This is a genomic window from Vibrio coralliilyticus, assembly GCF_024449095.1.
Taxonomy (GTDB): Bacteria; Pseudomonadota; Gammaproteobacteria; order Enterobacterales; family Vibrionaceae; genus Vibrio; species Vibrio coralliilyticus_A.
This window is the reverse complement of the sequence record NZ_CP024628.1, coordinates 1,441,786-1,499,456: the sequence shown is the minus strand read 5'-3', so window position 1 is coordinate 1,499,456 and position 57,671 is coordinate 1,441,786. Positions and strand designations below refer to the sequence as shown.

57 protein-coding genes (2 of these 57 only partly in view) are annotated in these 57,671 nt (G+C 45.4%); 34 read left to right on the top strand and 23 right to left on the bottom strand.

The window, feature by feature from the left end; genetic code table 11:
- The 4 genes from groL to CTT30_RS22170 all read left to right on the top strand — a co-directional run.
- On the top strand, window positions 1-728 hold the final stretch of the coding sequence (gene groL / locus CTT30_RS22185) for a chaperonin GroEL (protein WP_239835675.1). 877 nt of this gene lie to the left of the window's left edge; only the last 728 of its 1,605 coding nucleotides appear in the window; its start codon lies off the left edge, out of view; its stop codon occupies window positions 726-728.
- 399 nt (window positions 729-1,127) lie between these two features.
- Entirely contained in the window at window positions 1,128-1,496 is a 369-nt protein-coding gene (locus CTT30_RS22180; protein ID WP_275658292.1) for a VOC family protein, read from the top strand.
- A gap of 209 nt (window positions 1,497-1,705) precedes the next feature.
- Entirely contained in the window at window positions 1,706-3,241 is a 1,536-nt protein-coding gene (locus CTT30_RS22175) for a methyl-accepting chemotaxis protein (protein ID WP_252037035.1), read from the top strand.
- A gap of 22 nt (window positions 3,242-3,263) precedes the next feature.
- A complete protein-coding gene (locus CTT30_RS22170; RefSeq protein ID WP_239835673.1) occupies window positions 3,264-3,992 on the top strand; it encodes a transporter substrate-binding domain-containing protein in 729 nt (242 codons plus the stop codon).
- Window positions 3,993-4,067: 75 nt separating this feature from the next.
- On the opposite strand, the gene CTT30_RS22165 is transcribed toward CTT30_RS22170, so the two are convergent.
- Entirely contained in the window at window positions 4,068-4,478 is a 411-nt protein-coding gene (locus CTT30_RS22165) for a hypothetical protein (protein ID WP_252037034.1), read from the bottom strand.
- A 216-nt stretch (window positions 4,479-4,694) separates the two neighbouring features.
- Here CTT30_RS22165 and CTT30_RS22160 point away from each other — a divergent pair, with 216 nt between their 5' ends.
- Entirely contained in the window at window positions 4,695-6,293 is a 1,599-nt protein-coding gene (locus CTT30_RS22160) for a CehA/McbA family metallohydrolase domain-containing protein (protein WP_252037033.1), read from the top strand.
- A gap of 54 nt (window positions 6,294-6,347) precedes the next feature.
- Here the strand turns inward: CTT30_RS22160 and CTT30_RS22155 are convergent, their stop codons facing one another.
- Entirely contained in the window at window positions 6,348-8,051 is a 1,704-nt protein-coding gene (locus CTT30_RS22155; RefSeq protein ID WP_252037032.1) for an exonuclease/endonuclease/phosphatase family protein, read from the bottom strand.
- 292 nt (window positions 8,052-8,343) lie between these two features.
- On the opposite strand from CTT30_RS22155, the gene CTT30_RS22150 reads away from it, so the two are divergent.
- The 6 genes from CTT30_RS22150 (at window position 8,344) to cyoE (ending at window position 14,729) form a co-directional block, all read left to right on the top strand.
- Window positions 8,344-9,378: a lactonase family protein gene (locus CTT30_RS22150; RefSeq protein ID WP_252037031.1), complete on the top strand. Its 1,035-nt coding sequence runs from the start codon at window positions 8,344-8,346 to the stop codon at window positions 9,376-9,378.
- Window positions 9,379-10,033: 655 nt separating this feature from the next.
- Complete coding sequence (gene cyoA, locus CTT30_RS22145; protein WP_252037030.1) at window positions 10,034-10,921, top strand: ubiquinol oxidase subunit II; 888 nt, start codon at window positions 10,034-10,036, stop codon at window positions 10,919-10,921.
- Window positions 10,921-12,957: a cytochrome o ubiquinol oxidase subunit I gene (gene cyoB / locus CTT30_RS22140; RefSeq protein WP_252037029.1), complete on the top strand. Its 2,037-nt coding sequence runs from the start codon at window positions 10,921-10,923 to the stop codon at window positions 12,955-12,957. Before cyoA ends, cyoB begins: the two co-directional genes overlap by 1 nt.
- Window positions 12,947-13,543, top strand: coding sequence for a cytochrome o ubiquinol oxidase subunit III (cyoC, locus tag CTT30_RS22135; RefSeq protein WP_252037028.1), 597 nt, complete (start codon window positions 12,947-12,949; stop codon window positions 13,541-13,543). Before cyoB ends, cyoC begins: the two co-directional genes overlap by 11 nt.
- Entirely contained in the window at window positions 13,543-13,854 is a 312-nt protein-coding gene (gene cyoD, locus CTT30_RS22130; protein ID WP_006961883.1) for a cytochrome o ubiquinol oxidase subunit IV, read from the top strand. The genes cyoC and cyoD overlap by 1 nt, the downstream gene beginning before the upstream one ends.
- Window positions 13,855-13,862: 8 nt before the next feature.
- Window positions 13,863-14,729: a heme o synthase gene (cyoE, locus tag CTT30_RS22125; RefSeq protein WP_006961882.1), complete on the top strand. Its 867-nt coding sequence runs from the start codon at window positions 13,863-13,865 to the stop codon at window positions 14,727-14,729.
- A gap of 106 nt (window positions 14,730-14,835) precedes the next feature.
- Here the strand turns inward: cyoE and CTT30_RS22120 are convergent, their stop codons facing one another.
- From CTT30_RS22120 to CTT30_RS22090, 7 genes are all read right to left on the bottom strand, one after another.
- Window positions 14,836-15,315 carry a hypothetical protein gene (locus CTT30_RS22120; protein ID WP_252037027.1) on the bottom strand — a complete coding sequence of 160 codons (480 nt, stop codon included), beginning with the start codon at window positions 15,313-15,315 and terminating at the stop codon, window positions 14,836-14,838.
- Complete coding sequence (locus CTT30_RS22115) at window positions 15,312-16,076, bottom strand: hypothetical protein (RefSeq protein WP_252037026.1); 765 nt, start codon at window positions 16,074-16,076, stop codon at window positions 15,312-15,314. Before CTT30_RS22115 ends, CTT30_RS22120 begins: the two co-directional genes overlap by 4 nt.
- Window positions 16,077-16,237: 161 nt before the next feature.
- Entirely contained in the window at window positions 16,238-16,732 is a 495-nt protein-coding gene (locus CTT30_RS22110) for a hypothetical protein (protein ID WP_252037025.1), read from the bottom strand.
- A 41-nt stretch (window positions 16,733-16,773) separates the two neighbouring features.
- The gene (locus CTT30_RS22105) at window positions 16,774-17,133 is read right to left on the bottom strand and encodes a lysozyme inhibitor LprI family protein (RefSeq protein WP_252037024.1); all 360 of its coding nucleotides are present in this window, start codon (window positions 17,131-17,133) and stop codon (window positions 16,774-16,776) included.
- A gap of 40 nt (window positions 17,134-17,173) precedes the next feature.
- Window positions 17,174-17,557, bottom strand: a complete 384-nt coding sequence (locus CTT30_RS22100; protein WP_095571176.1) for a lysozyme inhibitor LprI family protein — start codon at window positions 17,555-17,557, stop codon at window positions 17,174-17,176.
- Entirely contained in the window at window positions 17,554-19,632 is a 2,079-nt protein-coding gene (locus CTT30_RS22095; RefSeq protein WP_252037023.1) for a DUF8812 domain-containing protein, read from the bottom strand. Before CTT30_RS22095 ends, CTT30_RS22100 begins: the two co-directional genes overlap by 4 nt.
- 11 nt (window positions 19,633-19,643) lie before the next feature.
- Window positions 19,644-21,101 carry a DUF4150 domain-containing protein gene (locus CTT30_RS22090; RefSeq protein ID WP_252037022.1) on the bottom strand — a complete coding sequence of 486 codons (1,458 nt, stop codon included), beginning with the start codon at window positions 21,099-21,101 and terminating at the stop codon, window positions 19,644-19,646.
- A 266-nt stretch (window positions 21,102-21,367) separates the two neighbouring features.
- Here CTT30_RS22090 and CTT30_RS22085 point away from each other — a divergent pair, with 266 nt between their 5' ends.
- Both CTT30_RS22085 and CTT30_RS22080 read left to right on the top strand, forming a co-directional pair.
- Window positions 21,368-22,531: an AAA family ATPase gene (locus tag CTT30_RS22085; protein ID WP_252037021.1), complete on the top strand. Its 1,164-nt coding sequence runs from the start codon at window positions 21,368-21,370 to the stop codon at window positions 22,529-22,531.
- Between the two features lie 132 nt (window positions 22,532-22,663).
- Window positions 22,664-23,419, top strand: coding sequence for an MBL fold metallo-hydrolase (locus CTT30_RS22080; RefSeq protein WP_252037020.1), 756 nt, complete (start codon window positions 22,664-22,666; stop codon window positions 23,417-23,419).
- Window positions 23,420-23,565: 146 nt separating this feature from the next.
- Here the strand turns inward: CTT30_RS22080 and CTT30_RS22075 are convergent, their stop codons facing one another.
- The gene (locus CTT30_RS22075) at window positions 23,566-24,972 is read right to left on the bottom strand and encodes a sensor histidine kinase (RefSeq protein ID WP_252037019.1); all 1,407 of its coding nucleotides are present in this window, start codon (window positions 24,970-24,972) and stop codon (window positions 23,566-23,568) included.
- Window positions 24,950-25,630 carry a response regulator gene (locus CTT30_RS22070; RefSeq protein WP_252037018.1) on the bottom strand — a complete coding sequence of 227 codons (681 nt, stop codon included), beginning with the start codon at window positions 25,628-25,630 and terminating at the stop codon, window positions 24,950-24,952. Before CTT30_RS22070 ends, CTT30_RS22075 begins: the two co-directional genes overlap by 23 nt.
- A 171-nt stretch (window positions 25,631-25,801) precedes the next feature.
- On the opposite strand from CTT30_RS22070, the gene CTT30_RS22065 reads away from it, so the two are divergent.
- The gene (locus CTT30_RS22065) at window positions 25,802-26,302 is read left to right on the top strand and encodes a GlcG/HbpS family heme-binding protein (protein WP_252037017.1); all 501 of its coding nucleotides are present in this window, start codon (window positions 25,802-25,804) and stop codon (window positions 26,300-26,302) included.
- Between the two features lie 78 nt (window positions 26,303-26,380).
- Here CTT30_RS22065 and CTT30_RS22060 read toward each other — a convergent pair whose 3' ends face one another.
- The 5 genes from CTT30_RS22060 to uraH all read right to left on the bottom strand — a co-directional run bounded on the left by CTT30_RS22060 (window position 26,381) and on the right by uraH (window position 32,585).
- Window positions 26,381-27,529 (bottom strand): winged helix-turn-helix domain-containing protein, encoded by a 1,149-nt coding sequence (locus CTT30_RS22060; RefSeq protein WP_252037016.1) that lies wholly within the window; start codon window positions 27,527-27,529, stop codon window positions 26,381-26,383.
- Between the two features lie 169 nt (window positions 27,530-27,698).
- Window positions 27,699-29,060, bottom strand: coding sequence for an 8-oxoguanine deaminase (locus CTT30_RS22055; protein ID WP_252037015.1), 1,362 nt, complete (start codon window positions 29,058-29,060; stop codon window positions 27,699-27,701).
- A 134-nt stretch (window positions 29,061-29,194) separates the two neighbouring features.
- Window positions 29,195-30,598: a nucleobase:cation symporter-2 family protein gene (locus tag CTT30_RS22050; protein WP_239864792.1), complete on the bottom strand. Its 1,404-nt coding sequence runs from the start codon at window positions 30,596-30,598 to the stop codon at window positions 29,195-29,197.
- Window positions 30,599-30,752: 154 nt separating this feature from the next.
- Window positions 30,753-32,096 (bottom strand): NCS2 family permease, encoded by a 1,344-nt coding sequence (locus tag CTT30_RS22045; RefSeq protein ID WP_252037014.1) that lies wholly within the window; start codon window positions 32,094-32,096, stop codon window positions 30,753-30,755.
- Window positions 32,097-32,231: 135 nt separating this feature from the next.
- Window positions 32,232-32,585, bottom strand: coding sequence for a hydroxyisourate hydrolase (gene uraH / locus CTT30_RS22040; RefSeq protein WP_239864788.1), 354 nt, complete (start codon window positions 32,583-32,585; stop codon window positions 32,232-32,234).
- 351 nt (window positions 32,586-32,936) lie between these two features.
- On the opposite strand from uraH, the gene puuE reads away from it, so the two are divergent.
- The 6 genes from puuE (at window position 32,937) to CTT30_RS22010 (ending at window position 39,677) form a co-directional block, all read left to right on the top strand.
- Window positions 32,937-33,860 carry an allantoinase PuuE gene (gene puuE, locus CTT30_RS22035; protein ID WP_252037013.1) on the top strand — a complete coding sequence of 308 codons (924 nt, stop codon included), beginning with the start codon at window positions 32,937-32,939 and terminating at the stop codon, window positions 33,858-33,860.
- Window position 33,861: 1 nt separating this feature from the next.
- The gene (gene uraD, locus CTT30_RS22030) at window positions 33,862-34,377 is read left to right on the top strand and encodes a 2-oxo-4-hydroxy-4-carboxy-5-ureidoimidazoline decarboxylase (protein WP_252037012.1); all 516 of its coding nucleotides are present in this window, start codon (window positions 33,862-33,864) and stop codon (window positions 34,375-34,377) included.
- Window positions 34,378-34,472: 95 nt separating this feature from the next.
- Window positions 34,473-35,459, top strand: a complete 987-nt coding sequence (alc, locus tag CTT30_RS22025) for an allantoicase (protein ID WP_252037011.1) — start codon at window positions 34,473-34,475, stop codon at window positions 35,457-35,459.
- Between the two features lie 14 nt (window positions 35,460-35,473).
- Window positions 35,474-36,070: an ureidoglycolate lyase gene (locus CTT30_RS22020; protein WP_252037010.1), complete on the top strand. Its 597-nt coding sequence runs from the start codon at window positions 35,474-35,476 to the stop codon at window positions 36,068-36,070.
- Window positions 36,071-36,102: 32 nt separating this feature from the next.
- Complete coding sequence (locus CTT30_RS22015; RefSeq protein ID WP_252037009.1) at window positions 36,103-37,410, top strand: urate hydroxylase PuuD; 1,308 nt, start codon at window positions 36,103-36,105, stop codon at window positions 37,408-37,410.
- A gap of 344 nt (window positions 37,411-37,754) precedes the next feature.
- Complete coding sequence (locus CTT30_RS22010; protein ID WP_252037008.1) at window positions 37,755-39,677, top strand: methyl-accepting chemotaxis protein; 1,923 nt, start codon at window positions 37,755-37,757, stop codon at window positions 39,675-39,677.
- Between the two features lie 63 nt (window positions 39,678-39,740).
- On the opposite strand, the gene CTT30_RS22005 is transcribed toward CTT30_RS22010, so the two are convergent.
- The gene (locus tag CTT30_RS22005; protein WP_239835649.1) at window positions 39,741-41,045 is read right to left on the bottom strand and encodes a dicarboxylate/amino acid:cation symporter; all 1,305 of its coding nucleotides are present in this window, start codon (window positions 41,043-41,045) and stop codon (window positions 39,741-39,743) included.
- 577 nt (window positions 41,046-41,622) lie between these two features.
- Here CTT30_RS22005 and CTT30_RS22000 point away from each other — a divergent pair.
- From CTT30_RS22000 to CTT30_RS21940, 13 genes are all read left to right on the top strand, one after another.
- Window positions 41,623-42,834, top strand: coding sequence for an AraC family transcriptional regulator (locus CTT30_RS22000; RefSeq protein ID WP_239874290.1), 1,212 nt, complete (start codon window positions 41,623-41,625; stop codon window positions 42,832-42,834).
- A 101-nt stretch (window positions 42,835-42,935) separates the two neighbouring features.
- Window positions 42,936-43,136: a RebB family R body protein gene (locus tag CTT30_RS21995; RefSeq protein ID WP_006960107.1), complete on the top strand. Its 201-nt coding sequence runs from the start codon at window positions 42,936-42,938 to the stop codon at window positions 43,134-43,136.
- Window positions 43,137-43,188: 52 nt separating this feature from the next.
- Complete coding sequence (locus CTT30_RS21990) at window positions 43,189-43,455, top strand: RebB family R body protein (RefSeq protein WP_239864771.1); 267 nt, start codon at window positions 43,189-43,191, stop codon at window positions 43,453-43,455.
- Between the two features lie 23 nt (window positions 43,456-43,478).
- Complete coding sequence (locus CTT30_RS21985) at window positions 43,479-43,739, top strand: RebB family R body protein (RefSeq protein ID WP_006960109.1); 261 nt, start codon at window positions 43,479-43,481, stop codon at window positions 43,737-43,739.
- Window positions 43,740-43,792: 53 nt separating this feature from the next.
- Window positions 43,793-44,056, top strand: a complete 264-nt coding sequence (locus CTT30_RS21980; protein WP_006960110.1) for a RebB family R body protein — start codon at window positions 43,793-43,795, stop codon at window positions 44,054-44,056.
- 59 nt (window positions 44,057-44,115) lie between these two features.
- On the top strand, window positions 44,116-44,409 hold the full coding sequence (locus CTT30_RS21975; RefSeq protein WP_239835646.1) for a hypothetical protein: 294 nt from the start codon (window positions 44,116-44,118) through the stop codon (window positions 44,407-44,409).
- A gap of 86 nt (window positions 44,410-44,495) precedes the next feature.
- Window positions 44,496-44,924, top strand: a complete 429-nt coding sequence (locus tag CTT30_RS21970; protein WP_239874291.1) for a RebB family R body protein — start codon at window positions 44,496-44,498, stop codon at window positions 44,922-44,924.
- Complete coding sequence (locus tag CTT30_RS21965) at window positions 44,911-45,174, top strand: hypothetical protein (RefSeq protein WP_239864767.1); 264 nt, start codon at window positions 44,911-44,913, stop codon at window positions 45,172-45,174. Before CTT30_RS21970 ends, CTT30_RS21965 begins: the two co-directional genes overlap by 14 nt.
- Before the next feature lie 11 nt (window positions 45,175-45,185).
- Window positions 45,186-45,458, top strand: coding sequence for a RebB family R body protein (locus CTT30_RS21960; RefSeq protein WP_019277222.1), 273 nt, complete (start codon window positions 45,186-45,188; stop codon window positions 45,456-45,458).
- Between the two features lie 92 nt (window positions 45,459-45,550).
- Window positions 45,551-45,742, top strand: a complete 192-nt coding sequence (locus CTT30_RS21955; RefSeq protein WP_099608220.1) for a RebB family R body protein — start codon at window positions 45,551-45,553, stop codon at window positions 45,740-45,742.
- Between the two features lie 13 nt (window positions 45,743-45,755).
- Window positions 45,756-46,022, top strand: coding sequence for a hypothetical protein (locus CTT30_RS21950; protein WP_239835643.1), 267 nt, complete (start codon window positions 45,756-45,758; stop codon window positions 46,020-46,022).
- Between the two features lie 162 nt (window positions 46,023-46,184).
- Window positions 46,185-49,748 carry a toxin VasX gene (locus CTT30_RS21945; RefSeq protein WP_252037007.1) on the top strand — a complete coding sequence of 1,188 codons (3,564 nt, stop codon included), beginning with the start codon at window positions 46,185-46,187 and terminating at the stop codon, window positions 49,746-49,748.
- A gap of 5 nt (window positions 49,749-49,753) precedes the next feature.
- The gene (locus tag CTT30_RS21940; protein ID WP_252037006.1) at window positions 49,754-50,653 is read left to right on the top strand and encodes an immunity protein TsiV2 protein; all 900 of its coding nucleotides are present in this window, start codon (window positions 49,754-49,756) and stop codon (window positions 50,651-50,653) included.
- 278 nt (window positions 50,654-50,931) lie between these two features.
- Here the strand turns inward: CTT30_RS21940 and CTT30_RS21935 are convergent, their stop codons facing one another.
- On the bottom strand, window positions 50,932-52,464 hold the full coding sequence (locus CTT30_RS21935) for a hypothetical protein (RefSeq protein ID WP_252037005.1): 1,533 nt from the start codon (window positions 52,462-52,464) through the stop codon (window positions 50,932-50,934).
- Between the two features lie 10 nt (window positions 52,465-52,474).
- The gene (locus tag CTT30_RS21930; RefSeq protein WP_255906692.1) at window positions 52,475-52,630 is read right to left on the bottom strand and encodes a hypothetical protein; all 156 of its coding nucleotides are present in this window, start codon (window positions 52,628-52,630) and stop codon (window positions 52,475-52,477) included.
- A gap of 394 nt (window positions 52,631-53,024) precedes the next feature.
- On the opposite strand from CTT30_RS21930, the gene CTT30_RS21925 reads away from it, so the two are divergent.
- Window positions 53,025-55,007 (top strand): hypothetical protein, encoded by a 1,983-nt coding sequence (locus CTT30_RS21925; RefSeq protein ID WP_252037003.1) that lies wholly within the window; start codon window positions 53,025-53,027, stop codon window positions 55,005-55,007.
- Between the two features lie 65 nt (window positions 55,008-55,072).
- On the opposite strand, the gene CTT30_RS21920 is transcribed toward CTT30_RS21925, so the two are convergent.
- The 4 genes from CTT30_RS21920 to CTT30_RS21905 form a co-directional block, all read right to left on the bottom strand.
- Entirely contained in the window at window positions 55,073-55,666 is a 594-nt protein-coding gene (locus CTT30_RS21920; RefSeq protein WP_252037002.1) for a hypothetical protein, read from the bottom strand.
- 102 nt (window positions 55,667-55,768) lie between these two features.
- Window positions 55,769-56,611, bottom strand: coding sequence for a hypothetical protein (locus CTT30_RS21915; RefSeq protein ID WP_252037001.1), 843 nt, complete (start codon window positions 56,609-56,611; stop codon window positions 55,769-55,771).
- A gap of 21 nt (window positions 56,612-56,632) precedes the next feature.
- A complete protein-coding gene (locus CTT30_RS21910) occupies window positions 56,633-57,340 on the bottom strand; it encodes a hypothetical protein (protein WP_239835635.1) in 708 nt (235 codons plus the stop codon).
- 84 nt (window positions 57,341-57,424) lie between these two features.
- Window positions 57,425-57,671 carry the 3' portion of a prolipoprotein diacylglyceryl transferase gene (locus CTT30_RS21905; RefSeq protein ID WP_252037000.1) on the bottom strand. It continues 530 nt past the right edge of the window, so the window shows 247 of its 777 coding nt (coding positions 531-777); its start codon lies off the right edge, out of view; it ends in the stop codon at window positions 57,425-57,427.

Here is a 57,671-nt window from a genome sequence, read left to right as displayed (position 1 = left end):
CGATTCTAACGGCAGGTACAGTGATTTCTGAAGAGATTGGGCTTGAGTTAGAAAAGGCAACGCTAGAGCAGTTAGGCTCAGCGAAGAAAGTGACCATCACGAAAGATGCGACCACCATTGTCGGTGGTGCGGCTGACGCAAGTGCTATTTCGGATCGTGTTGCATTAATTGAAAAACAAATCGAAACGACTACTTCTCAATATGATAAAGACAAGCTTCAACAGCGTATCGCGAAGCTTTCTGGTGGTGTCGCAGTGATCAAGATCGGTGCGGCAACTGAAGTTGAGATGAAAGAGAAGAAAGATCGTGTTGATGACGCGTTACATGCAACTCGTGCTGCGGTTGAAGAAGGCATTGTTGCCGGTGGTGGTGTTGCCTTGACCAAGATAGCAAAAGAGCTTGCTGAGCTTCAGGGTGACAATGACGATCAAAATATGGGAATACGTGTTGCCATTCGAGCTATGGAAGAGCCTCTTCGTCAAATTGCTGTTAATGCTGGAGATGAAGCGTCTGTCGTGGCTAATGCAGTGAAAGACGGTGACTCGACTTATGGCTACAACGCTGCAAGTGGTGAATATGGCAATATGATTGATATGGGTATCCTTGACCCAGCGAAAGTCACTCGCTCTGCCCTGCAGTTTGCGGCCTCAGTCGCGGGTCTGATGATCACGACTGAAGCAATGGTCTCTGATCTTGCTGAAGACAAAGATCTAGAAAACAAGCTGTAAATAGTGATCTAATCACTTTCGCTAATATCAGCGGGCTCTTCGGAGCCTGCTGAAACACCCGTTGGAGGTAAGTGTTATGATTCGTTTGCCAGCGTTTACTTTCTCAGTCTCTGAATCAAACAGTAGAGAGTCGTCATCAACATGGCCGGCTAGTGTGAGCTTTCCCCTTGTTCCTTCTGGGCAAGAGTTTTCTATAATGAACTCATTACCGCAAAAGTCGGCTTTGAGGATCTTAACTTTAACTATTGATCTATCGCAGATAATGAACAGTAAACAAGGTGAGAGAATCATTCATTAGACCATACAGCCAACACTCCGTTGGCTGTATTTGTGTAAGCTGCGTTCGTGTTCATTCGTTTAGTCTTGCACTGAAGACGGGTTAAGTAGGAAAAGATAATTATGATCAGCCATATTGACCACCTCGTCCTTACCGTATCGAATATTGATGCTTCGGTTGATTTCTATCGCCGGGTATTGCTGATGGAAGAAGTCACTTTCTCTGGTGGCCGTAAAGCGCTGAAGTTTGGTCGCCAGAAAATTAACCTCCAACTATTAGGCCAAGAAACTCGCAACAATGCTCGGGTAGGCTCTGGCGATCTTTGTTTAATCACCAACTGGGCAATCAATGATGTGATTACTCACTTACATCGCCTAGATGTTGAGATAGTGGAGGGGCCAGTCGAAAAATCAGGTGCGACAGGTGCCATTACCTCCATCTACTTTCTCGATCCAGATAGTAATCTGATTGAGGTGAGTACCTACCAATAAGTCTCCGAGCGTGTCGATCAATTATTGACGTGTAAGTCTAGGCATAACGAGCCTTCACGTTGCTGTTTCGCTAATTCCACACACTTTAAAAGGTGAAGAGCAATAAAAATCCCCTGTGTGATGTTCATCTCGTTTATTGTTAAATTTGATAATTGATTAATCACTTACTACTTTTTTAGATAACTGCCGAAAATCATAAGGGGCAAGTTTTGAAAAGGTTAAAGGTGGTATTTCTAGTCCAGGTCATCGTAGCATTGACACTGGTGTTACTGGTCTCAGCATTTATTAAGTATCAGAATTTCAAAGAAAATTTACATCAAGAGTTGCTGGTTAATGTGCAAAATACCAGCCAAAGGATGTCGATTAGCTTGCCTAAAGCGGTTTGGGATTTTGACTTGGACACGGCAAAGGTGGCGATGTCGGCAGAACTGGATCTGCCTGAAATTTCAGCCATACAATTAATTGATGCTCAGGACAGCGAATTATTATTCCTAACAAAACAAGGTGAAGGAGACGAAAAACAGCTTGTGGATGTCACAGATAAGCAAGCGTACACATCGGAAAACAGCCAATCAACCGAGCTCACCTTCATAGACTATGGTGAAGAAAACAAGGTCGGTAAGGTGGTTGTTTACTTTGATACTCATGCGATGGATGCCAAATTGGCTGACTCGCTACGAACCAACATAATTGAGTTGATCATTCTCGATATTATTATTTCCATTGTCATCATTCTGGCTCTGACAATGACGGTACTAAGGCCCATTTCTCAATTGACAGATGTTATTAAAGACTTAGCGTCAGGGGATGGTGATTTAACCAATAAACTGGCTTCGGCTAAATATCGTGAGTTTGATGAAATCACCAATGGGATCAATAGTTTCACTGAGTCTTTAAGAGTTATTGTCCAAGATGTTAATCAATCTTCTGAAGCCTTGGGTGAAAAAGCGTTGGCGAATGGGGCAACGGCAAGAACGAACGCAGAAAAGCTCGAATCACAGAAACATCAGCTTACGACCGTAGCAGCTGCGGCCACTGAGCTTAATCAGTCAGTCGCAACAGTCGCAGACACCGCCTCAGAAACTGCGCAACAAGCCCAAACAGCAACAAGCTTGGCCTCCAATGTCAACGAGGCAATTGAAAGCTCTGCCAGTGACATCATTAACATGCGTGAAGAAATGAATCATGTGAATGCAGAGATGCACATCTTGATTGAAGAGGGCGAGAAGATTACCACGGTGTTAAACGTCATTAATGATATTTCTGAGCAAACCAATTTGTTAGCACTGAATGCCGCGATTGAGGCAGCGCGTGCTGGTGAACAAGGGCGAGGTTTTGCGGTGGTGGCTGATGAAGTGCGTAATTTAGCTGTGAAAACCAGTGAATCCACGGAGCAAATCCAAAAAAATATTGCTGCGCTGGGGGTGGCTACCAAGTCAGTTGAGGATGAGTTGACTCGTATTGCCACCTTACTTGAATCAACCGCAGCTAGAGTCAGTGATTCGCAATCTTCGGTTGGAGAAGTTCAGAGCTTGATTACGATTATTTCCGATCGCAGTGGCCAAATTTCTCAAGCGACGGATGAGCAAAGGATGGCCGTTGAGGAAATCAGTCAGGCAATTGTAGAAGCATCGGAAGCGACAAATGAGGTTTCTTCAGGTGCGACTCAAAATGCCCAAAGAACAGAAGAAGTCTTGAGCTTAAGCCAGAGTATCGCCAGCCATATGGCGAAATTCCGCACTTAGGTTATTTCATAGAGGATATGTTATGAGAAATTTCGTATTACTGGCTTTCACAGCCCTATTTTCAATCACTGGTTATACTGCAACCATCACGGCAGCACAGGATCCTTGGGCACCATTTGTGCAAAAAGACAGTGCGAATCCTGGGGTGTCAGTTGAAATCATTACCGAAGCTTTCAAATCCCAAGGGCATGAGGTTGATTTCAAAATTATGCCTTGGACTCGGGCATTGAATGAAGTGAAAGATGGACGTATCGATGTCCTAGTGGCGACTTGGTTTACCAATGAAAGGACGTCTTACCTGAACTACAGCGATCCTTACTTAGAGAATTCGTTAAAATTCATTAAACGCAAAGGGGATGGGTTTGAATACAATGGCATGGATAGCTTGTCAGGTAAAACCGTGGGTATTATTCGCAATTACGGCTATGGTGATGACTTTTTAAATGCTTCTAATTTCAAAAAACCGGAGGCGAACGATTTGGTTGCCAATGCTAAAAAACTGATGGCGAAACGAATCGATCTGACTCTGGAAGATGAACTCGTGGCTAAGTCTACGTTGTCTGGGGCTGGCATGAACCTAGACGATTTTGAGTTTACAAGTAATGCTCTTTCTGTGAACCCTTTGCATGTGACATCGGGATTAGCCAATCCGAATAACGCTGAGTATATTGAAGCCTTTAATAAAGGATTGGCAGAGATTAAATCTAACGGTACTTTTGAGAAGATTCTGGAGAAGTACGGTATTAAGTAAAATGAAATTCCTGTCACTAAAAGAACGCCAGCTTTCATGCTGGCGTTTATATTCCTATAGATGATTATGTTATTATTATCTTTTCTTTAATTCTCTTAAGTATAATTTATCAGAGCTCTTCTTAATGGTTCCATCCATAAAATAAGCGGTGATCTCCGATTCAATAAAAGAGAATCCTTCCCCATTCTTTTTAAACGTTATCTTGGGTAGATTACTTATATCATCTAACCTGAAAAATTCATGAGAAGACAGTTGTATATTATGACTACTACTGAACTTTATATCTAAGTGGTGTATAGGTTTAGGGGGGGTGATCGTTAAAGAGACACTGTTTTCAGAAGCGAATTCAAGTTCCACTGTAGCTTCTCCCCTTGACATGTAACTCTCAAACATTTGACGTTGCATGAGTTTTCTATGTAGTCGAGCATCGTCACATGAAAATGTATAGCCTGAGAAAAATACTAAAAGTGTGATTATATATTTCATACCTGATCCCTAATCATGACCAGGTATTAGATAGTAAAAATATTAAATATATATTAAGAAGTATACTAATAATAATTAAAGTCAATGCATGTTGTCTCCATATGCAAATGTTTTTAATTGTGTTTTTATCGTATGGAGTAATAAAAGGTAAATAAAAGGGTCACATTTGATATAAATAATTCTTCTCTTCAAACTTTGCCTAAATGAAGATTATCCATGTTAAAAAAAACACCAATAGCCGTTGCCATATTTGCATCGATGGCCATTTTATCGGGTTGCAATGACTCTGAAACAGAAGTTGAAAATCTAAGTGGTCGATGGACAACCGGAGACTTGCACATCCACTCTATTCAGTCGGATGATGCGCAAAGAAACTTAGAAGACGTATTGAATCACAGCTTTGAGAATTATGGTCTGGACTGGGCTATTTTGACTAACCATTTACGTATGTCTCAACGAGATCACGCCGGAGAAGATATACCAGAAGGTCCAATCCCTTTTTCTCTAGGTATGGAAAAATTTGAAGTACCATTTACTCAGTTTTCTCAACTCATGGGTCACTATCCAGGAAAGACGATCTTTTCTGCGTTTGAGTGGGATATGCCGGCGCACGAACATTTTAATATTGCTATTTTAGGAGATGAACCTCAGTCACCTGAGTCGTTAAAAGCCATTCAGCAGTTTGAGTATTACTTTACTGAACAACCTGCTAGCGCCTTCGACCCACAAGATGTGCTCGAATGGGAGGAACAAGGTGATAGAGCAAATAAGACGCACGATGATGCTTTAACTGCATTGGCTTGGTTACAGGAGCATTACCCTACCAGCAGCTTTGGTATGATCAATCACCCATCTCGCTATAACGATAATTATGTTATTTCCGACTTTCGTGAATTCCATGATACAGCACCTGATGTTGTTTTCGCGTTAGAGGGAATGATGGGGGGACAAATGGAACCAGATCGTGGCAGCTATGCTGAATATTACATTGAAAGGAACCTGCCTTACCGCTCTTATGGCGGCGCTGACTTCATCATTGCTGAGGTTGGTGGGCAGTGGGATGCACTATTAGGAGAAGGACGTCGAATTTGGAACTTTGCTAACTCTGATTATCACTTCAAAACCGATCATGGGGAATACAGTAGTGGTTATCGTCCGGGTGAGTATGCCAAAACCCACCTATGGATCCCAGATGCGGCTGAGCAGGGAATTAAGGGTATTCTAGAAGCATTGCGATCAGGTCGATCATTCAGTACCTATGGTGATTTAATTGATGCACTGAGCTTTAACGCCATGCATGATCGAGAAGTGGCCTATATGGGCGGTGATCTTTCAGTCAATCAGGGAGATGAAGTGACAATCACCATCCGCTTCAAAAGCCCTGAAACCAATAATTATGAGGAAGAGGTTGGGAGTAATGAGCCGGCGGGGATGAAGCCTGTTGTGCATCATGTCGATTTGATTGCGGGCGATGTTTACCCAAGAGCAAAACCGGGCACTCCGGAATATGATCAAGCGGTTAACCCATCAACGCAAGTAATTGCGCGTTTTACTCAAGATGATTGGACAGTGGATAGCGAAGGTTATGCAACGATGACGTTTAGCTTTACCGCTGAAGAAGACCAATACTTCCGTTTACGTGGTACTAACTTGGCACCTAATACCCCTTACGAAACGGATGAGTTTGGTAATCCACTCCCCGATGAGCATATTGATATCTCGGACCACCAGTCACGGTTTAATGCCATTAACGATCGTAACTATTATGACCTTTGGTTTTATTCAAACCCAATCTTTGTTTCTGTGTCAAAGTGAGCGCTATAGAGCAGGATGTGGCAAGCCACATCCTGCTAATTAGAGGCGAAGCCATCAGAAAGCTGACTTATATTCTCTGCGACCAAACAACGCAAAGAAAGTGATAAGGCATAAAGTTAATGGCCCAGTACTCCCTCCAGACTCCGCTTGTTCTGTTTCATATGTCATCGAAGTCAATACCCATCGGTGGTCACTAGGCCATACTTCTGGAGTGTATGGTATTTCGACATGGTCGTTAGCAAATGGGTAATCCGCATTTGGATCCGGACGGCCGCCGATGACAAAGGAATCTTTAACCTTCATTGGGTTAGAGACTGCATCTCGATAATAAATAAAGTCTATGCGATGAGCATCAGCCACACCATAATTACCCCAAGTAACGCCAGGGAAGTTAATTTCTGCTGGGAGATCGTTGTTTAATTCCTTATTGCGGTTCTGACGCGCTACATCATAAGTATCAACATACCCGAGATCATTGAGCATGATGTTAGACATTGGCATGGATGGAATGGCAAGAGGAATACGTTTTCCGCGGAGTGGTTTGTGCGCTTCATAGTCAGCGGCAGCCTGAGTATAGTCGTTATGACTTGGTTCGTTGTAGTCTCCGACAAAGAAAGCAGGGATAGAGTCACCAATCATGGCACTTTCTGAGATAATATTGTCATTGCCTTCTCCCCAGTTATCTGCAGCAGCTGTAACGATTTCTTCTTCGCTCCAACCTTGGTGTGCAGTGTAAGGTACATAATGATTAGCCCAGTCTGGGTCTAACCCTAGGTGTACTTCACCAAAGTAGAAGGGCTTACCATTAGGTAAAAGGACTTCGCAACCTTGTTTATGTTCGGCAACGACCTCTAATTTCGTGACGATACGATAGTTATGACAGCTATGCCATTCTTCCCCAGATTCGGACTCAAGTTGACTCTCAATAAACTCTGGGTCGAGTCCTTCTGTTTCCGGATGCATGTATTCCTGCATGCCAACCACATCAGCGTCGAGTTCTAAGATTGTTCTTATTACTTGTCCCCCACGCCCCATATGTAAACCATTCCAGTTATTGTCATCCCAACCGTAAAGGTCAGTCCGCCATACATTTGCTGACACTACTCGAATTTCATCATGAGATTTTTGAGGCAAGCGATTAACATAGAGTTGAGTATTGAGGTCATAGACAATTTCATACTTCTCAGAAGTTAAACCTGTAAAACGGTAGCCATCTTGGCTAATGCCCAGCTCTATGGCTCCTTCAGTCACTTCCTCTAAGGTATCATCACCGATGAGACCATCGTACGAAATAGTTACATTCTGCATTACTGAATTCGTCGTGGTGGGAAGAAGATCAGGATCAAAGTTGTTTGAAATGCCATCAATGTATTTTGGCAGGCCTTCTACTGTGACTGTTAAAACAGGGCGTTGTTCGACATTGAATGCCACACGTTGGCATTTTTCAGTGGTATAGTCAGACCCTTCTAAACAGGTGAGATAATAGTCTCCGGGAAGCTGAGGCGGCAAAGTGATGTTACCTGATTTCTCCGATAAATATGACCAGCTGCCGTAATTCTCATCTGGCTCAGAGCCATCCTTAAAAACGGCGACCCACTCTACACCTTGGTCCTCTGCTTCTACACCAGTATAGCTAACTGATATTTCATCAAGATTGGTGATTTTTTTATTGTTAATTTCTAGCGTTGTGGCTGCAGCATGGCTTGTGGCCAGCAAAGCTAGGGCAGCGACGCTGAGAGAAAATGACTGATTGTTCAAAATATCCTCCTTGTTATGAAGGTTGGAGAATATAAGTCACAAGTTTAAAAATGATGTTGCTTTTACTACACTTTCATTGGTTATTATTATATTTTTCAATTGTTTATAATTATATTGGGGTGGTTTTTTCTGGAGCTTAGCTCAAGGAAATTTGACGGGCTTGCCTTTCGTTAGCCCTAGTCATCAAGACGCTACTTCACAAACTGGCCAACTCATTGACTTTTGGCATTGCCGTCAACGTGTGTTGGCGGCAATGTATTAAGAGTCTAATGTTTTATTTATATGGTCAATAATGAAAGCAAGTAATCACTTACATTTTTATGTTGGTACCTATACCGACGATCCAAGTCAGAGCCAGGGCATAGCTCAAGTGAGCCTCAACACTTCTTCGGGGGAGCTGACGCGACTTGATGATGCCATGGTGATACGCAACCCCTCTTACCTCACTCACACTTCCTCTGGTCTCTATACATTTTCTGAAGTTTCCCGTTCTGATAGTGCTGTTTTGGTGTTTCAGTCGGATGCTCGCTCTGACGTGTTGGCCATTGAAGGTGACTACCCTTGTCATATTGATGTGGATTGCCAGCAGCGATATGTAGCGGTGGCCAATTATGGTTCCGGAAATGTGAATGTCTACGTGTTGGATGGCGATGGAAAGCCGCTCAAACTTGTCACGGACCTGTTTGTGGATGGCAAAGGCGCGAACAGTGAGCGTCAGCAATCGCCGCATGCTCATCAGGTGCAGTTTTTAAATCACACACCTCAGTTGGCTGTGGTCGATTTGGGTAGTGATTCGCTGCATCTCTATGACATTGATACACAAAGTGACCAGTTCCAACTTCATCAAACCATCTCACTGCCCCCCGGCTGTGGCCCTAGGCATCTGGTGATGAATGGTGATGAAGACATGGCTTACGTTGTATGCGAGCTAGCGGAAACGCTGATTACGCTGACTAAGGAAGGTAACCACTGGCGTATGGTAGACCAGTGCGACTTACTGCCCGGCCAGCCAAAAGGAGAGGCCGCAGCAGCGATCAAGCTGTCTTGTGATGAGCGCTTTATTTACGTTTCTTGTCGTCAGCAGAATGCGATTAGCATTTTCGAGCTGGTGGATGGATTACCTTCGTGGTTAGCGGCGCAAGGTTGTCAGGGCCAGTTTCCGCGAGACTTTACGTTATCATCTGATGGCAACTGGCTAATTGTCGCCAATCAACATTCTAATAATCTCGCTAGTTACCTGCGTTGCCAATCAACAGGTCTTCTTACTCCAGCCAATTATCAGTGCCAAGTGGATGCACCAGTATGTCTGATTGAGCATTTCGTTTAGAGGCGTGAGAACCTTTCGATAATTTGGTGTTATATCAATCTGGCCCTTCTTTCCCCATTCGTTTGGATGGGGATATTTTTCTAATGGGCTGAAATCTGACGTTTTATTTCATTCATTGTCTTCGCGGGTATTGATCTAATTTGCACTGTGAATGCTTTGTGCGTAGTAGTGATCTTTTTGTGAATACCCATCAAAAACTACGTGAATTCCTTAATGTGATTAATATCACATTTATCTATCTATAGATCGATCGGTTTAGTCAGTTAAAGGCGAGCAAATGACTTATTGCTCAATTGAACTGTTAGTCGGCAACTATCCCTTATCTTTCATGGCTTTCTTATGTGGCACGTCAACGGTGTTGTGGGTGATAAGTGGCTATTGATCAATGCGTCAATTTCATAAATGGAAGGTTAGTTTCCAAGTTCGACAGATGAGCTTCAATTTCGATCTAAGCATAATGCGCAGAATGTAACATTGTATTTCAAAGTGTAACAATTAAACCGCATAAGCAGCATGGTTTTAACCGGATTGCTTATTTGATAACCCCACACTTTGCTTTGCGATGCTGCACATGCTCAACACATAAACATTCTAATGACTATAACAACCGGCCTTCAGGCATTGCCCTGCAACCGGACAAACATCGAGAAAGTTAATGGAAGCCTCAAGATATAAACGCATCTTGTCGAGGGGAAGTTTGGTGACCGCCATTCTGCTGCTCTCAGGATGTAATTCTGCTTTGCTTGACCCGAAAGGTGCTATTGGTGTCCAGGAAAAAGAGCTGATTATTACCGCTCTTTTGCTGATGTTGATCGTTGTGATCCCAGTGATTCTGATGACGATTTACTTCGCCTACCGATACCGCGCAACTAACACCGACGAAGAGTACGCGCCTGAATGGGCTCACTCGACCAAGATCGAAGTGGTGGTATGGACGATTCCTATCATCATCATCGCGATTCTTGCCACCATTACATGGCGTTCGACGCACGAACTGGAGCCATCTAAGCCTCTGGTGAGTGATGTGAAGCCCATGACGATTGAAGTGGTATCACTCGATTGGAAATGGCTGTTCATCTATCCGGAAGAACACATTGCAACGGTTAACTACGTTGCGTTTCCGAAAGATGTCCCGGTCAATTTCAAACTGACGTCAGACAACATTATGAACGCGTTCTTTATCCCACGCCTTGGGACACAGATCTACGCGATGCCGGGCATGGTGACCAAGCTCAACCTGATTGCTAACCATGAAGGCGATTACAAAGGTTTTGCTTCTAACTATAGCGGCGAAGGTTTCTCGCAGATGAAGTTTACTGCGTCCGCTATGCCTGATCGCGCGGCATTCCTGAACTGGGTGCAGAAGGTGAAAGCCAGCCCAGATCGCATCGAAGACTGGGAGCAATTCCGCTCGCTGGCAGCACCAAGTGTCGCTGAGCCAGTCACGCTGTTCTCCAGTGTGCCACCGTTTTTGTTTACTGATGTCGTGACCCAGCATCCTGGTTCAATGAACTGTTTGCCTGAAAACCAAGGACAATCGTAATGTTTGGAAGATTAACTCTCGATTCAATTCCATACCACGAACCCATCATCGTCATCACCTTAGCGATTGTCGCTTTGGTTGGTTTGGCAGTGGTTGTCGCGGTGACCAAAGCAGGGAAATGGCAGTACCTGTGGAACGAGTGGTTTACGTCAGTAGACCACAAAAAACTCGGCTTTATGTACATCGCAGTTGCGATGGTGATGCTTGTGCGCGGATTTGCCGACGCCGTCATGATGCGCAGTCAGCAGTTGCTGTCTTCTGCGGGTGAAGCGGGTTACCTGCCGCCTCATCACTATGACCAGATTTTCACCGCGCACGGCGTGATCATGATTTTCTTCGTCGCGATGCCTCTGGTTATCGGCCTGATGAACATCATTGTTCCGTTGCAGATTGGTGCTCGTGATGTTGCCTTCCCGTATCTGAACAACCTCAGTTTCTGGTTATTTATTGTTGGTGTCATCCTGACCAATATGTCGCTAGGCTTAGGTGAATTTGGTCGTACTGGCTGGCTAGCGTATCCGCCTCTGTCGGGCATTGATGCCAGTCCGGGAGTTGGGGTCGATTATTGGATATGGGCCTTGCAGATATCCGGTGTCGGTACCACGCTGACGGGGGTGAACTTCTTCGCCACTATCCTGCGTATGCGCACGCCTTCTATGCCAATGATGAAGATGCCAGTTTTCACTTGGGCGTCTCTATGTGCCAACATCCTTATCATCATTTCGTTCCCAATCCTGACAGTGACGATTGCATTGTTGACACTGGATCGATACCTCGGATTCCATTTCTTCACCAATGATCTTGGCGGCAACGTGATGATGTACGTCAACTTGATTTGGGCATGGGGCCACCCTGAGGTGTACATCCTGATCCTGCCAATCTTTGGTGTGTTCTCGGAAGTGACCGCGACCTTCTCTCGCAAGAAATTGTTTGGTTACACCTCGCTGGTGTGGGCAACGGTAGTGATTACTATTCTGGCGTTTGTTGTATGGCTGCACCACTTCTTCACCATGGGGTCGGGTGCGAACGTTAACGCCTTCTTCGGTATCGCAACCATGATCATTTCCATCCCAACCGGGGTGAAGATTTTCAACTGGTTGTTCACCATGTACAAAGGCCGCATTCGCTTTACCACGCCAATGATGTGGACGGTGGGCTTCCTGATCACCTTCTCAGTCGGTGGTATGACTGGCGTACTGATGGCGGTTCCGGGTGCTGACTTTGTTCTTCACAACTCAGTATTCCTGATCGCGCACTTCCATAACGTCATCATCGGTGGTGTGGTGTTTGGTTGCTTTGCGGCAATCACTTACTGGTTCCCGAAAGCGACTGGCTTCACGATGAACGAAGCTTGGGGCAAGCGTGCATTCTATCTTTGGATTGTCGGCTTCCTGATGGCTTTCCTACCACTGTACGCACTGGGCTTCATGGGCATGACTCGCCGCTTGAGCCAAGACATTAACCCAGAATACTTCCCTCTGCTGGCCGTTGCTGCGGCAGGTACTGCTGTGATTGCAATGGGCGTCGTATGCCAGTTCATCCAGATCTACGTCAGTATCCGTGATCGCGAACAGAATAGAGACCTGACAGGTGACCCATGGGGTGGCCGTACGTTTGAGTGGGCGACGTCTTCACCTCCGCCGTTCTACAACTTCGCGCATTTACCAAAAGGCGACGAACTGGACGCATTCTGGTATCAGAAGCAGAGCGGTGAGTTCGACCCAACCAAAGAAGTGGAATACGAACGCATCCATATGCCGAAAAACACGCCGACAGGTATTTATGTGTCTGCTTGGGCACTGGTATTTGGCTTTGCGATGATTTGGTACATCTGGTGGCTGGCAGCAGCGAGTTTCTTTGGCATCATCGTCACCTGTATCCAACACAGCTACAACGATGACGTGGACTACTACGTTGAAGTCGAAGAGATAAAAGCGATTGAAGCTGAGCGCCGTGCTCAGTTTGAAGAAGCAAATAAAAAACCTGTGCAAGATGATAATAAGAAAGACGATCTGGAGGTGACGTATGCAAGCTAACATCGCGTCTCACGCTCATGATCACCACGATACCAGCGCCAACAAGCTGTTCGGTTTCTGGGTTTACCTGATGAGTGACTGCGTACTGTTTGCGACCCTGTTTGCGACTTACGCAGTACTAGAAAGCGGCTCGATTAGCGGGCCGACTGGTAAAGATATTTTCGAACTGCCATTTGTGTTCGTTGAAACCATGCTGCTGCTGTTCAGTAGTATCACGTTTGGCTTTGGCATGATTGCCATGAAACGCAAAGATGTCGCGGGTTTAAAGCGTTGGTTGCAAGTGACTTTCTTGCTTGGGCTTGGCTTTATCGGCATGGAAGTGTACGAGTTCCATCACTTGATTGCTGAGGGCTACGGCCCACAGGAGAGCGCATTTCTTTCTGCGTTCTTCACGCTGGTGGGTACTCACGGCCTGCACGTGACGTTTGGTCTTATCTGGCTGGCGGTGTGCTATCACCAACTGTCGACGAAAGGTCTTAACGACAATATGGCGATGCGCTTTAACTGCCTGAGCCTGTTCTGGCACTTCCTAGACATTGTTTGGATCTGTGTCTTCACTATCGTTTACTTGTTGGGGGTTATGTAATGGATCAACATCTGGAAACGGGTGCGTCGGATTACGTTAAAGGTTTCGTTGCATCTCTGATTTTGACCGTGATTCCGTTCTACTTTGTGTGGACGCAATCGCTGCCCGACACGACAACATATGTTCTTTTGTTTGGTTGTGCTCTGGTACAAATCTTTGTGCACTTTAAGTACTTCCTGCATATGGAAGTAAAAACTTCCGATGGTCGCTGGAACCTAGTGTCACTGATGTTTACTGCTATCGTTGTCTTGATTCTTATCGCTGGCTCGGTGTGGATCATCTACAACATGAACGTCAACATGAAGCTGTAGGCCAGAGTATGCTGAAAAGTTATTTGTCTATTACCAAACCGGGCATCATTTTCGGCAACCTGATATCTGTTGCGGCGGGGTTTTTCCTTGCCGCAAAAACAGAGCACGCAAGTCTGAACTTGTTACTGGCGACACTCGCTGGTGTCGGGCTTGTGATTGCTTCAGGCTGCGTAGTGAACAACATCTTTGACCGAGACATCGACCAAAAGATGAAGCGCACTCAAAATCGTGAAACAGTCAAAGGTAACATCAATATCGATGTTGCTTTTGTCTATGCCTTGGTGATGCTGCTCAGCGGGACCGCCTTGTTGTTTCAGCTCGCCAATCCACTGTCAGCAGTGGTAGTACTTTTGGGCTACGTGTTTTACGTGTTTTTCTACACCATGTGGTACAAGCGTACGTCTGTGTACGGCACGCTGGTGGGTAGCATTTCCGGTGCAGTGCCACCTCTGGTGGGCTATCTGGCGGTAACAAACTACATCAGCCTTGAGGCCATTCTGCTGTTTACCATGTTCTGCTTATGGCAAATGCCGCACTCGTACGCGATTGCGATGTTCCGTATGCAAGATTACCGTGACGCGGGCATTCCAGTTTTGCCAGTGAAAGAAGGCATCAACAAAGCTCATCGCCATATGAAGGCATATGTTGCGGCTTTTGGTGCCGTCTCACTGGCTCTATTCCTATTGGGAGAGGCTGGCTATGAATACCTAGCGGTTGCCGCTGTTGTGTGCTTTATGTGGACGCAGGTGACGTTTCGCAAGGTTGACTACAGCAATTACGTCCAATGGTCGAAATCGGTGTTTAAAGTCTCTCTGCTGGTGGTGATGAGCATCAGTGGCGTGCTGGGTCTGGAGCTGATTCCACTACCCATCTAACGAGTTAAGCGCTCCTTCCTGAACCTGCTAAGCCGATAACGGTTTTATGCCTGAGATATCCGATACCGGCATGTTTGTGTAAGCAGAGAAAGGACGGGGCGCTTTTTTAGTTCCCATAAGTAGATAACAAGTATTTTTTGACCTTTAGTAACGTATCGTATTTATACTCGCTCGTGCCGCCATCAGAGTAGTATCCAGAAAAACCATCTAAGTTCTTGTCCTGAGATAGATTCGTTTCACGTATCAGTGAGCCATTTTCAAACTTGTACAGATAAGAAGTATATTGAGTCCCTTTTATATCGAAGTGGTTTATGTCCCAGGTTATTTGAACTAAAAGGTACGGGTTGTTTCTTAGGGATATTTCATCCATACCGTTGAAAATCGGCGGTCCTCCTTCAACAGTATATTCGTCTACTTTGGTGGTCTTACTTCCACTAGTGATTGACAGAAAATAGGGAGCGTACTCATGATCTTGTTCGGAAATCTCAATCCTATACTCTTGTTCTGTCACCAATGTGGCAATTGAGAAAGCAGGAAATGCAAATGCTATAGATAATATTATTAGAGTGTTTTTTATTAAGTTCATAATTTATCAAGTTTTGATAGTGTCAGTGTGTCTCTCTTTAGATAGCCAATAGTATTATTGTATTTTGAAAATACCCACTCTGTCTCGCCATCATAGTAATACTCGGTTACATTGACTTCATCACCATCAATAACGTAACTCCCTAATCTATTGAAGTCTTTATCATAAAAATATGACCGAACGGTAGCGACTTTAGCATGGAGTCTTTCTCTTTTTAGTACATCTTCCTCATGGCTAACTAAAAATTCGTCATTAGAAGTTATCCGCTTTATGTAAAAATCACCCACAATTTTATCTTCATAAATTAGTGATAATTTTTGCTCATTTATTTTCCATACACCTTCATAGTTTTCTAAAGCTGAGATTCTATTAGTATCAATAATATAATCATCATATTGTTCTACATTACAAAGAGTAATTTCTTCCATGTTCTTATCTTTAATGTAAACAAAGGCATTTTTTGATTTATTTAAATGGTATATTTTTCCACATTCATTGACTCCGGAAAAGGTATCAGACAGGAAGTAATAATTTTCATATGGAATAGATAGTTTTTTTATATCTATAAAATCATTGAAGTTACTATTTTCTATAGAGATATTTGTACAAATTCCATTCTGACATAGTCTTGCGAAGGCAGTGCTATTTTTTAATTCTATAAACGCTTCTGATTCCGCAGAGTACAAAACAGAGGAAGCAAACATGAGTGTTGTGAAAGTTATGGCGATAAAATATTTATTTTCAACACCGTTACTAATCATAGCGATATTTCCTTATAATAGAAACCCAATCTCATTTTGCAAGATTCTTTGCTTTCTCTGTATAACTTACTATTTATTTTACAGATTTTTCGATATAGTCTTTCCATGGTCTAAGTGGCTTCTCTAAGGGTTTAGTATTATGTCCTTGACTGAAAATTAAATTACCAATCCCCACTCCAATACTCGGACCTAGGAATCTCACTGAAAAATTCAGGATCTGGAAATGACTCATATCTTCCACGCTGATTTAAATCTTCTCGCTTAAAAAACACTCTGTTCCATTCGCCGCTTGAATCCTTTCTTTCTGCTGCTAGTATTATATTTGAAGTTACATTCTTATATAGGTACTTGTATTTCCCGATGTAAAAAACTATGGATTCATCATTAACGGAACCACCAGACTCATTGACGTAGTAGAAGTTGTTTTTAGAGATTTCATTTTGGGAAAAGATCAACTCTATATTATTTATGTTTCCGTATCTGTACGTAATCTCTTGCTCATTAAGGCAAAATGAGACTAAATTGTCATTTTCCAATATTACTGTTGATAGTATTAACTCATTTTTATAGCAAAGTGACTGGCTATGAAAGTTAGATCCACTTGCTGTAGATGAAAGTACTATTAAAGGTAAAGATAGAAAAATAGCTCTTTTCATTTTAAGTCACAAAAATTTATCTGAACTTATACATTTCAACTTTATGGCATACTCAACACTGATTCGAGATAGGTATTGAGTTCTTTATACTCATTTGTCATACAAGAAGAGAAGTTAGCAAACTCTGCATCAGTATTTTCTGAATCATAAGTATGAAATTTGCATTTTCTCTCAGCATACTCTTCCCAAGAGCTAACCATTAAGGAAAATTTTTCTTTTCTTTCTGGAAAATACTCTTCTATTAGGTTCTTATTGTTCTCTACATTCTTGACTTCTGCTAATAGTTTTATGTTTTCATTAATATTGATGGCTTTGAGTTGCTCGTTTTCTGATTCGTTGAATGCAGATATTGCTGGGAATCCAACAAGAGCTAGCAGATAAAAAAATTTTTTACTACTCATTAAAGCATTAAGCACAAAATCTGTTAATTTTGTTTGGGATTTAAAAAGATTCAGCCATATTTATTAGATACTTTATAAATATTGTTCTATGGTTATACATTTCTGTTCGGCATTCCAATTTTAATATTTCATTAGTGTCACTATTTTCATCTGCATAGTAAGCGTAGTTTTCACAATCTTTATTTAATTGCTTTAGCCAAGATTCCTCAGATTCTACAATTTTATCCCTGTGCTCTACAGGTATTTTTAGCTCAATTAAATGGCTATAATATTTATCATATTCTTCTTTAAATTTTTTATTTTCATTTACAATGCATCGATCGACATCAAACTGATTTGTTAATTCATAGCATTTGCTCTCTATAGCTAAACTGGTTGTTGGAATTAACAATACTAACCCAAAAAAGATACTTCTTAAATTCATTTTCTATTCCTTAGGTAATTTACTCTTTGTCTTCCTGCTTCATATCTTCTTAGGACTGGAGAGTTTTCAATATATTTGATAAGTATTTCTCTGTTATTTTTTTCACATGCTTTCATAGGCCTTTCCCCCTTGGTAAACCCTTGATATACGAAATCAACAGCAATATCTCTTATTTTTGAGTCTAAGTTTTCCCATGCCGTTCGTTCTTCAGGCAGGGTCCAGTGTTCATAGTTTGATTTTCCTCTTTCAATATAATCTGGATATATGTTTACAAAAAGTAAATGTTGAGATTTTCGAGTGATTTCACCAATTACTTCTCGATTTCTCACTACAAAACTTCCTGCTTGTCCACCTTTTAACCCTGCGCTATTCGAAATTAATTCTGCCTGTGAAGTGTTTATTTCTGCAGCGATCATATCACGGTACACTTCATTTTTTGACCTATTCCCGCAATCATATCCTCTTCCAATAGTGACTCCTGACTTATCGTTTCCTGGCCAATGAACTTTACGAGAGAATCCATGAGAATGGTTATTATCAACCCCTTCAGCATCAAAGGTAATTTGTCCAAAAGGTACTGTCAACCAAGCTATATCCATGTCATCTAAGGTTGAGTCTCTGTGTATAGACATTGGCCAATAATGCCAGACACTTTTATCGTCCGGGAGCGTAATCTTGCTTTGTGTGTCTTGCATCCAGGAAAACTTATCCGCTCTCTCTCGTTCATGCTGTGAAAACATGTCGTGATGGTTCATGACCTCACTACGCCAAGGTGATTCTAGGTAGTCCTTTTCAGAAACAAAACCTGTCATGTATTTTTCATCCATCACTTCTTTGGCGAGTTGATGAATCATAGAATAGCTTTCTTTAGTGACGTCTGTATACCAGTCAGAAGGGTGCTTTGCGATAACGCGTTCAAAGTGTTTACGTTTGTTTTCTAAGTAAACTTTGGCTTCTCTTGGTTTGAATGCCGAGAAATCAATCTCTTCACCTTTGGATAGCTCTTCGAGCAGTTGGCTATAGAACGCATTGGATACGCTCAGAGCGCCATCACTCCCACTGCCGTCAATGGTGATAAGAGGGCTTTCTTCTGCATTTTTTGGGGCAATCTTTTTTAAGAAAAACTCAGGCGGTTTTTCTACGGAAAATAGCTCTATGTGGACTCGGTTATCTTCTTTCTTGGTGGCGTAGGCATCGTTACTGTACTCGTGAAGCCCCATATAGCCCAGTTCGTCCCCCGCTTTCACTTCGATAGCGCCAAAGTCGATGTTGAGTGGTAAGGGGAGGCCCAGTGTTACGACGCTGCCATCGCGCAATGAGGCGGCATTTTTAGACATCCACTCTGGTTCAGAGACAGGCTCTGGGACCATCACAGAAGTGTCGTTAAGAATATCGAAATCGCTGTCTTTGCCTGCCGCAAACCAGACGATTTTGCCTTTCATTTTCTTTTCGCTAGATGAAGGGGAGTCACCCAATTGAACAACGCGGCACTTAATCATCTTATAAGTGTGATCCCCAATTTCAAATTTTACCGTTTCTTGCTCTTCTGCATGCAAATACTCCAAAACCATACCGCTTGACATAGAGACTTTGCTTTCCACTTGCCCTTTTTTAGGATCACCACCAAGTTTAAACGTTCGGACGTTCCACCCATCGTCAACCAACTTATAACGAGTCGTCAGCGATGAATTAGCCCCGATATCGGATGGCGGAGCAAGATGCATGTAGAGAGAGTACAGTTTAAAGACTTCGTCATCTTTCTCAGGGTTTTTGTATTCATGTTCCAGTAGAACGAAGTTGTTACTGTATTTGAGCTCTTGGTCTTTGTATGTGGTGGTTTGGTAATCAGCGTGAATACGATAAGCGACTATTTTCCCGTCCATCATTGCTTGGATGGGTCTTAATCCTTTACCCCAAGGCACCATCTTGGACGTCAAGTGGACACCACTGTGCCAACCATAACCTTGCCCTAGGAGGTAACGACCGCTCTTAACTTGGTCGAACAGTTTAGTGAAATCACTAAGTGTATGATAGGGCTCGCCATTTCTTTGTGTTATAGGAAAAACTGCATCCATGAGGTCATACCTTAATCTGAGAAAACGTCGTCAAAGACAATGAAAGAAGGACGGTTGAGGTTGTTGGTTTTGGTGTAGACAACGGCGTTGATTTCACCTGAGTTCGTTGCGAAACCTGATTGACCCGTGACATTCACTATGGTGCCAATCGCCATGCCTGAAATGGTTAAAAGCTTATCGTTAGTCTGGGTGAGGATTTCACTGAAGACATCAGGAAGCGCTCGAGACATCACTTTCATGCCATCTCGATAGCCTTGAACGCCTTCTTGAACTGCGGTCAGAGAGCGAGCCTCAGCTTGCGCCTGAATGAACTCTAATCGCATGTCCAATGCAGCAATCAAGTCATCAATAAAGCCACAAAGCTGTTGGTTGATGAGTGTCCAAAGAACCAGTTGAAGGTGCTGTATGGTATTACCTGAACCCAACAAACGTAGCTTGGCAAGCAGTTCAGAAGGCGGGTCCAGAAGATCCGCCTGGAACAGGATGCGCAGGATATCGCCGTTCTCATGCACTTTCTCGAAAAGGAGTTCAAGTAGTGATTCGTACTTTTCTAGTGATTCAAGATCTTCCTGAATGTGGAAAAGGGATGAAACGAAAGACTCGGAGAAATCGTTAGAATGATTTTTGCTGACGACATGGGGTGACAAGATTCGGCTTTGTTCGTAGACCATAGCTTTGAAATCATCATCGCTAAAAGAAGGTGAGAGCAAGATGCCCCAGTCATTGGCAACACCGACTTTGTCTTCCCAAAACGGCGCTCTTCTTCCCGCAACAAAAGTACAAAAGTCATGAGAATCTTCGTATGTTTCTGTTGGGGCGTTTTCTGGCAAGGTTGCGTTCGGGGTATAAGTGTCTGCGGTCTCTTTTAGCACCAAAATACACTCTTTTAGAGGTAAGCCGCTGACGGTGCCACAACCTGTTGCATCCAGTACACCTGCGCCAATTGGGCCACCGCCTGACTCTCTCAGTTCAAATGGTGCATTCGCGTAAGGCTGTCCATTGGGGTATTTGCAAGTGAGTTCGAGTGTGTAGGTGCCTTCCTGATCCTCAGTGACAGAGACGGAAGGGTTTTGTACACCACCAAGGCACATGGTGTTAGCCATATTCATGGTCATCTGGTCCGTCAGGCGACAAACACCAATCCCTTCCATTGTGACGGTTGGGGAAGCAGAGATAAATTCAGCTTCGGACTCAATCGTGCCAGATGACACGCCTTTTTTATCACCACCGGCGTCACCAGTACTTGCTGCAAATTTGCTGCCTTTGATGGCAATACTATTACCACCATCCATAGATACCGTTGTGGTCCCGCCGACAAGATCTGCCGACTTCGCATTGTTACCATATGGAATTGGTACAACGGAATTACCTACTGTCGTCAAACAAACGTCGGGGAGAGTCGCATTTGCTTCTCCTCCCGATCCCTTGTGGACCACGCTCAGCCCATTTGCGCAAACTGTGACACCCATGATGTAACCTGAATCAACAAAAAAGATAAGCAATGATATAAAATAAAGCGCACATCAATCTAACCAAAAGGTTAGTTAAAATGAACGGCTTACCGTTCTAAATGACTAAATTGAAAGGTTTTGGCTGAATGTCTCACAAAAAGGTAGGGTCCACACTGTGGAGCTCGTCAATACTGGGGGCCGCATGACATGTAGACGATCGAATGTTAACGTTCGATTAATAGTTTTTCAATATATGTTTTATTTTATTTAAACGAGATGTGAATATGATTACAGCGTTGGCGATCAATAATTATCGTTCGATTCTAAATCTGGTTATTCCACTAGGCAGATTGAATGTGATAACGGGCGCCAATGGCACCGGTAAATCCAACTTGTATAAAGCACTTCGTTTGTTGGCGGATACAGCGCAAGGTGGTGTGGTGTCTGCGCTCGCGACTGAAGGTGGCCTAGATTCAACTTTCTGGGCGGGGCCGGAAAAGATAACCAACTCGATGAAGCGAGGCGAACATGCCATTGAAGCGACAGTAAGGCAGAAGGTCAAACGCCTCAAACTTGGCTTTGCCACTGAAGAGTTCAGCTACGCGATTTCATTAGGTTTACCAGCGCCGACTATGTCAATGTTTGGCTTTGACCCAGAGATTAAACGTGAATGTATTTGGAATGGTCCTTTATATCGACCTGCCAGTGCACTGATAGACCGAAATGGGCCTGCGATTAAAGCGCGTGAAGGACGAAAATGGCAAGTCATTTCAAGCCACATCGCCACTTATCATAGCCTGTTTGATCAAATTGCCGACCCAATGGCAACGCCAGAGGCGTTTATGTTGCGGGAAACGATTCGCGGCTGGCGCTTCTACGATCATTTCAGAACTGACAAAGATGCCCCCGCCAGACAACCTCAACTTGGGACTCGTACTCCGGTTTTACATCATGACGGCCGCGATCTGGCCGCTGCTTTACAGACCATTATCGAAATTGGTGACAAAGAGGTACTTTATAAAGCAATCGACTATGCGTTTCCCGGCGCCAGCATCCGTATTGTGAATCAGGTTGATGGTCGATTCTCGTTGGAGTTTTCCCAGCATGGTTTGCTCAGACCATTGAGTGGTGCTGAGTTGTCAGATGGGACTTTACGTTACTTGCTGTGGGTGGCCGCTCTTCTTACGCCTCGACCACCAAGCTTGATGATTCTTAATGAGCCAGAAACCAGTCTTCATCCAGATTTGTTGCCTGCTTTAGCGCGTCTAATTTCTCACGCGGCCGAGAATACTCAAGTCTGGGTTGTGTCACATGCGCCTCGCTTGATTGCGGCTTTGGCTGAGCACCCTGAATATCATGCAATCCAGTTGGATAAGGAGTTCGGCCAGACGATCATTCCGGATTTAGACCCTCTTTCATCTCCAAATTGGTATTGGCCTGATTCTTAACTAGAAAGACCTCTTTCTATTTCTACTTCACCAACATGGGGCAAATAATGACCAATGTTCCTCTCGCTGAAGGCTATTAATGGCTAAACTCAAAGTCATGTTCAGTGAAAGTGGTCTTTAGGGGAGGGCATAATGACAACCCAGAACATTCAGCACTTTTTTCATCCTGAGTCCGGCAGCTTGAGTTATGTGGTGGCAGATTCGGACACTAATGAGGCGATAGTGATTGATCCCGTTGCTGATTACGATGAGGAAAACTGTAAGATCAGCTTTGAATCCGCGCAGCAGATTATTGAGCACGTTAAACAAAATCAACTTCATGTCACCGCGATTCTTGAGACACATATTCATGCTGATCATTTGTCGGGTTCGTTCTATCTCAGTAAAGTACTACAAGCGCCTATCTACATTTCTGATCATGTCAAAGAGGTATACGCTAGCTGCAAGGATGATCTGTCACTAACCGATCTTTATCATTTTGAGCACTTCCTGTTGGAAAATGAACAACTGGATTTTGGCTATTCACATATAGAAGTATTAGAAACTCCCGGCCATCCGCCATCTGATCTTACCTTTAAAATTGGTGATGCATTATTCGTGGGTGATTCACATCTTCATTCTGGAGAAGGGGATTTGGCTAAAGATAGCGACCCGACATTTGAGTCATTATCTAAGATATATGAACTCAAAGACTCGACCAAAGTGTACCTGTGTCATAATCAACCAAGCAGCCCGGATGAGTTGGTTTATAAGACGACACTTGGTGATGAATTGCGCGATCAGGGCTCTGTTCATCAGCCTAGCGGCAGAAACCCAAAGCTGCCGACCCCGAAGCTGGTAAGCTCCGCGCTAGAATATAACCTTACTGCGATGAGGCCACATACGTAGATGGAATTGCCACCACTGCGCAGGCCAGTGTTTGATGAGCTGAGCTCCGCCTCCAGAATCTTAATGAATTTGTTGGTGAAGTTCCGCTTATGGCGCTATCGCAGATGAACTGTGTGATATATACAAAGGGGACGTTTGTCCCCTTTTTATCCATTACTGTTTGAGTTCGCGCTCAACGTAATCGTAAACGTACTGCCTTGATTCGGTTCAGACACCAGTTGAATATTGCCACCTAAGTTATCAACCATGGCTGCGGCAAGTGATAGGCCCAGTCCATAGCCTTCAACATTGCTGCGACTCGCATCAACGCGGTAGAGCCGCTCGAAAATCAAATCCTGATACTGTTTGTCGATACCAATACCTGTATCTGAGACAAGAATCTGAACGTGATGATCACTGGTTTTATCGGCTTTTAGAACAACTTTTCCGCCTGTTCCGGTGTATTTAATCGCATTATCGACCAAGTTCACCAGCGCCTGTGTGAGTTTTTCTGGGTCTGACTGAATGATGAGATTGTCATCAGCCATTGCCTGCAATTGAATCTGTTTGTCATCCGCCACGTCTTCATACCAGCTCACAACGGTTTTCAGCACCTCAGAGACATTGGTTGAGGTGCTTTGTTGCTGACGCTTACCGGTGACCTCATCATTGAGCTTCATTAGAGCGGTAAGCATATTGCTGGCTTGCATTGCATACTCGGCGCAATCAGACAGAGCGTGTTCCATCTGCTGGGTGTCTTTGCTGTCTAACAGCGCGGATTGTGAAGAGAGCGTAATCCGTGACAAGGGAGTGCGGATATCATGAGCAATGGCATCGACGGTCGTATTGAGTGTGGTTGTAACATGGTGCAGTCGGGCGATAGCGTCATGCACACTGGCACTGATGACGCTCAGCCCTTGCGGCGTGGCGGCTGGCTTGCCCGTCATCTCTAACTTGCCTTGGCTGAGCTTATCCAGAGAATCTCCGAGCGTAACCAGTGGTGACATCGCGCTGCGAATAATGCGGTGAGTGAACAAAGTAGTGATAGCAACCAACACAATTAAGGCGTACAAAGTCATCAGCCATTGTTTGTAGGCGATGGCGTAACGCGGTTGATTGTCGAGAACTAACCAAAAATCCAGCGTTTCCCCTTCAATCTTCAGCGACATATATGGGTTAATAATGAAAGCCGTGAACCAGGATTTATCATCTGTGACGTAATCATTGAGTTTGATGTCAGCTGGCAAGTTGTTATCACCAGCGACAAAGTTGGGGCTTGCCGCAGGCTCTTTCGAAATAGAAAAGGCCGCGATATTGTTTTCAATCAGGCGATGCGGATTGGCAGTCATGACGTGAATCAGTTGATCGGCTGAATCGTAGGTAAGAATACGCTGGTATTCAGTGGCCATTGAGTTGAGGATTTTCTTTTCGGTGCGGTATAAATCGAAGAAGAACATCACTCCAACCACTATTTCAACCAGTATCAGGCACAGCAATAAGATCGCCATAAACCGCATCAGTAGTGTGTTGCGTGCCTTAGCCAGCGCCTGCTCAATGTTGTGACTTGAGGACATAGCCAACCCCTCTGAGTGTATGAATTAATGGGGTATCAAAGCCTTTGTCCACTTTGCTGCGTAAACGACACACCAGTACATCCACCACATTGGTCTGCGGATCAAACTGATGGCCCCAGACTTGCTCAAGAATGGCGGTTTTTGAAATGACGGTTTCAGGGTTTTCCAGCATCAGCTTGATCAACATGAATTCTCGTTGATTGAGTTGAATCGAGGCGCCATTTCTTTCAAGTGAGTGTTTGAGCAGGTCCAGCGATAGCTCACTGTAGCTCAATTGATAACTTTGCGCAGGGTTCTGCTGACCTCGGCGGGCTAGTGACTGACAGCGAGCCAGCAGTTCCGGAAAAGCGAACGGCTTGACCAGATAATCATCTGCACCAGATTGCAGCCCTTTGACTCTTTCATCTACAGAGTGTTTTGCGCTCAGGATGAGAACTGGTGTTACATGGCCTTCTCCTCTCAGTTGAGCCAAGACTTCAAAGCCGTCTTTTTGTGGCAGCATAATGTCGAGCACAATCACATCGTAATATTCGCTGATGGCTTCATGCAATCCGTCAACGCCATTGGTGGCGTGCGTTATTGTACAGCCTTCCTGCTGGAAGCCATTGATAAGAAAGCGTGCTATGTGGGTGTCATCTTCAATCAAAAGTATTTTCATCAGCTGTCCATTTCCTCACTCTCCCTAAACAGTCCTTCATACTCTACCAACAACCTTTCATGAATTTAACCAAGATTACAGCTTTGTAATGATTGGGAAAGTCTTCAGTAATAGAGCCTTAGTTAGGATGTACCTGTCGAATCAAACAAGGTCTACCTTACAGGAGTGAACATGAAAACTATCAAACTTAGCGTACTAGCAGCGTCTCTTAGCTTCCTTTCAATGTCTTTTAATGCGTCAGCCGCAGATAAAGGCCACACCGTATCAGTGACGCAAATTTCGTCTCAGTCCGCTTTCAGTCTGGCAAAAGAAGCCGTTAATCAATGTGAAGCGAAAGGCTACAAAGTCTCAGCGACAGTGGTTGACCTGTCAGGTAATGTATTGGCACAACTTCGTTCAGACGGCGCAGGCATCCACACCTTAGACAGTTCACGCAAGAAAGCCTTTACTGTGACCAGCATGAAACAGCCGTCAGGCAACCTGATGAAGCTGATCGCTGACAAGCCAATTATGCAGCCTTTGCAAAATATGGATGACAACTTGCTGTTCTTAGCGGGTGGTGTTCCTGTTCAGCTTGATGGCAACCTAATCGGTGCAGTTGGTGTAGGTGGAGCACCGGGTGGTCACCTAGATGTGGAATGCGCCGATGCCGCAATCAAAAAAGTGTTCTAATTTGAGTTAACCACTGCCTTTGAGTGAACTCAATTCCCCGACCAGAGACACTGGTCGGGGTTTGTTTGTATCTGAAGGTTAAGCATGAATCTGTTGGATTTTAAACTGCTCACACTGATTGAACTGGGCAAACTCCGACAGCTCTTGTTCGAGGGCAGAGTGAAAGTCATCTCGCTTTCTCAGTGTGGGTTCGATATGTAAGCTTAGCGCCTGAAGTGTCGAGGTTGGCTTGTCTACTTTGCAATCAACACGAGCGACTAACTTTCCATCCCACATGACAGGTAGGCAGAAGTAACCAAACTGGCGTTTATCCGCTGGCACATAGCACTCAAGCAAATAATCGAAGTTGAAAATTTTCTGAGCACGTTTTCTCTGGATCAGTAGATTATCAAACGGAGAGAGTATTTTGGCCTTCTGGCGATTGAGGCGCTTACCGAGCAAATCCAACGCGCCGTGGAACGTGTAATAGGTATGGCCGTCGACCTTAAAAGGGAAAATTTCACCTTGTTGGCACAATTGCTTCATCGTGTTGCTGACCAGCTGCTTAGTGTTTTTGAGTAGGTAATTGATTTCCGACAGATGACCAAAACCATGCGCTCTGAGGTAATTCATCACCAGATAACGCCCATATTCTTCATTGCTTGGCATTGAGGTATCTATTCCTGGTGGCAGGACTCGCTCTGTCAGGTCGTACACCTTATGGAAGTTGCGTCTCTCGGTGATCATTAAATCACCTTGCATGTAGAGATTTTCCAGCGCCTGCTTAGTGGGTTTGGTTCCCCAGCCCTGCTTTTTGACGCCTGCAGACTCAAAGTCTTTTGCCATTAATGGCCCTTCGTGCTCAATTCGACTCATGATGTCATTCATTAACTGGTTGTCGCGGCGATACCAATGGTTCTGGTCTCCGGATTTTATGGCCTGTTTACGTGGCAGAGTGAAGCGATAATCTCGCATGGGCAAATAAGCGGCGGCATGAGACCAGTATTCAAACACAGAACGATTTTTTACCAGCTTATCGAGGTGATTGGGTTGATACTTTGAATTGCGGCTCCACAAGGTATGATGGTGGGCGCGTTGAACGACCGAGATAGTGTCGATTTGCACATAACCGATACGCTCAAATGTTGAAAGCGTGTTCTGTAAAGCGCCGCCTGATTTCAGGCTTTGTGGCAAACCTTGAGAGAGTAGCGCGAGCTTTTGAGCCTGCGCAATTGAGAGTGTTTCCATACTGAAGTGAGTCCTGTATCTACCCCGTAAGGGTGTGAGTGCCTGTATAATTTGCAGTGTAAACTCGATACACCAGTGTAATGAAAACGCCTGAATTATTCGTTGGGAAAGATCGAATTATGAGGGAAAGAATAAAAAGCCCCAGCGTGATGCTAGGGCTGAATTAGGTTTATTCACCGAGTGCTTTTTTCGCCAAACGCGCGGCGGCGTGTTTATGTCGGTTGAGAAGTTGATGCAAGTCGACACCAATCACTTCACTATTGAGAACGCGCCAGTGGCCCGCGACCATCACACGGTCTGCTTGCTGTGCGCCACATAAGATCAGAGCGGCTAACGGATCGTGACTGCCAGAAAAACGGATGTCATCGAGCTTGAACATGGCAAGATCGGCTTGTTTTCCGACGGCCAGCTCACCGATATCGCTGCGACCCATGGCACGAGCAGAGCCTTGTGTTGCCCAGCGAAGGGCGTCGAAATGGGTGACATTGGCTGAGCCGTATTGTAATCGTTGCAAGTACATCGCCATGCGAACTTCGGCAATCATGTTAGAGCCGTCGTTGGATGCCGAACCGTCGACACCTAAACCGACTTTGACGCCAGCGGCCTCCAAATCGTTGTTTTTGCAGATCCCCGATGCCAGCATCATGTTCGATGTCGGACAATGGCTGATCCCCACGCCAGCTTTGCCAAGACGGCGAATCTCTTCTTGATTGAAATGAATGCCGTGTGCCAGCCAGGTTCTATCATTCAGCCAACCAACGTCTTCAAGATAGTCGACGGGTCTCAGGCCGAATTTCTCCAAACAGAAATCTTCTTCGTCGAGTGTTTCACACAAATGCGTGTGCATCATGACGTTTTCTTGCGCGGCAATGTAGGCAGTTTCCTTCATCAGATCTGTTGTCACTGAGAAAGGTGAACATGGCGCAAGGGCGATTTGCGTCATGGCGCCATCGTGATGCTGGTGGTACTGGCGAATCAAGCGCTGGCTATCATCGACAATTGCTTGTTCCGTCTGAATGGTGTGACGAGGCGGAAGGCCTCCGTCATCTTCACCAAGGCTCATTGAACCGCGGGTAAAGATGGCTCGTACGCCGAGTTTCTGCGCCGCTTCAACCTGAAGATCAATCGCATGTTCGAGTCCGTTTGGCAGTAGGTAGTGATGATCGGATGCCGTGGTGCAGCCAGATAGCATCAGTTCCACCAGTGCCAGTTCAGTCGCGACACTCATCATCTCTTCGTCGAGATTCGCCCACACTGGGTACAGGCTTTGCAGCCAGTGGAACAGTTCTTTGTTCAAGGCATCAGGATAGGCGCGAGTCAGGGTCTGGTAGAAGTGATGGTGGGCATTGATTAAACCGGGGGTCACCACATGATGTGAGGCGTCGACGACGTAATCTATCTGATGAGATGGCGTCTCGTTTTTTGCAATAAGTTCGACAATCTTGTTTCCCTGCACCACCAAGCCGCCTTGCGCGTCTTGATTATTTGCAGTGTAAATTGCCAGTGGATTCTTAATCCAGATGGTTTCCATTCATAGTAATCCTTAGCCATCTCAGCCATTTCAGGGGAGAGGGTCTTGCTCGATTTTAGGTTGAGTTATTGCCAGACTTGTCTGACGCTAAGTGTGTTTCGGTTGCTTCTAGAGAGGAGCAACCAAAACAGTCGTTATTCTTGCTGAGCTTTCAACGGGCTTTGTGCGTCTGGTGTTTGCTCTTCTTTCTTAGACAGTGCCAGCTCTTCTTGTACTTGATCGCGACTCTCTTTGAGAGCATCGCGCTCTTCTCTGCGGCTCGATTTAGGTAACAGTTGGTGCAGGAGAACGGTTGCGATGGTGCCCGTTGTGATGCCTGAATGAAGGAAATTAGCTATATCATGGGGTAAGTGCTGCAGCAGACGAGGCTCAAAAGTGACTGCCAGACCAGAAGCAAGGCCAACACAAATCACCAGTGCATTACGTTTGGTATCAGCAGCTTTGATCAGCATACGAATCCCAGCGTAAGCGATCATGCCGAACATGACAAAACCGACGCCGCCCAATACCGGCTTAGGAATAGTGACGGCAATCGCAGCCAGTTTCGGAAAGAGTCCACCGAGAATAAGCAAACCACCGGTTGCGGCGACGACAAATCGGCTGGCAACGCCCGTAATGCCGACAATACCGACGTTTTGACTGAAAGAAGCCAGTGGCATCGCGGTAAGAATTGCGGCAAGCGTACTGCCGAGGCCATCACCTAGCAAGCCACGTTGTAAGTCTTTACCTGACACTTGCTTATTACAGTTGTTGGCGAGCGCCATGAAGTCGCCTGTGGCTTCTGCGATCACGACGATGTAAACCAAACTCATGCTGACAATCGCGCTGGCGTGAAAGCTTAAACCGTATTTAAGCGGTTCCGGGCCACCGACCCAAGCCGCAGTTGAAACGTCATCCAGATTAACCATGCCCATAGAAAGAGCAACGATGTAGCCACCTGCGAGACCTATTACAATCGCTGATGCCGCTACCGCCCCTTTACAGTACACCGATACCGCGACGACAATGCCCAGTGACACTATGGCTAGGAAAAGCTTGGGTAGTGTCGCGAAGTTTTCACTAGCTGCAGGCGCATCACCGACCCAGTTCATTGCGACTGGTAATATGGTTAAACCTATCAAGGTGACGACTACGCCGCTTACCACGGTCGGGAAGAGTTTGCGTACCTTGTCCATATAAAAGCTGGCGAAAATCACCACCAGTGAGCCGACTAGCGCCGAGCCCATAATACTAGCGACTCCTCCTTCACGGCCAATTGCAATGGCGACGCCAAGAAAGGCAAAACTGGACCCCATCACTACGGGTAAACGAATGCCAATTGGGCCAAAGCCGAGGCACTGGGCCATAGTAACGATACCGGAAGCGAGCAAGGCTGCATTGATCAGAGAAACAATTTCTTCGTTGGGCAGCCCAATAGAGGCGCCGACGATAAGGGGAACGGCAACGATGCCGCCAATCGACGCCAGCATATGCTGGAGTGCTAGGAGTAAAGTGATGCCATGAGGCGGTTTTTGGTTAAGCGTGTACAGAAGTTTCATTTGTTTACCTCAGAGAGAGTTGGCGGTTTCGGTTATCTCTCGTTGAATGGTCAATTGCACCACTCAACAGGTGACAGACTTCTACAAACTGCGTAGGGTCGACGGATGTTTCACCTGAGTAGGTACTCAGGTGAACTGATAAAGATATTGATGATTAGATGTAAATTAGCTTGGCAACGAAGATAACTGTCAGGATGTACATCGAGATAGAGACGTCTTTGGTTTTACCCGTGGCAACTTTGAGCACAGTATAAGTGATGAAGCCTAACGCGATGCCATTAGCAATCGAGAAGGTCAGTGGCATCATCAGTGCGGTAATCGCAGCCGGAGCGCCATTGGTGAAATCTTTCCAGTCGACGTGCTGCATGCTGCTCATCATCACAAAGGCCACATAGATCAGTGCGCCAGCTGTCGCGTATGATGGGATCATCCCCGCCAGAGGCGATAGGAATATGGCCGCGAGGAAAAGAACAGCAACCACTATGGCAGACAGACCTGTACGAGCACCTGCAGCTACACCTGCGGCGCTTTCAACGTAGCTAGTAACCGGAGGACAACCTACACACGCACCTGCCACACTAGAGATACTGTCGGCTTTGAGTGCTTTGCTTAAGCCTTCAATCTTACCTGTTTCCTTGTTGATCAAGTGTGCTCGCTCTGCCACACCCATCAGTGTACCAGCGGTATCGAACATGTTAACGAACAAGAAGGCCAGAATCACGCTTACCATTGAGATGTTAAATGCGCCAGAAATGTCCATGGCCATAAAGGTTGGCGCAATACTTGGTGGTGCAGAGAAGAAGCCGTTGTAATGCACCAGCCCTAGCATCATACCGATCAGAGTAACACTCAGAATGCCGATCAGAACTGCACCGAAGACTTTACGTTCGCTGAGCACAGCGATGATCAGGAATGCAATGGCAGCGAGCATAGCATCTGGTTTAGTGAAATCGCCCAGTGAGACCAAAGTTGCTGGGTTTTCGACGACAATGCCTGCAGTTTTAAGACCAATCAGACCGAGAAATAGTCCGACACCAGCAGTCATAGAGAAGCGCAAGCTTTCCGGGATACTTTCGATGATCCACTGACGAATCTTATAGAAGCTCATTCCGACAAACAGGATACCGGAGAGGAAAACGGCACCGAGTGCGACTTCCCAACTATAGCCCATTTCACTGACGACGGTAAACGAGAAAAACGCGTTGAGACCCATACCCGGCGCGAGGCCAACAGGCCAGTTGGCAAATAGCCCCATCAGCAAACAACCGATGGCGGCACCAATACAGGTGGCAACGAATACGGCGCCTGAATCCATTCCAGAAGCAGCCATGATCTGAGGGTTGACAAAAATGATGTACGCCATAGTGGCAAAAGTGGTGATCCCCCCGACCATTTCGCTTTTGACACTGGTTCCATGGGCTTTTAATTTGAAAAAACGCTCTAAAAAGCCACTAGGTTGACCTTCGGTATTGAGCACTTCTGCTTTGCTTTCATTCATGTCAGCAAGTCCTTTTATTTTGATGTTTCCTTAATTGAAGACCGCACTTCGCCAGGACGTCTCTGTCTCAGACGAACTTCAATTTTCCCGATTGAGTAGTGTTATGACGCTGTTAGGTGATGGTGAGTATTCGCGTTAACTGCCTCGATAGGTCGAGAAGCTATAAGGGGAAACCAATAACGGAACGTGATAATGGGCGTGTTTTTCATTCAACCCGAAACGGATCACAACATCATCAAGGAAAGCAATCTCTCCGAGATCGACATCCTTATTGCGGAAATAATCAGCAACGTGAAAAACAAGCTGATACTTACCAAGTTCAAAAGCTTCGCCTTCTAATACAGGCGAGTCAGTACGGCCATCGAAGTTGGTGGTAACCGTTTTAATCTTGGTAAGGTTGTCATCTTCCACTCGGAACAGTTCAACTTTGATGTCTGCTCCTGGCAGGCCATGCATTGTATCCAATACGTGTGTGGTTAGTTTTCCCATAATTCCTGTTCGCGCGTCGCGCTCTCCTTAGCTTTGAAGTGAACTAAAATTGTATACAAAGATGTTTTAAAACTTTGTTGGATACCTATATATGTACACAAAATATTCGGATAGTAAAGCTTGTTGTTATAAAAATGTTATTAAAGAATAATTGAGAAAATCAAATTTGTGAACTGTTAACGGCTAGAGGTTAGGCTGGATTGATTTCTAATATATTGATTAATATAGGTATATTAACAAAAAGTAACTTTAGCAACAAAATCTTTACATTAAGATATTTTATTGTATACAATGAATGTATGAAGTTGATGTGGCGTAGCCATCACGCCGAGCTTTTTAAGGAGAGCCTGAATGGATAAGGATTATTCACGAGATCTTGTTGGCTATGGGGCAAATCCTCCCCACCCCAAATGGCCGGGCGGTGCTCGTATCGCAGTGTCATTTGTGTTGAATTATGAAGAAGGCGGTGAGCGCTGCCTGTTGCACGGAGATGATGAGTCCGAAGCTTTTCTATCTGAAATTCCAGCAGCTCAGCCGATCAAAGGTGAGCGCCATATCAGTATGGAATCTATCTATGAATATGGTAGTCGTGCTGGCGTATGGCGCGTATTACGCCTGTTTGATGAATACGAAATCCCCTTAACTGTTTTTGCGGTGGCGATGGCGATTGAACGACACCCAGATGTAGCAAAGGCTATGGTGCATGCGGGTCATGAAATTTGCAGCCATGGTTATCGCTGGATTGATTATCAGTATATGGATGAGTCACAAGAGCGTGACCACATGGTAAAAGCGATTGAAATCATCAAAGCAATCACAGGTAGCAGACCACTTGGTTGGTATACTGGTCGAACTGGGCCAAACACCCGTCGTTTAGTGGCGGAAGAAGGTGGATTCTTATACGACTCCGATGCCTATGATGACGATTTGCCGTACTGGCACACCGAAGCGGGTCGTCCGCAACTGGTGATCCCATACACTTTGGATGTCAACGACATGCGTTTTGCTACTGCTCAGGGATTCAACTCTGGCGAGCAATTTTTCCAGTACCTGAAAGATACGTTTGACACTCTCTATGAAGAGGGTGAAGTGGCACCGAAGATGATGTCGGTTGGGTTGCATTGTCGCTTGGTTGGCCGACCTGGCCGTCTGGCCTCACTCAAACGCTTTCTTGATTATGTAAAACAGCACGATGATGTGTGGCTATGTCGCCGCATTGATATTGCTCGACACTGGCATGAACACCACCCATACACACCAAAAAAGGAGAAGTAATATGACCGAATTTCGTACCTGTAAACCATCGGAGATGGCTCGCGCGGAATTTGTCTCGCATTTTGGTGATGTGTATGAGCACAGTCCATGGGTCGCTGAAACTGTATATGACAAAGGGCTGAGCGTCGACGATAACAAGATTGAACATCTGCATCAGCGTATGGCTGAAACTTTACTGGGTGCAGAGAAAGCACAGCAATTGGATTTAATTAACGCTCACCCGGATCTAGCCGGTCGTGCAGCCGTCAATGGGGAACTGACCGCCGCCTCTACTGCTGAACAAGCAGGGGCGGGCATTGATCAATGCTCTGCGGAAGAGTTCGAGAAATTTACCACTTATAACAACAGCTACAAAAGTCGCTTCAACTTTCCCTTCATCATGGCAGTGAAAGGGGCCAATCGTTACCAAATTCTTGAGTCGTTCGAGATGCGATTAGGAAATGATAGTGAAACTGAGTTTGCTACTGCGATTCAGGAAATCAACAAGATTGCCTTGTTTCGCCTACGAGATATGTAAGTCACTGAGCTGGCGACTATCCCGTAATAACGCTCTTTAGGAGCAGATAACTGACTCACTTAACCTATTTTTGATTAATTGGAAGGATGAAGGAAATGTCCTTAGATTTTGAACAATACATTAACCTTGCTGATGACAAACTGGGCGCACAAGCTATCTACGCGACCGATGATTTCTTTGCGGATAAAAGCCGCCTTTTACGCCGTGAAGCGCCGGAGTGGAAGGAAGGTGTTTATGACGACAATGGAAAATGGATGGATGGCTGGGAAAGCCGCCGTAAGCGTGGCGAAGGCTACGACTATTGTGTGATTCGTCTAGGCTTAGCTGGCACGATTGCAGGCGTTGATATCGATACCTCTTTCTTTACGGGTAACTTCCCACCATCAGCATCCATCGATGCGTGTTACTCACCTGACGGTGACCCAACGGATGCCACTGAGTGGCAAGAAATTCTGCCGTCAATGAGCTTGCAAGGCGACCATCATCACCTTGAGCAAATTGAAAGCGACGAAGTGTTCACTCACTTACGTCTTAACATCTATCCAGATGGCGGTGTTGCACGTCTTCGTGTTTACGGCCGACCCAGCGTGGATTGGGACCGCATTGATGCTCAGCAGAAAGTGGACTTAGCCGCTGTTGAAAATGGCGGTCGTGCGTTGGCATGTAGTGACGAGCACTACGGTAATAAATCAAACATTCTTGGCCCTGGCCGAGGTGAAAATATGGGTGATGGCTGGGAAACCGCACGCCGACGCACGCCGGGGAATGACTGGGTGATCGTTGCACTTGGGCACGCCGGTAATATCGAACGTGTTGTGGTGGATACAGCGCACTTTAAAGGCAACTTCCCAGACAGCTGCTCTATTCAGGCGGCCTACGTTAAAGGTGGCACAGATGATCAGGTGGCGACACAAAGCCTGTTCTGGCGTGAACTTTTGCCAGCACAGAAGCTCAAGGCACACGACATTCATGAGTTTGTCTCTGAAGTGAATGAACTGGGTGCTGTGACGCACGTTCGTCTGAATATCTTCCCGGATGGTGGTATTAGCCGCCTGCGTTTATTTGGAACTAAAGCGGAATAAGCGAGGGAAGCACAATGAGTAATGGAATTCGCCGATTAAAAATAGAGCCACTCACCAAAGAGACGTTTGCAGAATTTGGAGACGTTATTGAAGTCGAAAACAGCGACTACTTTATGATCAATAACGGCTCAACCCGTCGTTACCACAAGCTAGCGAGCACAGACGTGCAAGATCAAGGTGGTGAAGCCATCATCAGTATCTTTCAGGCCACGCCGCTGAGTTACCCTCTAACGATAAAAATGCTGGAACGTCATCCGCTTGGCTCACAGGCCTTTGTTCCGTTGCTTGGGCAACCTTATTTAATTGTTGTTGCACCGAAAGGAGATGACCCGCAGTTGTCGCAAAGCCGTGCCTTTATCAGCAATGGCCGACAAGGTGTCAATTACCACAAAGGTGTTTGGCACCATCCGGTGTTGGCGCTGACCGAGCGTGATCAGTTTTTGATCGTCGATCGAGGTGGTGAAGGGCATAACTGTGATGAAGTGTTTTTCGACACTGATTTGGTCTCTCTGCATCTGGAAGATATTCCAGGCAACAACAGCACGGATGAAGAGCAACGCATGGACAAGCGTTGTAATGCTGGCACTGACCATCAGAGGGTTCCCTTGTGATGGAAAGCGCTGGCAGTAAATAGGAGTTTATTATGGATCCACATATCACGGAGTGGTTGAATCTGGCGATTCGCTGGGTTCACATGATAGTCGGGATCGCCTGGATTGGCGCATCGTTTTACTTTGTTTGGTTGGAGAATAACCTAAACCGCGTTAACCCGAAAACTGGCCTGTCAGGCGACTTGTGGGCAATTCATGGCGGTGGTATCTACCACCTTGAAAAGTACAAGCTTGCGCCACCGGAAATGCCAGAGCACCTGCACTGGTTTAAATGGGAAGCATACTTCACTTGGATTACCGGTGTGTTGCTACTGGCGGTTGTTTATTACCTCAACGCAGAAATCTATCTGATTGCACCAGGCTCTGGCCTGTCATCTACTACTGCTATTGCGATTGGTGTGGGTGTGTTAGTCGCGGGTTGGTTCATTTACGATCTCTTGTGTGATTCGCCTTTAGGCAAAACCCCAATGTTGCTGGGACTGGTTCTGTTTGTGCTGCTTGTTGGTGCGACCTACGGACTGGCTCAGGTCTTCAGTGGTCGTGGTGCTTACATCCACGTTGGTGCCATCATAGGTACTATCATGGTGGGTAACGTTTTCCGCGTTATCATGCCAGCGCAGCGCAATCTGGTGAGTGCGATTGAAGAAAATCGCGAACCGGATCCGGCACTGCCAGCGAAAGGCTTACTGCGTTCTCGCCACAATAACTATCTAACATTGCCTGTTCTGTTCATCATGATCAGTAACCACTTCCCGAGCACTTACGGTTCGGAATACAACTGGGCGATTCTAGCAGGTCTGGCGATCTTCAGTATCCTAGTACGACACTACTTCAACACACGTCATGGCAGTCAGAAATTTGCTTGGACGATCCCTGTGGCGGCTTTGGGTATGATCACGTTGGCGTTTGTGACTTCTCCTTATGCGAGCCGACCAGCGGCGCCAGTGGCGAAAGCACCGGTCGTACAACAGCAGGCTGCACCTGTTGCTGAAGCCGCAACAACAGAAGCAAGTGAAACCGTATCGGCATCAACCAATGAGCAGGCTCCTCAGGAGCAAGCAGCACCTGCAACAGGTGGTGTCAGCTTTGCCGAAGTGAACAAGGTCATTCAGGAGCGTTGCTCTGTATGTCACTCTGCCACGCCAACGCACGCAGCATTTGCGGTTGCGCCAGCCGGAGTGGTACTGGATACCCCTGAAGAGATCTTAACGAACGTTCCACGCATCATTTCTCAGTCCGTTGCGACTAAAGTGATGCCGCTGGGCAACCTTACTCAGATGACTGATGAGGAACGATCCCTTATCGGAGTTTGGGTGGAACAAGGTGCAGTTATCCAATAACTGTCCTTGCGGGACTGAGTGTCAGCCTGACTTCCTGTCATCCTATGTTCAGGCTGACATAGACTCCTCATTCCCAGCTGTCTCCAGACAGTGTATTTCCCTTTCCCCGGAACGTGTTCCGGGGTTTTTTATAGGTGTTAAGAAGCAAGAAATGCAAGGTTGTTGAAGTTGTGATGTTTATCTTCAATCAACGCATGCAGAAATTTCGGCTGTGCTACGTTTACTATTGATAGGTAACGCATTAGTCGTGAGTGAAAGGCTGAGAGCGACATTTCTACCTTCTTTCTCTTTTCACTGGCTCATTAGATGCGCCCTACATTGGTCAATTATAAAAGGATTTAGATGTGACGAAATTAGCCATCAGCATCAGACACAAAACCATACTGGCTACAGTATTGGCAGTGGTTCTGGTCATCATCGTACTGATCAGTACCACCGTGAGCCAAGGTCGTAAAATCATTCTCGACCAAACCTATTCGCAGCAGCTTCCGGCTTCGTTGGGAGAAGTGAGTAACAAAATTAAGCTTGAGTTGGAGAAACCGCTGGTTATCGCAGATGTGATGTCAGAGCTTTCCCAACTGACCGAATTTACAGGTGAGGGTAGTGCAGAAATCGTCGATATCCTTAGCCGCATTAAGCAGCAGTTTGGTGCTCTGACGGCGTTCTACGTTAATACCGTTGACAGTAGCTACTACATTCCGACCGGCAAATTGAAAGACATGTCGGCACAGTCTAACGATGACCAATGGTTTTATGGTTTTCTCGCCAGTGGCAAGAAGGTTGAGCTATCGATTGATGTCGATGACTCTACTGGTGTAGCGACTGTGTTTGTTAACCATGTGGTGATGCAACAAGGCAAGCGTATTGGTGTTACCGGGATTGGCTTGTCGCTACAAAATATGGGGAAAACCGTCGCCAACTACTCTCTGGGTGAGCAAGGTCAGTTGATGCTGGTCGATAATCAAGGAGTAGTGAAAATTCACGCAGATGCCAATCTGGTTGGTAAATCACTCAACGACTTACAGCTAAGAGAATTGGCAGCGGAGCTGGGCAAACTCAGTGACACAGACTCACACATTATTGAAGCTGAAGTTAACGGCAGCGCCATGATTGTCGGGTTTATTGCTTTGCCAGAGCTCGGTTGGACACTGGTTTCTCTTCAGCCTCAAAGTGAAGTGCTGGCGGAGCTGAATCAGTTTATTCAGACCATGACTTACATCGGTGTGGTGGTGGCCTTACTCTTTATTATCATCAGTGCTTATATGACGAATGCTTTGCTTAAACCTCTGTCGACCACGGCCGATTTGCTGCTAGAAATCGGTGGTGGCGGCGGTGACCTGACGCAAAGGCTGGATGAAAGCCGCCATGATGAAGTTGGCAGCATTGCTCGTGGTTACAACCAGTTTGTTGCTTATATGGGCAATGTCTTGCAAGAGATCGACCGCTCGCGCGCTGATTTGGTGGCAACCATTGATCATATTGATTCTCAAGCCAGTGAGATGAAACATCAGATCCAAGGGCAGGAGCAGAACATTGACCAAGTCGCGACAGCGATCCATGAAATGAGCGCTAGCTCGGAAGAGATCGCCAGCAATGCCAACAATACGTCAGACAATGTGCAGCAGGCGACAGTAGAAGTGAAACATGGTTTGTCATCGGTCAGCGACACATTTTCCCATACCGAAGCGATGAGTCGACAGTTGGATCAGAGTAGTCAGAGTATTGAGAAACTCTCTAATGATATCAACGCTATCGATACGGTACTGGATGTGATCAGTGGCGTGTCGGAGCAAACCAATTTGCTTGCACTCAATGCGGCGATAGAGGCAGCTCGTGCGGGAGATCAGGGGAGAGGGTTTGCTGTGGTAGCGGACGAAGTACGCACACTAGCGTCACGCACACAGGATTCAGCCAGTGAAATTCGCACCATTATCGAAAATCTTCAGGGCCTCAGTGATACGGTGGTGAAAGAAGTTGGCCAGAGTCACAGTACCGGTAAAGCGTGTTTAACCGCTGCTCAGGCTTCTGAGAAGCATTTAGAGTCGATCAATCAGTTTGTGGATGAGATTCATCAGCTGAGTAGTCAGACGGCCACCGCGACCAATGAGCAGTCTCAAGTTATCAATGAGATTGCCCCGCATGTTTCGAGTATTGCTGATGTGGCACGCAGCAACACTGAGATGGTGAATCAAACCTCCCATCATTGTGCCGATCTGAAAGACAATGTGAACTCTCTCAGCCAGCTGGTGGCTAAATTTAAATTCTAACGAGTGGTGCAAAAAAATGCCCTATGCGTCAGCACAGGGCATTATTATTAGTGAGTAAGAAAATTAAGCGCCTGCTTTTTTCAGATTCACTTCTTCTTCTTTCACGCCGGCCATTGGATCGTTGAAGCGTGACTCATCCAGAGCCCCTTCCGACTTGGCAACAATGACGGTCACTGCACTATCACCTGTGATGTTTACGGCAGTACGGATCATGTCTAGTAGACGGTCAACACCCATGATCAGGGCGATACCTTCCAGTGGGAGGCCGACTTGGTTGAGTACCATCGCCAGCATTACCAGCCCAACACCCGGAACTCCAGCAGTACCAATAGATGCCAGCGTTGCCGTTAGGATCACCATCAGGTAATCACCCATGGTGAGATCAATATTGAAGGCTTGAGCGATAAAGGCGGTTGCGACACCTTGCATGATGGCCGTACCGTCCATGTTCACGGTCGCACCTAGAGGAACGGTGAATGAAGAAACACGGTTCTCTACACCCATGCGATTCTTCGCCGTTTCCATTGTGACAGGAATTGTCGCATTAGAAGACGCGGTGGAGAAAGCGAACATGATGGCATCTTCCATTTTCTTCAGGAAGGTGATTGGGCTAAGACCAGTAAAGCCTTTCAGCATCACACTGTAGGTAACCAGACCGTGAAGCACAAGTGTACCTGCTAGAACAACGAAGTATTCCGCTAGGTTTAGAATTGCACCCAACCCTAGGCCTGTGAATAGCTTCGCCATCAGGAAGAACACACCGTAAGGGGCTAGGTTCATTAGTAGCGCAACCAGCTTCATGATCACTTCGTTAAGGTCTGCAAATACAGCGGCAATACGCTCACCCGGTTTACCCGCAGCACTGATCGCGATGCCAAATAGCACGGCAAATACGATAACCTGAAGTGTTTTCCCTTCGGCCATTGCGCTGATTGGGTTGGTTGGGAACATGTCGATGATGACCTGACCCAAAGAAGGGGCTTCTGCCGATTTAAACGAGCTAGCGGCAGTGAGATCGGCACCAGCACCTGGTTGGAATAGGTTACCCATCGTTAAAGCAAGAGTGATCGCAACAGCAGTTGTCGCAATATAGAAAGCGAGTGTTTTACCACCCATTCGACCTAAAGTGGAGAGGTCTTTTAGTGAGCTTGTTCCGCAAACCAGTGAAACAAACACCAGTGGAACAACAAGCATTTTTAAGCTGGCGACAAATATCTGGCCACCAACTTCAAACAGTCCATTGACGATGTATGTGTCGACAAATCCGTTGTCGGCAAAGAGGCTGCGAATCGCAAACCCTGTCAAGATACCTGCTAACATGCCGAGAATAACGCGGCTGGTTAGCGACATCGGTTTCTTGGTATTCATAGTGAACACTCCTTATAGTTATGCACCTTGAGTTCACTTCAAGGCGTGCAGGAGGTTATCAGCCGAAGTGAAAAAAAAGAAAATAAAATGCGCTGATAGATTTGTAGATGTGATCTTTATCACTGGATTATATTGGTGTTTAACCCTGTGGTAACAAAATTGGCAGGTTGTTTTATCTGAATGTTTTCAAATTTAACGTTTGAAGTGTTGGGTGTTAAAAAATAGGTCATTCTCATTACTTGAGAAATCATATGCATATAGAGGTCGGATGACTCTATCTTTGCATAGATAATCAATGTTTATGCACTATCGAAGTTGTCACACTGGTCACAGCTCTCATCATTTTTCGACAATAATCCCAGTTTTTTTGCCGCTATCTACTCCCTGCTTGTCAGGCATTGATTACCCTTGTTAACACATTCACTATGCCTTTGTAAATGCTAGCTACCTCATATTCAACGAGTTTCTCATTGCTTTGGCCGCGAATTTAGCTAATAACACCAATTTACCTAGGAGGGTTCCCCTTAGCATAGAAGCTCGACGTCTGAGACTACATTTAAATAAAGGAATAATTACAATGTCAGAGCTGAGCTATGCCAATACAGGTACGGTTTTAAAAGGCCATCCTGCGGTACTTAATAACTACAATTCATTTCCACATCATTCTGTAAATAGAAGTGGAGCAGATTACCCTCTGCTAGGCTTATCCCCTTCAATACAGAGAATTCAAAGTCAGATTGAGTTTGCTGCGCGAACCAGCTATCCAGTGTTTATTAGCGGAGAAAGTGGTACCGAAAAGCGTTCCATTGCTTCTCTTATCCATCTTAATAGACCGGAAGGTAAAGGGCGCTTCATTCTTATTCCGCCGACTATCCACAATCAATCGCAGTTTAAAGCGTATCTGGAAAGTAGCCTGAATCAAGCGAAACAAGGCACTTTATATTTGTCAGAAGTGGATGTTCTACCACAAGAGAAGAAAGACTACTTGACCACTTTATTCAGCCAAGAGGAGTTTCAACGCAGTTTGGCCGAAAAAAAAGTCCAGTTGATCATTTCCTGTACAGAATCACTGAATAGTGCTGGAGGGAATCGGCAATTTCTCGCCAAATTACTCGGTACAGAAATTCCTCATTTAGAACTCCATATCCCCCCTGTTAGAGAACGGAAGCAAGACCTTTCTAATCATATTGATCACATCCTCAACAAGATCCAGTCTTTCACTACAACCCGATTTACTCCTGAAGCGATTCAACTGCTGCATAAATATCACTGGCCGGGGAATGTTGAGCAGTTACAGCGCGTTGTTGTGACGTTGGCTTCCTGCTGTGGTAACGACATTGATGTCACAGATATTCAAAATCTCGATCTTTTTCCAGAAAGTGAAACCTTCGACATTGTCGAAGCTGTGCTAAGCCAAGAGTTTAGTGGTTTTCGCCACCTCCATCCTGGGTTACTTAAAGCGCTCAATTATATGAGTAACAACTTCACTGAAGAACTGACTCTCGCTGATCTCTCCAATTCGGCGTATACCAGCCAATCTCACCTGTCTTATCTATTCCGACAGCACATTGGATTTTCGTTCAAGTCGCTATTGGTGAAAGTTCGTATCCGCTATGCCAAGCAGATGATTGATGAATCACCAATGATGAAAGTGACAGAAGTGTGTTTGCAATCTGGGTTCGGTGATCTGAGCCACTTCGAGAAAATGTTCAAGCGTAATGTTGGCTGCACACCTCGCCAGTACCGTCAAAAAGAAAGAGACAAAGTACGCTTTTCTAACGCGACCTAAGTTGGTGAAAAGGCCGCAATTCTTGAGGGATTTGACCAAGTTATACAGCGGACTTCTTCCTAATATGGAAAGCATAGAGACGAACTTCAAGAGCCTCTGCAATGGAAATCAACATCGAGAAAATGCTGAGTCAATTTACCCCGACTACATCGCGCAATATGTATCTCAATATGGTGGCCGATTCGTTAGGGAAAGCTTCACAAAATGCCACACACGCTCAGCAGCAAATTCAGACCATAGTGGTCACAAATACGGCGTTAGGTTCCGGGTTGATTTATTCCATTGCAGCAAAAGGATCTTAGTCAGTTTTGAAGTGCAATGCTGCGCTTCTTAACCAGCAAAGGAGCATTTGATATGCCAGTAAATGATGCGGTCACTGATTCTGTGACGCAAGTAAACACCGAAGTAGTGGGCGACACCCCTGCTGTTGCGGGTGGAAACCTGTTGCTTTCAACCAGTCAGGCAATGGGCATCTCTGCTCTCAACAGTACAGGGGCAAACCAGCAAGCCACTTTGGTCCATCAGTCTTCGACAGTGCAGGGAGTGAATTCTTTACTCGCTACAGGTACCGCGGTTATTGGCCGTAGTGTCGAACTCATCCTAGAACCTAGCGCAAGCTAATTAACTGAAATTAGGAGCAAATTATGCCAGTTAATGAACAAGTAACAGACTCGGTAACACAGGTGAACACGAAAGTGGTTGGTGAAACACCCGCTATGGCCATGGGCAACCTGTTGATGTCTACCAGCCACGCTTTGAGTAATGCTGCTCACAACGCGACGGCTGCACAGCAGCAAGCACAAATCACTATGCAGGCTGCAACAGTACAAGGTGTGAACTCTTTGATGGCAATCGGTTCTTCGGTCATTGGCCGTGGTGCTGAAGGCATCATCGAAAAAGGCTAATTGATAGCCAAGTTGGAAAAACTAATTGTTAACAACAAATAAGGAACGAAACAATGCCAGTTAATGAACAAGTAACAGACTCAGTAACACAGGTGAACACAAAAGTGGTTGGTGAAACTCCGGCAATGGCAATGGGTAACTTGCTAATGTCTACCAGCCAAGCGTTAGGCACTGCTGCTCATAACGCGACAAGCGGTCAGCAACAAGCACAAATCACAATGCAGGCTGCGACTGTCCAAGGCGTTAACTCGCTTATGTCAATCGGCTCTTCGGTTGTTGGCCGAAGCGCAGAAGGCATCATCGAAAAAGACTCGTAATGCCGTACGCACCTTTGTCAGTCTAATGGCTGGCAAAGGTGTCTTTGAAGGAGATGTGAATGAAAACGGTAAACACACCCCCTGAGCAGGCAGAGTCAGCATTCCATGCTGCGAATCAATCTGTGGCGCAATCCACTGCCATGGCACTTGCAGACGCAACAGATAATCTGCGCAACCTGAACACATTGAGCACCACGGCCATTGGTACAGCACTCAGTCAGCTATTGGAAACTGGGGATCCCAAATACATGGACATCATCAACCAAGCGCAAAAAGTGGTGACAAATGGCGCCGAGAACTTTGGTGTGGTAGGCGAAAAAGTCGCAACAGTGCTGCACGACCGCTCTCAGTAGATATCGCTGTTCTTCTCATTTCCATTTCAGGTTTGTGAGTTCAGCATCCGTTTCAGCGCCTGTTGAAGGCATCGCAAGGAGTGAACATGAAAGAGCAGGATACAAGATTCGAAAATGAGTTCGAACAAGAGCTCTCGCAAAATACGATTGACCAATTTAATACGCTGCAGGGGTTTTCGTCACAGCCAACCAGCCTGTTGGAAACCACCTTGGCTGATACGCTGGGTTTGTCTATGCATAACGCGGTTAGCACCCAACAGCAATCACAAATGACCACCGCGGCATCGGTAACCAACGCCTGTGCCCGATTGCTCCAGACTCAGACTCGACCGACGGTTGAGGCGAAAGTGGAGCCTAAAACCGAGCCCGCCATTTTTGTTGATGCCAGTCACCGACTGGGTAGAGAAGAAGGTGGCTCGGAAGACATTCAAGAAGGCGATGAAGAGAAGAAGCGTTCATTTAGTTTGCTGCGCTTTCTGAAGAGAGATAAAGGGGCGAGTGATGGCCAGCAATGATCCAATCAAGTTTGATGTCAATGAACAGCTTAAACAGATTGAGTCCTTTACCGCGCAGCAACAGCAGGATGTTCAGAAGCTTATTGCTGACTCGCAGAAGCGCTTTGGCTCCGGTCAGGTAAAAGAGTCTATCGATGAAGTGGAAAATGCAGTCACAGGCATGCTGGATAATATTGAGGGTCAACTTGAGCAAGAAATCAGCAAAATCAATCAGCAGCTGCAGGAGCTGCTTCCAAATGAAATTCAATAAGTGAGGTTATCATGCCGAAAAAAGTCAACGAGCAGATCACAGACTCCGTAACTCAAACCAATACTCAAGTACTGGCGGGATCACCGGCTAATGCAATGGGTAATTTGTTTACCTCTATGGGCTTAGCGATGTCGAACCTGAACAATAATGCGACATCAGCACAGCAGCAGGCCAATATTGGTATGCAGGCTGCGACGGTGCAGGGCGTTAACGCACTAACAGCGATTGGAACAGCGGTACTCGGGCGAGCTACAGAAGCAATCGTCGAAAAAGACGAAGAATAACGTTATTGCGCTTTGGTTTTCTTGCCAACCGTACCAGTTGACCCAACGGCCAATTCAATTATGACATTGGCCTTTTGTTTTAGGAGTGAATCATGAGTGACAAGAAGGGTGCTGAAGATCTTAAACAAGTATCAGAGATGATCGATCAACTGACGGAGTCAGCCATGTCAGACACTATGGGTCTGCATATGCAAAATGCCGTCACCATACAGCAAGGTATGCAAGCCATCAGTAATGCTTCGACCTCGACGGCATGTGCATTGATCCTCAAAAAAGGCGGCTAACGGATAACCGCCAATGTCGAATGAGAGCACGACTGACAAGGCCAAACAATCGGTCGCTCAATCCACTGCCATTGCCGTGCAAGATGCGGCTGACAACCTGCGCAATCTCAACACCATTAGTACCACCGCTATCGGTGTTGCTTTGTCTGAACTTCTTGCCACTGGTGATCCCAAATACGTGCAGGTGATTGAACAAGCACAGAAAATCATGGAAAAAGGGACCGCCAACTTTGCTGAGCTAGGTAGCAAAGCGGCTGAAGTGGCGAAGAAGTTTGGTTAGTGGATGACACAAAAAATGGTGAGAAAAAACCATTTATTGTACGATTTAACGAAATATTGTGTCACGGAGGACGGCGGAAAAAATTAACTTATTGAATTTTAATTAAAAAATATTTGGTATGGCATTTGCTTTAATCCGATATTTTCTTCGTCTGGTGTAAGCATGAGTAACCATAACCCCCTTCCCCCTAAGACATCCATGTTTTGGAATAATCAACCTTTTAGTCATGATGACGCTGTTTCGGCGTACGACCAAGATGGCACATTGGCGTCATTGAACCAGAAATCTGATATCCCCTCGGATGATTTGGCAGGTTCTCCGCCTGAGCACAGCATGTTTTGGGAAGGTGGAACTGAAAAAATTGAGCCACCTGAACAAGACGTGCCCGCAGAAAAGCTCAACCTGAAGAAAAAAGAGGTAGAAGGGGAGACGATCAATATTGTTCCTGTGCGTTACGCCATCGACGAAATCGACGATCCAGAGGCAGAGCCCGCAACCAAACCATATGGGCTGCCTGAGGGTTGGAAGGGTAAAGGTTCAACAAAATACAGTTCAGATTCAGGTTTAGGCTATACGCTGAGGCAGCTAAGAGACGGTTGGTTATATGTTTATGACCACATGACTAAAGAGCTCGACGAATACGAGGTTCAAGGGGTGAATTTTACTCAGTATCTGATGAGTGAAAGTGAAGACCCTGAACTAGGTAAAGACAGCCGCGGTCAGGCACAAGAAGCCAAGCCCTACATTACCTACCCGACAAAAACCGCCATATCATGTGTGTTTTCAAAGCACCGCTGGAGCTGGGAAAGCTATGAAAGAGTTCGTGCTGGCGAAGCGAAAAATGGCCAGTTTATGTCGACTCGGGCACTAAAGCTGCCAGAGGCCTCTGATGTTGGTGATATTGAACTGTTATCTCAAGTGGCGGATATAGAAGATAGTGTGATTAATGATCATCGCTTTGCTAACAGCAGTGTCCTCACTTCGTTAGATAGTGAGTATCCAGATCTAGAAGTGAAACCTGTGGCATCCGCTGCGGAGATAAAAAGTACATTACCTCCTGACGAAGCTGCTTGCATCATGGCAATTGACGACTATTTGGCTGAAGGGCGTGATGTCTCAGCGTATTTTGTTGGGGTTGCTTCGCCATACCGATTATTCGAAGAGCAATACACTAGCCAGTGGGCCTTGATGCAAACTGCTATGCAGCTTTGTATGTTCGGTTCAAAAGATGATCTTGATATGCCATCTATCGTCAAACGCAGAGGCCAAGAGCTTGAGTTCTATAAAGATCTCTCAAGCTATTATTCTAGTCGAAGTCTTGTGGATATGGCGAAGCGAAATGAAGCTTATCCTGGGCAGTTTAATGAAGTTAACAAAGAACTTAACAAGCTATATGGCTCAAACATGTCCTCAACAATGGAGTCTAGAGAAGCGTATTTCCAAGAAAAATACTGTGTTTCACCTACCCGATTAAAAAGTTACGAGACATGGGCGGCGACGGATAAATGGAGAAAAATGCTCGACTGGCAGCGTATGTTCTCTGAAATGGAAGAGTTGACCAACAAGCGCGAGGAATTATTCGAACCTGTAACAAAGGTGAGGGAAGATTTTCGAAAGACGTTAGAGAAATTGTCTCCGCGCCGTATTGAGTGGTTAATGGACTTATGGGATAGGGAAACTCAGGAAGAGTTACTGCACTATCACATGCAAATAGTCGAGGCCGTCACTTTTATCCAACATGAGGAGGATCAAGCATTTATCGCGGCAGAGTTCAGTAAACCAACGACGATCATTCCGCTCAATACGAGCGGTTTCAGTCGAGAACTTTTCAACATTCTAGGCTCTGCGATTCCAATGAGTATTGATGACGCTGCTACGGCTTCAGCGCAGCAACAAACAGAACCCAGCATTCAGGACAAATTTGCGTCGGCAGCTTCAAATTGGGGAAGCGCTACAGGTATTTACAGCAAGCTGGTGGATTTTCTAACCAACGAAGATGTTTATGGCAGCGAACTGCTTAAACCTCTCAGTGACGGAGCCAAGAATATTCACCTGCTTATCAATGAATTTGTCGAAGCGCTGTCACTTGCCGCGCCAAAAACGAGTGCCAGCTTCATCGCTCAGGCATCCGTACTGGTTCTATCTGCAGTTGCCCCGACAGCCACTGCGAATACGACTTACATGAGAATGGCTATGGCTGAACGCCTTGCTCTCAAGATGGGGTTGGAAGTGCCGACTGACTACTCGACCAAATTTGTCGAGTGGCGAGATAAGATCAAACGCAATGAGGCGATCTTAAAAGAATCCAAAGCTATAGTTGATGCGTTTAATCGTAATGATAAATCAGTATCCAAGAGTGCTTTCAAGACGGCTCGGGAAAAATACGCCAACGCTAAAAAAGTGCTTAGAGCCAGCATGCTGGAATACCCACAAAAGATTGTTCTACCGAAAGATTTTGCATCTGCGATGGCGAACGTGCGTCTGGATATTCTCAAGGGAAAAATTGATAGGCTCGGAGATTACTATAAGTCGGTAGGCGGGCTCGGCTTTATCGGTTTGTTGTTCAACCTGATCTCATTTCATGACGCCCTAGATGATGCATTTGAGGATGATTTTGTTCAGACAGATGAGTACCTGGCAATTATTCAAACAGGGATGTACTCGCTTTCTGCAGTTGTTGGTATTCGCACAGGTCAGGTGTGGACAGCGGTATTAAGTAATGATCTAGTTCGAAAGAATTCTCTAAGGGTTTTGATGAATAATAGAGATTTTTTTGATATTAGGCCGGGGATGTTGAGAGCACTTAATGTCTTTAACAAGTGGCTTGGTATGACTGCTGCTCTTGGCCTTCTTGCAACTGGTACGGAGATGTTTAGAGTCTATAAAAAATTAACCAAGAGCAAAGGACAAGAACAAGTTCTTTATAGTGCTCAAATGGGTTCTCTCCTTGCTACAAGTTTTGTGTTGGGAATTCAAACTGTTGGCTTTACGGGAGTTTTACCACTATCACTGACATTGGGGATGTTTTCTACAGGTGTGTTAGCCATAGCTGCTGTTATCTATATCGGAACTAGCCTTTTACTAGAAGCTGAAAAGAAAGATTCTTACCAGAAGTGGTTGTCTGAACTGCCTTGGGGTACTTCACCAAATAGAAAACACTGGAGTTATCAGAACAAATATAACTTTACGTCTCAAGATGATATTCAGCTAGTCATTGATGCTTTGTGCGAACTTGAGAAAGTAATTGAGCAACCTGTTATATCACAGTATCCGATAAATAAAATCGAGCCTAACTCGCAAGGTCCAGCAGCTGCAATAGTGACTCAAACAGGTGTGAAAGTTGAGGTGAACCTGCCTAGGCTCCCAAGAGTTGATGCCATTAAGTTGTATTTAGAACCTGAACCTTTAACAGACGAAGACATTAAAGTGATTATTCCAGATGATGCAGATGATGCAGGTGATACAGATGGTACAGGTGAGACGAAGGAAAGTTATACTCATCTTCAAATCGTGTTACCTGTAGAGGGGCAAAAGTACCTAACAATTAAAATTGAATATGTGACTCTAGCAGCGGACGCCGATAAAGAAAAAATACATAACAGCTATTTGTATCAACATGCCATTAAAGATAAAGCAATATATACAGCAGAGTTTGATAGGGATAAAGTAACATTGTATGACTCTAAATTGTCTCCCAATTATCAAGTTGTTCCTTTGAGAGGTTAAAGACAGTGGCTAGTTTCCCGTTTTATATAACACCTAATGAATTTTCTGAATTACAACAAGAATTGAAGCAAGATATTGCTACAAGTTCTGATAGCTTGTCTTGGTCGACTTACAACTTGGAAGAAGAAAATAGGTGGCTTAGAAAACAACTTTGGTTAGCTGCTTCAACAGCAGTTACTGTATTCCTTGTCGGCATAGGAATGGTAGCTAATTTTTCAGACTTCACTTATTTGAGTAGTATTGTTTGGATATACATCATCAGCTTATCTATTGGTGCTTTTGCAACTTATGTGAGCTTTGCAGTGGATGACTTTTTTGATTACCACTTGTCTTCCAAAGGCATTTCTATCTCAAAACGCGTTGGCGAGCCCAAATGGGTGCCTATAGCCACAAAAGCAATGGGAGTTATTGGTAGTGTGAGCTGTGTTGCTTTGGTCGCAGTTATGGGACCCAGCGCTTTAGTTGGTGCTGGAGGCTTTATATTGCTTTCATTTACTTTATTGAATAGAAAGCCCAATGAGCCGGACCTAAAAGTTGTTCCCGCTGAAGATTTTATGTGTGCACGTTATGATAAAAAAAGAAATATAGTGTGCATATTTTCCAAGATAGATGTTTGTCGCCCATCAGAATCAGAGAAGCATGAAGGAAAGATACTGAGATCACTTGCAAAGACACGACTTTATATATTCCCTGAAAGTGCAGAGCGGTACGAGCAAGTTTTGTCATTAGTTGAAAATGAATTGGACCTAGAGTGTAAACCTGAAAGCGACCTTGGCGTTATGTTCGACTGGAAAAAAGCCCCCCAAGAGTTCAAAGCCTTCCGACATCAACGCGAACACTATTCTATGGAAGATGCGGTGACAAAAAGAGATCATCCAGCTCCGCCACCCAAAAAACCAAGATAAAGCATGACTTAATGCTAAAGCCAAAAAGATGCCTCGGTTAAACTGGGAATGACTTGAGAATACCCTGTAGAGTTTGGATTTAAACTCGAAAGGTAGGAAAGTGAATGAGAATATTAGACTTAGTGTTCATCATTTGGTTAAGCTTTTTAACGCTTTATCAGTTCAATATGTTATTCCGGCTAATGGTTGATGGTTGGTTTTAGAGAAAACCCATAGAGATAAAGCTCTATGGGTTTTTTACTTTATAAGCAGTCTGTTAGGTTTGGGCTGCCATCAAGCTAAGCTCTCAGCTTATCTGCTATAGTGCTGATGGCTGCATCGGTTCGACACGTCATGACCTCGACAAACTTGTGTGGCTTTTGTTCGACTAAGTGAAAAATGGTCATCAGTGCTAAACGCACCTGGTGGTCATTATGGTGGTTACTGTCGTGAATCAGGTCGGCAACCTCAAGCAGCTTTTGTGCTTGAGTTTTATCACCATCACTCATTCCGGTTTTTCTCGCCACCCATTGAAATCCGCTGTAAGCAGAAATCAGCAAGCCAAATGGTGTAACTTTGAAAGAATAACGCACCGCTGCCCAATCAATATTGTCGATGGCTAAGATAATGGATGCCATAACAGGATCGTCATTCTTAAGTTTTAATGTCTCTTTACCATGTTGTTTGAGATCGTAAAGAAGCAGTTGTTTGGCCATATACGTATTGAAATCAACGGTTGCGGTTAACGGAGTCAGCAAGTTTCCGCCGAAATGGAGCCCTAATGCGGTTCCACCTCTACTGGCGATTTGACCAAGTGTAAACCATAAAATACTACGAGCATTTTCACGCAAAGTGGTAGGTATGCCGTTGATTTGTTTTTTGAACCATTGAAGCCATGGCTCTTCACTGGTTTGCCGTTGAGTTGCCTTAATCAAATCAAGCATTGGGTTGACTTGAGTAATGAGTGTGTCTATCGAATGGAAGCCTGCGAGTGGCATTTTCTCAAATGGAATTGAGACAAAATGAATCGATTCTGGTTTTTCGATTTCAGGTGTTGGGAAATCAAGTTTCTTGGTTATGACGTCAAGTTGCTTGTCAAAGAACTGAACGAAATCATCTTTGTCTGCGGGAGTGTCGCTGCCAAATAATCCGCTACATACCACATAAGGTGCTTCCGCAGTGCTGGTGACATCATGTGTGTCATATTTGATCTTCTGCCACAAAAAGTTCATCGCTGTGATGGTTTGCGGAGAGTATTCGTTGCAGAACAGATTAAAGGAATCTGAGCTGATTAGCTGCATTAACCAATCGGCATAGTTTGTCGAAGCGGGGTTAGTATCAAGGATATCTCTCGGGAGCTTTTTAGGATATTCAGATATCTCGGCTTTAATGCCATTGAAGCTAGCTTTGAGATCGGCATATAAAGCGCGAGCCATTGAGGCAGCATTGGATTTCTCTAAAACAAGAGGGGACACAAGGCTGGGGCATTGTGTACTTACTTCGGCGAGGTGGGCTTGAGCACCACTCAGGCTTTTAACGGATTCTTTCGAGCTTGAGTTGATAAGCGAATCCAAGAAGGAGGAGTGTGTACTCACATTTTTGTCAGCGTATAAATCTGATAGCACAGTCTGCATATGAGCTAAAACACTCGGAAAGTCCTGATATAGGAAGTACACGAAGTCGCCGCTATTGAGCAGTAAATACGTCCAATCTCGGTACTGAACTTTTTCAGGTATCGTGCCTACGCTCATGTTCCTCATCTCATTTTCCCAATCCCCTCGGCTTTTGAGGATTGAGGCCAAATGCTTGCATGCTCTATTTCTGATGGTCATCACGGGCTCCTTACTGTTCTTCAGAGTTAATGTTTTCTAACTCTGTGAGTTGCTGCCACAGATACTCATCCATAGCTTGTTGTTGGCTGGTTGTGAGAGGGGCACTCTCGTTTTCAGTTGAGTTGCCTGAAGCCCCCTGTCTTAACGGGTTAGTGTTGGTTGGCATTGTTGTCACTCCAATTAGGTTGAATGGCTGGACGAAGCGCCCAAGGCGTGGAATTTCAAAAAACGTCAGATGTTGTGCTGACGAATCACACATGAAGTGGTTCAACTATATGAATCTACTGGTGGATTCACTCAGGCTTAGCTGTGATCTTCTCGGGGGATGTAATGCGGAGTTGAGAAATGGAAGCGACTCGCTGACTTATGAAACCAACAAAACTCGTCATTGGTTCGCCTAGGTTTCACATCGGTTCGCCAAAGTATTGGAGCCATAGCGTTGCTAGAGTGGAGGAAGCCGTGCGTCTTCATTACTGCTTAGCTTTTTGAGCTGTGATTTGCCAAAAAACTTCATGTAAAGGCGCGCTTCCAACCTTTAGTTCAGTAAATAGGAATCTAAGATGCCAATTAATGCCATTCAACAAAAAGCGCGTGAAATAAAGCGTCGTGTCGATAGTGAAATTACCGAGAAGTTTCTTGAAGTTGTAGCCGTGCCCACGGAAGCTGCGGCGTTAAGGGCCGATGCAGCGCTGCGTACGAAAGCGGGGCTCAACACCAATAATATTTATTACCACTATTTAAAGGGCGGGGCTGCGTTAACCAAGTTGAATACTGGTGGACACCCGACGAGTGATTGGGATTTTCAGGTGATGCCTGACTTGGCCACCTACACCAAGTGGGCGACGGGTGCTAATCCAAACGCAGAGCTTGATACTGTCCATGATGCAATGATTGAAGTGTTAGAGGATGCTGCGCAAGCTCTGAGAGCGGGTGTAGGGCCAAATGATGTTACTGTGGGCATGAACACCACGATGAATAACTGGCTAACTGGAGAGTTGTTGGGAATTATTGAAAAGGTGGTCAGAGAAGAGACTGGGCTCGTCGGGCCAATAACCGTGGCGTATCAGAATAACCAAAGTCGATGTTACCAAGTCGGTCGCGACATGCGCTACTTGCCTGAATGGGAGATGCGCAACCATCGTTTGTTTAATAATAACAGCCAGAGAATTGAATTTGGCCCTCTTGATACGGTCTCACACACGATGACCGATAATATCAGTGGGTTAGGTTATCAGGCACAATGTACTCCAACCATCTATGTTAACCATACGATTCCTGGCTTCTTGCTCTATCGTCTAGCTATAGTGTATGACTTTAGGATCACCCATGGCGGTAATACGGAAGATATCCGATTTAAGTCGGAAGTGGTTGACTTGTCGACACCGCGTATGGGCAACCCTGAATCTTATATTTCAGTCAAAGATGAAGTCACCGTCTTGAGCGATGACCAAAATAATGAGTTTAAGATCCCTGGTTGGCGTTATATGTTGTTTGAAAACTTGCTGCTGATTGGTGAGATTGAGCTAGGTGTTAGTGGCAGCCCACATAAAGAGGCAAAGAGAAAGGAACGGGCAGCCGCCGCTTTTTATGCCATTGCCGGTTTGAACAACAACCGAGCGAACCTGAAAGCCCTTGGAAATGCAGCAACCATTCAAGAAATTCCCAACCAGCAAAACGGTACACATCGAAGAGGTATCATCCCGCAGGTAAAATATGATCTGCTCGGTAAAGTGAATCACTTTGCGGCTTCCGTCAATGAGCAAGGGCCGACCGGTGACGTGATTGATTACATCAATAAAGCAGTAGAAGGCAACTATGACCTAGCGATTACAGGTTCAGGGTTGCTGCTCACAGCGGCTTGTGATCAAAGTAATGTCAACAAGCTAATGAAGAACCTACCTAACCTCAAAGCCTGCATTCTTAACCCTTTAACTTTCTCTCAAGTCAACACCGCACTATCTATACTACTCAAACCAAACTCTACAAAGGTCAATCCAAACGACAAATTCAAAGTGGTTAACGATGCTTTGTTGAGTACTTGGTTGCAACTTGACAGCAAGGACTGCTTTAAGAATATGGATTTCCCTCTGGGGCTAGTCAAGCTTACCGTCAATACCAATGCGTATAACGACATCAAAGGCCGAGCCGTTTATCTTAAGAGCAAAAAGTTTGGTACTACTAATATTCATAATGTTCGAGTGATTGAAACAGTGAACTCGAAAGAGATTCTGGTGAGTTTTAATAGCCAGATACAACAAGGTATGAACCAACGAGTATTGAACCAGAATAACCGGGCTCACACGACATATATCTGCTTCACTCTTGATGCGAATTTAGATGGTAACAACCCTTCTAACGTTTATTACGAAGCGGTAGGTGACCAGAATAACGGGCCGTGGGCGGCGTTGGATTCTTGTGTGCCGTATAAACTCAAATCTTCCAATTGTGAAGATTTGCTGGGTATCTATCTGCAAACGATCATGTTGGTGCAAGTGCGATATCCACTGATGGAGTTATATCGTCAATTGAAAGCTAGAACCTAGTCGATTAAGGAAACAAAAATCCGCCATTAACGGCGGATTTTTTGTGGCTGTCTCTGCAAATCTAGTTAGAAAGCCGCGAGCAGAAAACGAGGTTCGCCCTCTTTTTTCATTTGACTCAGTCTCGCAATCTGGGTACTGCCCGTTAAGCTGGTATCGAGAACATAAGCGCACTGCCTATTGTTATCAAGTGGCTCGAAGTGCTTAATGTCTTCGCCACTGAAACTACCCCACAATCCGACCAACAACATCACTTCATCTCCGGGTAAGGCGTCACGCAATGCGGTGACTCGTTTGACATCATCATAGAGTTTATTGCGATCTTTTTTGGATGCCAGTTCGACCTGATGTAGAACATGAAACTCAAACCAGAGGTTTTTTCCCGGAGTGACGATATGCAGATCCGCCTTTGACGCGTAGCGTTTGTCACAAGGTTCCACAGTATTCGGTTTGGTCACAAACTTAAGGTACTCATCGCCACTGAAATATGGTGACGCGAAATGGATGTCATCCATGTCTGAAGATTGCGTCAAAGAGAGGCTAAGATCGAGAGTTAACCACGAATGCACAAAAGGTTTGGCTTGAGACATAGCGATGACTTGGTTTGCCCGACTAAAATTGTGCTGGCTAGCGAGGTGGCTAAGTAGGGATTGCTGAATCATAAAGTTTCTCCGAATGCATTATGATGTCAGGGTATCAATCAGGGGGAGTAGAAACTCGGGATAAGCCAGCATAGAGTAGGGGATGCTGGCGTTAGGTTGGGGTCACGCGTTGTCCAGCCATTGCTGGGCATCATCCAGTTCATGTAAGAACAGTCGGCTTTGGCTTGCATGATTGGCTAGGTTGTAATCATTCAACAGATCAGGGCGAAAGGCGGTGCCCAGCGACAGACATTGGACTTGCTGAGATGGTGAAAAATAACTCAGTTGCTCAGACAAAATATCTGAAAGTTCTGGTTCTTCAATCCCCACTTCAAAGCATGACCATAGCGCTTTTATCACTGGATACATGGGCTTGCTCTGCTGTCTTACGTCTGTGCTTTTGGCATATTCAGGTTGCCATTGAAATGTAGTGCCAAACAAAAAACAGCGAATCGTGTGCATCAGCAACCAGTAGTTGTGCTGAACGTCTGCCTTTTTTGCGTTGATTGACTTGAGGTATTGATACAACGCGGCCACAAACTTGCTGGTGGCAAGGCTATCGGCATTTGTCATGGCCAGTAGGATAGCGCGGTTAATCTTACCAGCGTATTTCTGCTCAGGTGAGGGGGGGCGATTGACTTCTCTCGCTTCATGAGAGTAGTGATATCGGCCAGTGATTCCGTGCTGCCCAAGTTTTGAACCTCGCTCATTGAGTGCCCCGCCATTGAGCCAGTCAACGTGACTTAACGGGTTAATAGGGCGCATCGACATCGGTCCCCCTGCTCGAGAATGTTCTGACCATTCCTGTAGTTCCGGTGATGCCTCAGGTGCTGGCTGTGCTTCATGGATCGGAGAAGAAAGCGCCAGATAAGCCAGTTGGTATGCCAGCCGTTGGGCGAGGCCGGGTTCTGCTCCGGCCATTAATGCGGCGCTGAAGGCCGCATAATACATTTGGTCTGCTCGCATTAAGAGTCCTCCCAGTTGGGATTATTCAGTGGGGGCACTAAGGGCTTTAACGTTGCTGTTAAACTGAGGCAGTGTTTCAACAAAACGATTAATCACTTGCTCCGCAACGGACTCTTTCACAGAGGGTTCACTAATGTAGGTATCGACTTCTGAGCGGATATGGCCACCATTCAGCGCATCACGATCTCGTTGGTTAACGATAGCATTCACAGCTTGAGCAAAGGCAAAGCCATCGGTTTTACTGTAGATTCGGTGTTGGCTGCCAGTGTTCCCTGATTCAGGGTAGCGTGGCGCTGCATAAGAGACCATATATGGCTGAGTATTTGGATCGTTGCCAATTAGTTCTTCACATGAGAAGAGAACGAAGTCGGTAGAACGATAAGCATCCATCACTTGGTTACAGATAGGCAGATCCGCTTCGATGGCTAAATTGTAATCACAGAAGAAAACATCGACACCAGGGATCAAGCTGGAGATCATGGTATCAAATGCACTTTGTACCCCTTCTGGAAGTTCGTCTTGTTCTGGGACCTGAGTGTAAGGTTGTGATTTAACAGAATATGAACTTCGCCAGCGGGCCAATAGTTGTTTACCTTTGTGTCCATCTCGGTACTTATAGGCCACCTTGTAGCCGCTATCAAAAAAATCTTCAACATCTGGCTGATCTGTTAAGAAAGCAAAAGTGCGTCCGTCAGAAGCTTCGCAAAGGCGAAATAGTAGTTGTCTCATTGGTTTCTCCTGTTGAGTAGTTACCTCCGCAGAATAGGGTTTTCAGGGCGTGCATACTTGGTGCAATAGTTCACTCTTCTGGGGTTATTGATGATCCGTTGCTCGCATGCAGGAACGTACGCCTGTCAGCCTACGAAGGTGAGGTTGACGAGGTTGTTCTTTGCCCTTTGAATTGGCAGGATTACATATCACTTTATCTTTATTTTCATCTACTTGAGAAGAACTCTCCTTTTGAGTGTCTACGGCGACTTTACGCTCACTCTTTGAAGATGGGCTGGCCTTAAAATGAAATTGGTAAGTGTAAGTCGCACCGTCCTGATAGCTTGATGAT

Bases quoted from the DNA above. Each gene is read 5' to 3' on its own strand.
- CTT30_RS22180 (WP_275658292.1), top strand. From the start codon at position 1,128: ATGATCAGCCATATTGACCACCTCGTCCTTACCGTATCGAATATTGAT.
- CTT30_RS22170 (WP_239835673.1), top strand. From the start codon at position 3,264: ATGAGAAATTTCGTATTACTGGCTTTCACAGCCCTATTTTCAATCACT.
- CTT30_RS22165 (WP_252037034.1), bottom strand. From the start codon at position 4,478: ATGAAATATATAATCACACTTTTAGTATTTTTCTCAGGCTATACATTT.
- CTT30_RS22160 (WP_252037033.1), top strand. From the start codon at position 4,695: ATGTTAAAAAAAACACCAATAGCCGTTGCCATATTTGCATCGATGGCC.
- CTT30_RS22150 (WP_252037031.1), top strand. From the start codon at position 8,344: ATGAAAGCAAGTAATCACTTACATTTTTATGTTGGTACCTATACCGAC.
- cyoA (WP_252037030.1), top strand. From the start codon at position 10,034: ATGGAAGCCTCAAGATATAAACGCATCTTGTCGAGGGGAAGTTTGGTG.
- cyoB (WP_252037029.1), top strand. From the start codon at position 10,921: ATGTTTGGAAGATTAACTCTCGATTCAATTCCATACCACGAACCCATC.
- cyoC (WP_252037028.1), top strand. From the start codon at position 12,947: ATGCAAGCTAACATCGCGTCTCACGCTCATGATCACCACGATACCAGC.
- cyoD (WP_006961883.1), top strand. From the start codon at position 13,543: ATGGATCAACATCTGGAAACGGGTGCGTCGGATTACGTTAAAGGTTTC.
- cyoE (WP_006961882.1), top strand. From the start codon at position 13,863: ATGCTGAAAAGTTATTTGTCTATTACCAAACCGGGCATCATTTTCGGC.
- CTT30_RS22120 (WP_252037027.1), bottom strand. From the start codon at position 15,315: ATGAACTTAATAAAAAACACTCTAATAATATTATCTATAGCATTTGCA.
- CTT30_RS22115 (WP_252037026.1), bottom strand. From the start codon at position 16,076: ATGATTAGTAACGGTGTTGAAAATAAATATTTTATCGCCATAACTTTC.
- CTT30_RS22110 (WP_252037025.1), bottom strand. From the start codon at position 16,732: ATGAAAAGAGCTATTTTTCTATCTTTACCTTTAATAGTACTTTCATCT.
- CTT30_RS22105 (WP_252037024.1), bottom strand. From the start codon at position 17,133: ATGAGTAGTAAAAAATTTTTTTATCTGCTAGCTCTTGTTGGATTCCCA.
- CTT30_RS22100 (WP_095571176.1), bottom strand. From the start codon at position 17,557: ATGAATTTAAGAAGTATCTTTTTTGGGTTAGTATTGTTAATTCCAACA.
- CTT30_RS22095 (WP_252037023.1), bottom strand. From the start codon at position 19,632: ATGGATGCAGTTTTTCCTATAACACAAAGAAATGGCGAGCCCTATCAT.
- CTT30_RS22090 (WP_252037022.1), bottom strand. From the start codon at position 21,101: ATGGGTGTCACAGTTTGCGCAAATGGGCTGAGCGTGGTCCACAAGGGA.
- CTT30_RS22085 (WP_252037021.1), top strand. From the start codon at position 21,368: ATGATTACAGCGTTGGCGATCAATAATTATCGTTCGATTCTAAATCTG.
- CTT30_RS22080 (WP_252037020.1), top strand. From the start codon at position 22,664: ATGACAACCCAGAACATTCAGCACTTTTTTCATCCTGAGTCCGGCAGC.
- CTT30_RS22075 (WP_252037019.1), bottom strand. From the start codon at position 24,972: ATGTCCTCAAGTCACAACATTGAGCAGGCGCTGGCTAAGGCACGCAAC.
- CTT30_RS22070 (WP_252037018.1), bottom strand. From the start codon at position 25,630: ATGAAAATACTTTTGATTGAAGATGACACCCACATAGCACGCTTTCTT.
- CTT30_RS22065 (WP_252037017.1), top strand. From the start codon at position 25,802: ATGAAAACTATCAAACTTAGCGTACTAGCAGCGTCTCTTAGCTTCCTT.
- CTT30_RS22060 (WP_252037016.1), bottom strand. From the start codon at position 27,529: ATGGAAACACTCTCAATTGCGCAGGCTCAAAAGCTCGCGCTACTCTCT.
- CTT30_RS22055 (WP_252037015.1), bottom strand. From the start codon at position 29,060: ATGGAAACCATCTGGATTAAGAATCCACTGGCAATTTACACTGCAAAT.
- CTT30_RS22050 (WP_239864792.1), bottom strand. From the start codon at position 30,598: ATGAAACTTCTGTACACGCTTAACCAAAAACCGCCTCATGGCATCACT.
- CTT30_RS22045 (WP_252037014.1), bottom strand. From the start codon at position 32,096: ATGAATGAAAGCAAAGCAGAAGTGCTCAATACCGAAGGTCAACCTAGT.
- uraH (WP_239864788.1), bottom strand. From the start codon at position 32,585: ATGGGAAAACTAACCACACACGTATTGGATACAATGCATGGCCTGCCA.
- puuE (WP_252037013.1), top strand. From the start codon at position 32,937: ATGGATAAGGATTATTCACGAGATCTTGTTGGCTATGGGGCAAATCCT.
- uraD (WP_252037012.1), top strand. From the start codon at position 33,862: ATGACCGAATTTCGTACCTGTAAACCATCGGAGATGGCTCGCGCGGAA.
- alc (WP_252037011.1), top strand. From the start codon at position 34,473: ATGTCCTTAGATTTTGAACAATACATTAACCTTGCTGATGACAAACTG.
- CTT30_RS22020 (WP_252037010.1), top strand. From the start codon at position 35,474: ATGAGTAATGGAATTCGCCGATTAAAAATAGAGCCACTCACCAAAGAG.
- CTT30_RS22015 (WP_252037009.1), top strand. From the start codon at position 36,103: ATGGATCCACATATCACGGAGTGGTTGAATCTGGCGATTCGCTGGGTT.
- CTT30_RS22005 (WP_239835649.1), bottom strand. From the start codon at position 41,045: ATGAATACCAAGAAACCGATGTCGCTAACCAGCCGCGTTATTCTCGGC.
- CTT30_RS22000 (WP_239874290.1), top strand. From the start codon at position 41,623: ATGTCAGAGCTGAGCTATGCCAATACAGGTACGGTTTTAAAAGGCCAT.
- CTT30_RS21995 (WP_006960107.1), top strand. From the start codon at position 42,936: ATGGAAATCAACATCGAGAAAATGCTGAGTCAATTTACCCCGACTACA.
- CTT30_RS21990 (WP_239864771.1), top strand. From the start codon at position 43,189: ATGCCAGTAAATGATGCGGTCACTGATTCTGTGACGCAAGTAAACACC.
- CTT30_RS21985 (WP_006960109.1), top strand. From the start codon at position 43,479: ATGCCAGTTAATGAACAAGTAACAGACTCGGTAACACAGGTGAACACG.
- CTT30_RS21980 (WP_006960110.1), top strand. From the start codon at position 43,793: ATGCCAGTTAATGAACAAGTAACAGACTCAGTAACACAGGTGAACACA.
- CTT30_RS21975 (WP_239835646.1), top strand. From the start codon at position 44,116: ATGAAAACGGTAAACACACCCCCTGAGCAGGCAGAGTCAGCATTCCAT.
- CTT30_RS21970 (WP_239874291.1), top strand. From the start codon at position 44,496: ATGAAAGAGCAGGATACAAGATTCGAAAATGAGTTCGAACAAGAGCTC.
- CTT30_RS21965 (WP_239864767.1), top strand. From the start codon at position 44,911: ATGGCCAGCAATGATCCAATCAAGTTTGATGTCAATGAACAGCTTAAA.
- CTT30_RS21960 (WP_019277222.1), top strand. From the start codon at position 45,186: ATGCCGAAAAAAGTCAACGAGCAGATCACAGACTCCGTAACTCAAACC.
- CTT30_RS21955 (WP_099608220.1), top strand. From the start codon at position 45,551: ATGAGTGACAAGAAGGGTGCTGAAGATCTTAAACAAGTATCAGAGATG.
- CTT30_RS21950 (WP_239835643.1), top strand. From the start codon at position 45,756: ATGTCGAATGAGAGCACGACTGACAAGGCCAAACAATCGGTCGCTCAA.
- CTT30_RS21945 (WP_252037007.1), top strand. From the start codon at position 46,185: ATGAGTAACCATAACCCCCTTCCCCCTAAGACATCCATGTTTTGGAAT.
- CTT30_RS21935 (WP_252037005.1), bottom strand. From the start codon at position 52,464: ATGACCATCAGAAATAGAGCATGCAAGCATTTGGCCTCAATCCTCAAA.
- CTT30_RS21930 (WP_255906692.1), bottom strand. From the start codon at position 52,630: ATGCCAACCAACACTAACCCGTTAAGACAGGGGGCTTCAGGCAACTCA.
- CTT30_RS21925 (WP_252037003.1), top strand. From the start codon at position 53,025: ATGCCAATTAATGCCATTCAACAAAAAGCGCGTGAAATAAAGCGTCGT.
- CTT30_RS21920 (WP_252037002.1), bottom strand. From the start codon at position 55,666: ATGATTCAGCAATCCCTACTTAGCCACCTCGCTAGCCAGCACAATTTT.
- CTT30_RS21915 (WP_252037001.1), bottom strand. From the start codon at position 56,611: ATGCGAGCAGACCAAATGTATTATGCGGCCTTCAGCGCCGCATTAATG.
- CTT30_RS21910 (WP_239835635.1), bottom strand. From the start codon at position 57,340: ATGAGACAACTACTATTTCGCCTTTGCGAAGCTTCTGACGGACGCACT.